Annotated in this window: 36 protein-coding genes and 1 tRNA gene (2 of these 37 running past the window's edge); 17 read left to right on the top strand and 20 right to left on the bottom strand. The window is 63.7% G+C overall.

The genetic code is table 11. The features are described from left to right. Positions 1-1,998 carry the 5' portion of a M13 family metallopeptidase gene (locus tag AC1RRC_RS24985; protein ID WP_493058254.1) on the bottom strand. It extends 21 nt beyond the left edge of the window, so 1,998 of the gene's 2,019 nt are visible here — the first part of the coding sequence; its start codon is at positions 1,996-1,998; the stop codon falls past the left edge of the window. 74 nt (positions 1,999-2,072) lie between these two features. Beyond that, complete coding sequence (locus AC1RRC_RS24980) at positions 2,073-3,557, bottom strand: hypothetical protein (protein ID WP_493058253.1); 1,485 nt, start codon at positions 3,555-3,557, stop codon at positions 2,073-2,075. Positions 3,558-3,782: 225 nt separating this feature from the next. Here AC1RRC_RS24980 and AC1RRC_RS24975 point away from each other — a divergent pair, with 225 nt between their 5' ends. Then, positions 3,783-5,345, top strand: a complete 1,563-nt coding sequence (locus AC1RRC_RS24975) for a S8 family serine peptidase (protein WP_493058252.1) — start codon at positions 3,783-3,785, stop codon at positions 5,343-5,345. A gap of 199 nt (positions 5,346-5,544) precedes the next feature. Next, a complete protein-coding gene (locus AC1RRC_RS24970) occupies positions 5,545-7,191 on the top strand; it encodes a methyl-accepting chemotaxis protein (protein ID WP_493058251.1) in 1,647 nt (548 codons plus the stop codon). A gap of 57 nt (positions 7,192-7,248) precedes the next feature. Here the strand turns inward: AC1RRC_RS24970 and AC1RRC_RS24965 are convergent, their stop codons facing one another. Continuing rightward, positions 7,249-8,496: a diguanylate cyclase domain-containing protein gene (locus AC1RRC_RS24965; RefSeq protein ID WP_493058250.1), complete on the bottom strand. Its 1,248-nt coding sequence runs from the start codon at positions 8,494-8,496 to the stop codon at positions 7,249-7,251. Positions 8,497-8,699: 203 nt separating this feature from the next. Between AC1RRC_RS24965 and AC1RRC_RS24960 the strand changes: the two genes are divergently transcribed. The 3 genes from AC1RRC_RS24960 (at position 8,700) to AC1RRC_RS24950 (ending at position 13,251) form a co-directional block, all read left to right on the top strand. After that, on the top strand, positions 8,700-9,395 hold the full coding sequence (locus AC1RRC_RS24960; protein WP_493058249.1) for a 2OG-Fe(II) oxygenase: 696 nt from the start codon (positions 8,700-8,702) through the stop codon (positions 9,393-9,395). 98 nt (positions 9,396-9,493) lie between these two features. Then, positions 9,494-11,152 (top strand): M28 family metallopeptidase, encoded by a 1,659-nt coding sequence (locus AC1RRC_RS24955; protein ID WP_493058248.1) that lies wholly within the window; start codon positions 9,494-9,496, stop codon positions 11,150-11,152. A 515-nt stretch (positions 11,153-11,667) separates the two neighbouring features. Then, positions 11,668-13,251: an isocitrate lyase gene (locus AC1RRC_RS24950; protein WP_493058247.1), complete on the top strand. Its 1,584-nt coding sequence runs from the start codon at positions 11,668-11,670 to the stop codon at positions 13,249-13,251. A gap of 69 nt (positions 13,252-13,320) precedes the next feature. On the opposite strand, the gene AC1RRC_RS24945 is transcribed toward AC1RRC_RS24950, so the two are convergent. The 5 genes from AC1RRC_RS24945 to AC1RRC_RS24925 form a co-directional block, all read right to left on the bottom strand. Then, positions 13,321-14,028 (bottom strand): TorF family putative porin, encoded by a 708-nt coding sequence (locus tag AC1RRC_RS24945; RefSeq protein ID WP_493058246.1) that lies wholly within the window; start codon positions 14,026-14,028, stop codon positions 13,321-13,323. Between the two features lie 18 nt (positions 14,029-14,046). Then, positions 14,047-15,420, bottom strand: a complete 1,374-nt coding sequence (locus AC1RRC_RS24940) for a S8 family peptidase (protein ID WP_493058245.1) — start codon at positions 15,418-15,420, stop codon at positions 14,047-14,049. Then, positions 15,417-16,232 carry a zf-HC2 domain-containing protein gene (locus AC1RRC_RS24935; protein WP_493058244.1) on the bottom strand — a complete coding sequence of 272 codons (816 nt, stop codon included), beginning with the start codon at positions 16,230-16,232 and terminating at the stop codon, positions 15,417-15,419. The genes AC1RRC_RS24940 and AC1RRC_RS24935 overlap by 4 nt, the downstream gene beginning before the upstream one ends. After that, positions 16,229-16,807: an RNA polymerase sigma factor gene (locus AC1RRC_RS24930; protein ID WP_493058243.1), complete on the bottom strand. Its 579-nt coding sequence runs from the start codon at positions 16,805-16,807 to the stop codon at positions 16,229-16,231. The genes AC1RRC_RS24935 and AC1RRC_RS24930 overlap by 4 nt, the downstream gene beginning before the upstream one ends. A gap of 136 nt (positions 16,808-16,943) precedes the next feature. Then, positions 16,944-17,462, bottom strand: a complete 519-nt coding sequence (locus AC1RRC_RS24925; RefSeq protein WP_493058242.1) for a YgjV family protein — start codon at positions 17,460-17,462, stop codon at positions 16,944-16,946. 158 nt (positions 17,463-17,620) lie between these two features. Between AC1RRC_RS24925 and AC1RRC_RS24920 the strand changes: the two genes are divergently transcribed. Continuing rightward, positions 17,621-18,508, top strand: a complete 888-nt coding sequence (locus tag AC1RRC_RS24920; protein WP_493058241.1) for a DUF2167 domain-containing protein — start codon at positions 17,621-17,623, stop codon at positions 18,506-18,508. A gap of 72 nt (positions 18,509-18,580) precedes the next feature. On the opposite strand, the gene AC1RRC_RS24915 is transcribed toward AC1RRC_RS24920, so the two are convergent. Next, positions 18,581-19,444, bottom strand: coding sequence for a GNAT family N-acetyltransferase (locus AC1RRC_RS24915; protein ID WP_493058240.1), 864 nt, complete (start codon positions 19,442-19,444; stop codon positions 18,581-18,583). A 131-nt stretch (positions 19,445-19,575) separates the two neighbouring features. Between AC1RRC_RS24915 and AC1RRC_RS24910 the strand changes: the two genes are divergently transcribed. After that, positions 19,576-21,183, top strand: coding sequence for a diguanylate cyclase domain-containing protein (locus tag AC1RRC_RS24910; RefSeq protein ID WP_493058239.1), 1,608 nt, complete (start codon positions 19,576-19,578; stop codon positions 21,181-21,183). Positions 21,184-21,260: 77 nt separating this feature from the next. Here AC1RRC_RS24910 and AC1RRC_RS24905 read toward each other — a convergent pair whose 3' ends face one another. Then, positions 21,261-23,852 (bottom strand): TonB-dependent receptor plug domain-containing protein, encoded by a 2,592-nt coding sequence (locus AC1RRC_RS24905; protein WP_493058238.1) that lies wholly within the window; start codon positions 23,850-23,852, stop codon positions 21,261-21,263. 352 nt (positions 23,853-24,204) lie between these two features. Between AC1RRC_RS24905 and AC1RRC_RS24900 the strand changes: the two genes are divergently transcribed. Beyond that, positions 24,205-25,206 carry a hypothetical protein gene (locus tag AC1RRC_RS24900; RefSeq protein WP_493058237.1) on the top strand — a complete coding sequence of 334 codons (1,002 nt, stop codon included), beginning with the start codon at positions 24,205-24,207 and terminating at the stop codon, positions 25,204-25,206. 61 nt (positions 25,207-25,267) lie between these two features. Here the strand turns inward: AC1RRC_RS24900 and AC1RRC_RS24895 are convergent, their stop codons facing one another. Both AC1RRC_RS24895 and AC1RRC_RS24890 read right to left on the bottom strand, forming a co-directional pair. After that, positions 25,268-32,788, bottom strand: a complete 7,521-nt coding sequence (locus AC1RRC_RS24895; protein ID WP_493058236.1) for a two-partner secretion domain-containing protein — start codon at positions 32,786-32,788, stop codon at positions 25,268-25,270. Positions 32,789-32,809: 21 nt separating this feature from the next. After that, on the bottom strand, positions 32,810-34,387 hold the full coding sequence (locus AC1RRC_RS24890; protein WP_493058235.1) for a ShlB/FhaC/HecB family hemolysin secretion/activation protein: 1,578 nt from the start codon (positions 34,385-34,387) through the stop codon (positions 32,810-32,812). A 264-nt stretch (positions 34,388-34,651) separates the two neighbouring features. Here AC1RRC_RS24890 and AC1RRC_RS24885 point away from each other — a divergent pair, with 264 nt between their 5' ends. From AC1RRC_RS24885 to AC1RRC_RS24870, 4 genes are all read left to right on the top strand, one after another. Next, positions 34,652-35,293, top strand: coding sequence for a head GIN domain-containing protein (locus tag AC1RRC_RS24885; protein ID WP_493058234.1), 642 nt, complete (start codon positions 34,652-34,654; stop codon positions 35,291-35,293). A 154-nt stretch (positions 35,294-35,447) separates the two neighbouring features. Beyond that, on the top strand, positions 35,448-39,182 hold the full coding sequence (locus AC1RRC_RS24880) for a response regulator (RefSeq protein WP_493058233.1): 3,735 nt from the start codon (positions 35,448-35,450) through the stop codon (positions 39,180-39,182). Further along, a complete protein-coding gene (locus tag AC1RRC_RS24875) occupies positions 39,179-40,888 on the top strand; it encodes a CheR family methyltransferase (protein WP_493058232.1) in 1,710 nt (569 codons plus the stop codon). Before AC1RRC_RS24880 ends, AC1RRC_RS24875 begins: the two co-directional genes overlap by 4 nt. Continuing rightward, a complete protein-coding gene (locus AC1RRC_RS24870; protein WP_493058231.1) occupies positions 40,881-42,140 on the top strand; it encodes a response regulator in 1,260 nt (419 codons plus the stop codon). Before AC1RRC_RS24875 ends, AC1RRC_RS24870 begins: the two co-directional genes overlap by 8 nt. Before the next feature lie 134 nt (positions 42,141-42,274). On the opposite strand, the gene AC1RRC_RS24865 is transcribed toward AC1RRC_RS24870, so the two are convergent. The 3 genes from AC1RRC_RS24865 to AC1RRC_RS24855 form a co-directional block, all read right to left on the bottom strand. After that, a complete protein-coding gene (locus AC1RRC_RS24865; protein WP_493058230.1) occupies positions 42,275-43,174 on the bottom strand; it encodes a CsgG/HfaB family protein in 900 nt (299 codons plus the stop codon). A 139-nt stretch (positions 43,175-43,313) separates the two neighbouring features. Then, positions 43,314-44,285 (bottom strand): GlxA family transcriptional regulator, encoded by a 972-nt coding sequence (locus AC1RRC_RS24860; RefSeq protein WP_493058229.1) that lies wholly within the window; start codon positions 44,283-44,285, stop codon positions 43,314-43,316. Between the two features lie 2 nt (positions 44,286-44,287). Beyond that, on the bottom strand, positions 44,288-45,784 hold the full coding sequence (locus tag AC1RRC_RS24855; RefSeq protein WP_493058228.1) for a cytochrome P450: 1,497 nt from the start codon (positions 45,782-45,784) through the stop codon (positions 44,288-44,290). A 102-nt stretch (positions 45,785-45,886) separates the two neighbouring features. Here AC1RRC_RS24855 and AC1RRC_RS24850 point away from each other — a divergent pair, with 102 nt between their 5' ends. Continuing rightward, positions 45,887-46,945, top strand: coding sequence for a hypothetical protein (locus AC1RRC_RS24850; RefSeq protein ID WP_493058227.1), 1,059 nt, complete (start codon positions 45,887-45,889; stop codon positions 46,943-46,945). 34 nt (positions 46,946-46,979) lie between these two features. On the opposite strand, the gene AC1RRC_RS24845 is transcribed toward AC1RRC_RS24850, so the two are convergent. From AC1RRC_RS24845 to AC1RRC_RS24830, 4 genes are all read right to left on the bottom strand, one after another. Continuing rightward, a complete protein-coding gene (locus AC1RRC_RS24845) occupies positions 46,980-48,416 on the bottom strand; it encodes a sulfatase family protein (protein ID WP_493058226.1) in 1,437 nt (478 codons plus the stop codon). Between the two features lie 8 nt (positions 48,417-48,424). Further along, positions 48,425-50,851 (bottom strand): TonB-dependent receptor, encoded by a 2,427-nt coding sequence (locus AC1RRC_RS24840; protein WP_493058225.1) that lies wholly within the window; start codon positions 50,849-50,851, stop codon positions 48,425-48,427. 171 nt (positions 50,852-51,022) lie between these two features. Beyond that, the gene (locus AC1RRC_RS24835) at positions 51,023-52,414 is read right to left on the bottom strand and encodes an aryl-sulfate sulfotransferase (protein WP_493058224.1); all 1,392 of its coding nucleotides are present in this window, start codon (positions 52,412-52,414) and stop codon (positions 51,023-51,025) included. Positions 52,415-52,648: 234 nt separating this feature from the next. Then, positions 52,649-53,458: a hypothetical protein gene (locus AC1RRC_RS24830; RefSeq protein WP_493058223.1), complete on the bottom strand. Its 810-nt coding sequence runs from the start codon at positions 53,456-53,458 to the stop codon at positions 52,649-52,651. Between the two features lie 161 nt (positions 53,459-53,619). Between AC1RRC_RS24830 and AC1RRC_RS24825 the strand changes: the two genes are divergently transcribed. After that, positions 53,620-53,695 (top strand) — tRNA-Phe (locus AC1RRC_RS24825). A gap of 205 nt (positions 53,696-53,900) precedes the next feature. Here the strand turns inward: AC1RRC_RS24825 and AC1RRC_RS24820 are convergent. Continuing rightward, positions 53,901-54,902: a CE1 family esterase gene (locus tag AC1RRC_RS24820; RefSeq protein ID WP_493058222.1), complete on the bottom strand. Its 1,002-nt coding sequence runs from the start codon at positions 54,900-54,902 to the stop codon at positions 53,901-53,903. Between the two features lie 315 nt (positions 54,903-55,217). On the opposite strand from AC1RRC_RS24820, the gene AC1RRC_RS24815 reads away from it, so the two are divergent. The 3 genes from AC1RRC_RS24815 to AC1RRC_RS24805 all read left to right on the top strand — a co-directional run. Beyond that, a complete protein-coding gene (locus AC1RRC_RS24815; protein WP_493058221.1) occupies positions 55,218-56,252 on the top strand; it encodes a tetratricopeptide repeat protein in 1,035 nt (344 codons plus the stop codon). 200 nt (positions 56,253-56,452) lie between these two features. Continuing rightward, the gene (locus AC1RRC_RS24810; RefSeq protein WP_493058220.1) at positions 56,453-57,559 is read left to right on the top strand and encodes a sensor histidine kinase; all 1,107 of its coding nucleotides are present in this window, start codon (positions 56,453-56,455) and stop codon (positions 57,557-57,559) included. Beyond that, positions 57,556-57,671: the 5' end (the start) of a LytR/AlgR family response regulator transcription factor gene (locus AC1RRC_RS24805; RefSeq protein ID WP_493058219.1), read on the top strand. It continues 670 nt past the right edge of the window; 116 of the gene's 786 nt are visible here — the first part of the coding sequence; its start codon is at positions 57,556-57,558; its stop codon lies beyond the right edge, outside the window. The genes AC1RRC_RS24810 and AC1RRC_RS24805 overlap by 4 nt, the downstream gene beginning before the upstream one ends.

Genomic DNA, 57,671 nt, shown 5'->3' with positions numbered 1-57,671 from the left:
GTCCGGTGGCAGGTACATCTTGTCGCCTTCCCTGACGTCAAACGCGTCATAGAAACCGGGATGGTTTTTGACGCTGCCGTTGACCCGGAATTCCGCCGGCGAGTGCGGATCGGACTTGACTTGCGCGATCGCGGCGGCCTCGCGCGCCTTGCCACGGCGGGCCTGCGCCATGCCCATGAACAGGCGCTGTTCCGCGGTGTAGCCATCGATCACGGGACCCGGCTTACCCTTCAGGTAAAGCTTATAGGCGCGCGTGGCCATGATCAGGCCGGCATTGTCGGCGATGTTTTCACCGAGGGTCAGTTCGCCATTGACGAAGTAGCCCGGCAGCGGGCTGTAGGCGTTGTACTGCGCCACCAGCATCTTGCCGCGCGCGGCGAATTTCTCGCCATCCTCGCGGGTCCACCAGTTGCGCAAATTGCCGTCGCCATCGTATTGCGAACCCTTGTCGTCAAACGCGTGGCTGATTTCGTGCCCGATCGAAATGCCCACCGCGCCATAATTGACGGCGGGTTCCGCGTCGGCGTCATACAGCGGATATTGCAGGCGCGCGGCCGGGAACACCACTTCGTTCAGCGACGGGTTGTAATACGCGTTCACGGTTTGCGGCGTCATGCTCCAGGCGGCGCGGTCGACCGGCTTGCCCAGCTTGTTGATCGCGTACTGGTGGCTGAAATCGCGCGAGCGCAGCACGTTGCCCACCAGGTCGTCGCGCTTGACCGCCAGGGCCGAATAATCGCGCCACTGGTCCGGATAGCCAACCTTCACGTTCATCTTCGACAGCTTGATTTGCGCTTCCGCCTTGGTTTCCTTGCTCATCCAGTCGAGCGACTCGATGCCTTCGCGGAAGGCGGCAATGAAGTTGTATGCCATGTCCAGCACTTGCTGCTTGCGCTCCGGCGGGAAGTATTGCTTGACGTACGCCTTGCCCACCACTTCGCCCAGCGCGCGGTTGACTTCCGCAATGGCGCGCTTGGACAGCGCGCGGTTTTCCTTCGCGCCCGACAGCACCGTGCCCCGGAAGGCAAAGCTTTCATCGACCAGCGCTTGCGACAGGTAAGGCGCGTAAGCGCTCAGCAGGTGGAATTCAAAATACGCTTTCCACACCGGCAGCGGCGTGGCGGCAATCAGCTTGTCCAGCCCGGCCAGGTAGCTGGGCTGGCGTACGATCAGCGTGTCGATCTTGCCCGCCACGCCAACACCCTTCAGGTACGCGTCCCAGTCGAAGTGCGGCATCAGCGCCTTCACTTGCGCCAGGGTCAGCTTGTTGTAGGCTTTGACGGGATCGCGCCGCTCGACGGCGCTCCAGTGCAGGCGCGCAATCTCCGTTTCCAGCGCCACGATCTGTGCGGCTTGGGCGGCAGCCTGCGCATGGCCGGCCAGCGCCAGCATTTTCTCGATGTGCTGCTGGTATTTGGCGCGGATCTCGGCCAGGCGCGCATCGTTTTCGGACAGGAAGTAATCGCGGTTCGGCAAGCCCAGGCCGGACTGGGAAATGTTGACGATATAGCGGGTCGACTCCTTGTTGTCCTGGCCAACACCCATGTCAAGCGGTGCGCCGCCATCGATGCGGTTCATCTGCGCCACCAGCGCGGCCAGGCCCTTTTTTTCCGACAGCGCGGCAATGCGCGCCCGCTCGGCTTTTAGCGGCGCCAGGCCCAACGCATTGCGGCGGCCTTCATCCATGAAGCTGGCGTAATAATCGCCGATCTTTTGCGCATCGGAGCCCGGCTTGCGCGTCTTGTCCTGTTCGGCCTGCTCAATGATCGAGCGCACCTGCTCTTCGACCTTTTCCTGCGCCACATTGAAGGCGCCCCAGCTGGAACGGTCGGCCGGGATGTCCACGCCGCTCAGCCATTTGCCTTGGCTATGGCGGAAAAAGTCATCCTGGGCGCGGACTTGCTGGTCGATGCCGGCGGTATCGATCCCCGCCTGCGGGCCCGCCGCGTAAGCCTGGAAAGCGCTGAACAGGATCACGCCGAGCATGGTGCGTTTCATTTTGACAACTCCAACGAATGAATGAAGAGCAGCAGTATGACGCAGCGCGGGGCGAACTTACGCGGGATTTTGTATCAGGAATGTTTCAGTAACGCGCGCTGTCGCAACGCTTCCGGCGCCGCCAACAGGAACATGGTGCCCTGCAGCGCATCCAATGACTGTTGCCGGCGCGCTTCCCGCGCTGCGCGGGTCTGGTCGACATCCGGCGCTTCCCCAGCCTGGTATGGCGCCAGGCTGTCCATCAGGTCGCGCACGAGTTCCTGCTGGCCCGGGAGGGTTTTATCCGCCATCAGCTTGCCCATCATATACGTCTGGATGCGCTCGGACTGGCTGGCCGACTGGCGCAAGGCCGCCTTCACCAGGCGGCCCTCCTTGTAGCCCAACTCGACATTGGAATCGGCCGTGTCATCGATCTGGTGGTATTCGTAGGTCTGCGATTGCGGCGTGGTGTCCAGTATCAGGTCCCGGCCCTTCTTGATGGGTGTATGGAATTGTGCGGTTAATTTCGCCTGCTGGGTCTGCGACACGGTACGATCATCGCGCCGCGGGCCGTCGATGCTGGTCTGCTGCGACACCGCATAATTAAAACTTTCTTTTTCCGCCGAGCGCAGCGGATTGATCCATTTCGGCGTCTGCGTGATCTCGGCGCTGAAATCCGCCAACCCGGTCAGCACCGCGCGATCTTCCGCCGCCAGCGGCCACGGGCTACCCGGCAAAGTCAGGCCAGGCTCCGGCGCTTCCGTCCGCGTCGATGTGCGGCTCAGGTCGGCAAATGCCTCCTTGAACATCGCCATCAATCCGGCATCGCCATGGCCGCGCTGCGCCGCCTGGTCGAACTGCTTCAGGTAGTGGTTGATGGCCCGGGTTTGCTGTTCCTGCGTGCCCAGGCTGGCCAGCCGGGCGGTATCGACCGCGACGTCCGCCTTGCCGGACGGGCCGGCGATACCGGCCTTGCGCCCGCTGCCATCCGCATGGAAGTCCAAGGTCTGCGTCCCCGGCGGCAAGGTGGACAACGTGACTTCCGCATGAAAATCCACCGATTGCAGCGCGCCGCCGTCGAACTGCGCCAACGCGCCCAGCCGGATATGCGGGTCGGCCGCCGCCATGCCATCAATGGCGGCCTGAAAACCGTCCGCCAGGCGCGACAGCGCACTGCGCTCGGCGTCGCTGAGTTCCGCACTGGCGCTGAGCTGGAAGGCCATGCCATCGTCCAGGCTGGCCAGGGTCAGGTCGACCTTGGTGCCGCTGCGGGTCACGATGCCCAGCGTGAATTTATGCTCCACACTGTCCGGCAGCGCCGCCTGCGTCACCGGCACCGGCGCACCCGTGCCGAATTGCCGCAACATGGCCGCGCCCACCTCCCGGAACCGCGCGGAGACCGGCAGCACCGCCTCGGCCGTTTCCGCTTGCCGGGCCGCCGCCAGGCTGGCCGGACTCAACGTGACGACGGATGACGCGGCGCCCGGTGCGGCCGCGTCAAATTGCGCGGCGCGGCCAGCTGTGGAGGCGGGCAGGCGCGGCGCCGGTTGCCAATTTGATACAGAGGAAATCAGGGTCATCCCCCTTTAACGGCAAACATTGCCGCTTCGTTAATGACCGTGCGTAACTCATTGATTTTCCACATAGAAACTTTGTTGTTTTTGCGTCAAGCGTGATCAATTAATCCACTGCCGCGATTGACCTGCCGTTAGAACATTCCTAACATCGCCTTTCCACAACGCCGCCTTCCGGCACTACCGTGCCAGCGGTTTGACGATAATGATTCCACCTACAAGGGGAGATGCATGTTTCATTCCACCAAGAACACCATCGCTGCGGCGGTAACGGTAATGATTGCAACCGCAGGCGCAGCCTATGCCGCACCTGCCGCCAGCACGGACGAGACCGCACGCGTGATCGTCGGCTTCAAGGCAGGCGGTAAACAAAATGGCAAAGCCGCCATTGCTGCAGCAAAAGGCAACGTCAAAGTGGACATGGATGAGATCAACGCCACGGTGGCCGAAGTACCGGCCAAGGCGCTCAAAGACTTGCGCAACAACCCGCACATCGAGTTCGTGGAAAACGACAGCAAGCGCTATCTGACGTCGCTGGCCACGCCATCGACCGGCACGCCCTACAAAACCGGCCAGCAAGTGCCGTTCGGGATCGGCATGGTGCAGGCCGACCAGTTACCCGACACCTACGCCGGCAACCGCACCGTCTGCATCATCGACTCCGGTATCGATATGGCGCACGAAGACCTGGCCGGCAACCGCATGACGGGCCACACCAATCCCGGCACCGGTCCGTGGTACACCGATGAAAACCACCATGGCACCCACGTGGCCGGCACCATTGCCGCGCTGAACAACGCGGGCAAAGGCGTGGTGGGCGTCAACGCCAACGGCCAGTTGAACCTGCACATCATCAAGGTGTTCGGCGCCGAGGGCTGGGCCTACACGTCGACCCTGATTGCCGCCGCCAACAAGTGCGGCGCGGCGGGCGCCAACGTGATCAGCATGTCGCTGGGCGGCGACGAGCGCAGCGTGGCCGAAGAACGGGTGTTCGACGGGCTGGCCAAGCGCGGCGTGCTGTCAATCGCCGCCGCCGGCAACGATGGCAACACGACGCAATCGTATCCGGCCGGCTATCCCAGCGTGATGTCGGTGGCGGCGCTCGATGAAAACAAGGTGGTCGCGAACTTCTCGCAATTCACGCCCAAAGTGGAAATCGCCGCGCCAGGCGTGGGCGTGCTGTCCACCGTGCCGATGGGCAGCGGCCGTGAATCCGCGCTGAAAGTCGGCGCCACCACGTACGCACCGGGCGGCATGGATGGTTCACCGGCCGCCTCGGTCACCGCCCCGCTGGCCGACTTCGGCCTGGGCGATGTCACCAATGCCGCGATGGCCGGCAAAGTGTGCCTGATCAAGCGCGGCGCGATTGCCTTCGGCGTCAAGGTCGCCAATTGCCAGGCCAGCGGCGGTGTCGGCGCCGTGGTCTACAACAACGCACCGGAAGGCTTTGCCGGCACCCTGGGCGGCGCCGCCTCGTCGATTCCCTCGGTAACCGCATCGGGCGTGGAAGGCGCCACCCTGCAAGCGCAGCTGGGCCAGGCCGCCACCGTCAACGTCACGGCCACCCACTATGCGTACTTCAACGGCACGTCGATGGCCACGCCGCACGTCTCGGCCGTCGCGGCGCTGGTGTGGAGCTACTTCCCGAACTGCAGCGCCAGCCAGATCCGCAACACGCTGAACCAGTCCGCGCAAGACCTGGGCGCGCCGGGCCGCGATGTGTACTACGGTTATGGCCTGGTGCAAGCCAAGGCCGCATATGACCGCATCCGTACTGCCGGCTGCAACAACTAAGCATTGCATATGGCTATGACAACGCCGCCTTCGGGCGGCGTTTTTTTGTTCTGGCAACCCTTGAAAAAAGCAGTGCTTTCTGCATCCCCATCGCCGCAACACATTTATTGTGCGGTGCGATTCAGCGCTTGATTCCGGCGCGCGCCCCTGTCAGCATGAGTTTCCTCACAGCACCCCTCTCCGCCCCGGAACCATTCCCATGCGCCGCACACCCGATATCAAGACCCGCTTTACCATGTTGCTCGCCTGCTTTGCCCTGGGATTCATAGTCTATGGCGCCTGGTCCATCAAGCTGCTGCAGGAAGTGCGCGTCACGGGCCCCATCTATGACCGCATCGTGCAAAGCAAGGACCTGGTGGCCGATATCCTGCCGCCGCCGGAATACATTATTGAATCGTACCTGGTGGCGTTCCAGCTGCAAGCGGCAACCGGGCAGCCCGAACAGGAACGCCTGGTGCAGCGGCTGCAGGCATTGCAGGCGGAATACGATACCCGCCACCAATTCTGGCTGGGACAAGCGCTGGAACCGGAACTCAAGCAAGCCTTCCTGGCCGACGCCCACACGCCGGCACAGGATTTTTATGGCGTGGTGCAGCGCGACTTCGTGCCCGCCATCCACAAGCAGGACAAGGACGCCGTGGCGGCCGCCATGCTAGGCTTGCGCACCCAGTATGAAAAGCACCGGCAAGCCGTCGACCGCGTGGTGGAAATGGCGAACAAGCGTTCCGCCGGCGATGAAGCCGCCGCGCGCGCCACCATCGCCGCGGCAAGCTGGCAAATGCCGGCCATCCTGCTGCTGTCGCTGGCCGCGGCGACCGGCGTGGCGCTGCACATCCTGCGCCAACTATTCCGCCAGCTGGGCGGCGATCCCAGCACCGCAGCCGAACTGGCCGGCCGCATTGCCGCCGGCGACCTGACAGCCCATATCCGCTTGCGCCCCGGCGACAGCAACAGTCTGCTGCATGCGATGCAAGCGATGCGCGACAACCTGGCGCTGATCGTGTCCCGCGCCCGCAACGCGACCGAAGCGATTTCCACCGCGTCATCGCAAATCGCCATCGGCAACCAGGACCTGGCCACGCGCACCTCGGAGCAGGCCGGTTCGCTGGAGCAGACCACGGCCTCGATGCAGGATCTGACCGATATCGTGTCGCAAAATACCGGCCTGGCGCAACAAGCCAGCGAACTGGCCGAAACCGCGTCGGAAACCGCGCGGCGCGGCGGCGACGTGGTAACCCAGGTGGTACAGACCATGGGCGCCATCAATGCCTCGTCGCACCGCATTGCCGACATCATCAGCGTGATTGACGGCATCGCCTTCCAGACCAATATCCTGGCCCTGAACGCGGCAGTGGAAGCGGCCCGCGCCGGCGAACAGGGACGTGGTTTTGCCGTCGTGGCATCGGAAGTGCGCACGCTGGCGCAGCGTTCCGCGGCCGCCGCGAAGGAAATCAAGGACTTGATCAGCGATTCCGTGCAGCAGGTTGATGCCGGCAACGCCCTGGCCGGCCAGGCAGGCGCCACCATGGAGCAAGTGGTGGCCAGCATCGAGCGCGTGGCCGGCATCATGAGCGAGATCACGCAGGCCAGCAGTAATCAGAACGGCGACATCAGCCAGATGCACGATGCGCTGCGCCAGATGGATGCGGCCACCCATCAAAACGCGGCGCTGGTGGAAGAAGCCGCCGCCGCGGCGCAATCGATGCAGGCGCAGGCGGGACAACTGGTGGAAGTGGTCAGCGTGTTCCGGCTGAGCGAGGAAGCGGCGGCGCCGCTGCATGGCGTGTCCACACTGCCGCAAGCGCCGCGCGCCAGGAAAGACATACGGCGTCTGCGCGCTGCCTGAGCCTGCCGCTGTGGTGGCGCAGGCATGGCGGCTCGATACGCCGCAACACCCGCCGGGTCACGCCTCGATCGGTTTCTCGCTGTCCGGTTCGGCCTGCTGCGCCGCCTTATCCGCCTTGTGCGCAGCCTTGTTCGCATACATGGCCTGGTCCGCATAGCGCATCAAGTGGTCCGCCGCATCGCCATGTTCCGGATACAGCGCGATACCGATACTGGCGCGGGCCTGCAAGCGCACGCCGCCCAGCGGCAATGGCTTGCCGATCGTCTTGTGGATCTTGGCCGCCACCGCTTCGGCCTGCGCCATGGAGTCGACATTTTCCAGCAGCGCCACGAATTCGTCGCCGCCGATGCGCGCCACCGTATCGCACTCGCGCACACAGGTCACGATGCGGTTCGCCACCGATTGCAGCAGCTGGTCGCCGACCGCGTGGCCATAGTCATCATTGACGCGCTTGAAGTCGTCGAGATCGACGAACAGCAGCGCGCCGCGCGAACGGTCACGGCGGCTGCGCGCAAACGCCGATTGCAAGCGGTCCTGGAACAGGCGGCGGTTCGGCAAGCCGGTCAATTCGTCGTAGCGGGCCGCATACGCCAGGTCCGCGTGCAGCGCCAGCCGTTCAATCACCGTGGCCGCCTGCGCGGCGGCAAATTGCAGCACATCCCGGTCGTGCGCGGACAGGATGCCGGCGCGTTCGACATCGAAGCGCAATTCGCCAAATTTCATGCCCGGCGTGGACATCGGTTCGGCAAACCAGCGCGAGGTATCCGGCGCCGCCCCGCCGCAACCGGGGCTGGCCGCCGCATAAGCGATGCGCGCGCCGGGATCGAGCACCGCCGCCAATCCGCGCAGCGGCATCAGCTCCAGCAAGATCGCGTGGAAAGCGGCAAACAGGGCATCCTGCGACTCCGCGCCGTGCGCCGCCGTCGACAGCGCCAGCATGCCGGCCAGGCGTTGTTCAGCCATCTTGCGTTCGCTGATGTCGTGCGCCACGCCGATGCGCAACTGGTCGTCCTCCGACCACCGCGCCGTCCAGTGGATATGCGCCACGCTGCCATCCTTGCGCAGGTAACGGTTTTCAAAGCCCACACCGGGCCGCCCGGCCGCCACCCGGCCCATTTCAGCTATCGTGTGCTGCAAATCGCCCGGGTGAATAAAGCCGAGTATCTGGCGCCCGATCATTTCCTCCGGCTGGTAGCCAAACACGGCGGTACAGGCCGGATTCACGTAGGCAATCCGGCCGTCCTCTTCCACCAGGAAAACCACATCGAGCAGCAAATCCGCCAGGCGGTGCAAAGTGTTGTTCATTGCCAGTATCAACCTATCAGTTGGTTGATTATAACAAGCCACCATGGCTACGCCGCCATCGACAGCGCCCGTGGCAACACTTGCGTCATTCCGTTGTAATGCCCCCTCAATCCACGCCGCCGCGCACGGCGTCCGGCGCTAGCTGAGACCGCCCGGCGCTTGTATAGTGTCGTCTCCATTCAACCAACCGGGACCAGCAGCGCATGGATGATTTCATCGGGGTGTACGACAACGCCCTCACACCGGAGCAATGCGAGCACATCATCGGGCGCTTCAACGCCAGCAAGGATGTCAGCCGTGGCAAGACCGGCCAGGGTGTCGACACCAGCAAAAAAGACAGCTACGACATCACTATTTCCAATTACAAGGAATGGAACGATGTGTCGAACCTGATGATGTCGGCGGTGCTCAAGCACCTGGGCGCTTATGTGAGCCAATACCGCATGCTGTTGATGGGCGCCTTGTCGCCGACCTTGGTGCATCCGGGGACGGGGCAGCCAGCGGTGTTGTCGCTGGACAACTTCGACGATTTCGATGCCGGGAGCATCAGCGATGTGATTCGCGCCATGTACCGTGGCGGAGCGATCAATCTGCAAAAGTATCTGCAGAACAGCGGCGGCTACCACCACTGGCATTCCGAGGTGTATCCGCAAAACGCGACTTGTGAGACGCTGCACCGGGTGCTGCTGTTCCAGTTCTACCTGAACGATGTGCAGGAAGGCGGTTCGACCGAGTTCTTTTACCAGAAGCGCCACGTGGAGGCGCGCCAGGGCCGCCTGGTGATCGCCCCGGCCGGCTTTACCCATTCCCACAAGGGCCACGTCTCAAAGAGCGGCGACAAATACGTCGCCACCTCCTGGATCCTGTTCCAGCGCGCCGAGACCCTGTACGGCAGGTAGCGACACTTGCTGTTACATGCAACCGATTGACCGCCATCAGCACAGCCCCGATACTTGCCGGATTTCTTACGCCATTCACCCCACCAAGGAGATCCCCAGTGAAGAAAAACGCCATGCTGGCTACCACCATGCTGTTGGCTACCGCGGCCGCCACCGCCGCGGACCCCGCCCCTAAAATCGATGCGCAGCGCCTGTCGCATGACGTCAAAGTGCTGGCATCCGATGAATTCGAAGGCCGCGGCCCGAATACCGCCGGCGAAACCAGGACCGTCAATTACCTGATCGAGCAATTCAAGGCCGCCGGCCTGAAGCCGGGCGGCGACCTGGTCAAAGGCAAACGCGCCTGGACCCAGGAAGTTCCGCTGGGCCGCTTTGAAATCAAAGGCCCGGTGGCGCTGACCCTGAATGATGGCAAATCCAGCCAGACCTTCCTGCAAGGCGACCAGATGGCCGTACGCGCCGCCATGAATGGCCAAAAGCGCGTTGATTTCGACAAGGCGCCGCTGGTGTTCGTCGGCTATGGCGTCAAGGCGCCGGAACGCAACTGGGATGACTTCAAGGGCGTCAACCTGAAGGGCAAGCTGGCCGTGGTGCTGATCAACGACCCGGACTTCGAAACGGGCCAGGGCGATTTTGGCGGCAAGGCCATGACGTACTACGGCCGCTGGACGTATAAGTATGAAGAGATGGCGCGCCAGGGCGCGATCGGCACCATCATCGTGCACGAGACCGCACCGGCCTCGTATGGCTGGCCGACCGTGAAAAATTCCAACACCAACGTCATGTACGACATCGTGCGCAAGGAGCCGGGCAAGTCGCACGCGCCGATGGAAGCCTGGATCCAGCGCGACGTGATGGTGGACTTGTTCCAGCGCGCCGGACTGGATTTCGAAGCGGCGAAAAAACAGGCGCAAACGCGCGACTTCAAGCCGGTCGAACTGAAAGGCATCACCCTGTCGGCGCATTACGCGGTCGATGCGCAAGTGATCAAGTCGCAGAACGTGGCGGCGATGCGTGAAGGCACCAGCCAGAAAGACCAGACCGTGATGTACAGCGGCCACTGGGACCACCTGGGCGTCGGCTTGCCAGACGCCAAAGGCGACACGATTTATAACGGCGCGGTCGACAACGCCACCGGCATCGCCGCCCTGCTGGAACTGGGCCGCGCCTATGCCCAGGCCCCGGCGCCAAAGCGCAGCGTGGTGTTCCTGGCCGTGACGGCCGAGGAAAAAGGATTGCTGGGCTCCGAGTACTATGCGGCCAACCCGCTGTACCCGCTGGCCACCACGGCCGGCGTGATCAACATGGACGCCCTGAGCCCGCAAGGCCCGGCCCGCAACTTCACGATTTCCGGCAGCGCCAAGCTGGACTTGATGGATGCGCTGGTCACCAAGGCCAAGCAGTGGAACATCAGCTACTCACCGGACCCGAAACCGGAAGCCGGCCACTTCTTCCGCTCCGACCACTTCCCGCTGGCCAAGCGCGGCGTCCCGGCCTTCTCGTTCGGCTCCGGCGAAGACTGGGAAGACGGCGGCCTGGCTGCGGGCAAGGCGGCGGAAGAAGCGTACAACACCAATCACTACCACCAGCCGTCCGACGAATGGAGCGCCAAGTGGCCCTTCACCGGCATGGCGCGCGACCTGCAATTGCTGTACAGCCTGGGCCGTGATCTTGCCGATTCGAAAGATTGGCCAAACTGGGGCAAGGATTCGGAATTCCGCGCCCCACGCGATGCCAGCGCCGCGAAACGTCATTAATCCGCAACGTTGAATCCTGCCTCCCGGGCGCCATGCCCGGGAGCGTAGTGTGTTGACAACACCTTCTCCTGCCGTCACAACGGCGTCACCAGACCCCGCTAAAATCAGATCAGGTAACGGCCCACCCGTTCAGGGAGAGATTCCTATGCCTTGTCTGTTTCACCACTCTGCCAGCCCGATTGTAGCATTGCCGGCTGCCCCTGCCCTGCCTGCGCCGGTCCGGCCTGCGCGCGCCAAGCGGATTTCCCACGATATAAAAATCTGCTCTCACATTGCGGAACGCGGCAACGCAAAAATGCGCGGCGATCGCTTCATTTTCTGAAAAACAATTTCACATAGCAAAAACATTCCCGTAAGTACTTGAAAGATAACGGGCAATTTAAGTTATATGTCTTATATAAGACATCTTTTACAAAACTCAAAAGAGGTCTACTATTTAGTCATGCAGTTAGCTTTTGGATTCAGTACCGGACCGCGTCTCGCAACATTTTCTTAATTCACTTAGGATCACTACCATGTCTACCTACAACGACGACATCAAAGCCATTGCTACCCTGAAAGACAAGGAAGGCAGCGCCTGGAACGCCATCAATCCGGAATCGGCCGCCCGCATGCGCGCCCAGAACAAATTCAAGACCGGCCTGGATATCGCCCGTTACACCGCGAGCATCATGCGCGCCGACATGGCCCGCTACGATGCCGATCCGTCGCAATACACCCAGTCGCTGGGTTGCTGGCACGGTTTCATCGGCCAGCAAAAGCTGATCTCGATTAAAAAGCACTTCAACAGCACCGACCGCCGCTACCTGTACCTGTCGGGCTGGATGATCGCCGCCCTGCGTTCGGAATTCGGCCCGCTGCCAGACCAGTCGATGCACGAAAAAACCGCCGTGTCGGCCCTGATCAAAGAGCTGTACACCTTCCTGCGCCAGGCCGATGCCCGCGAACTGGGCGGCCTGTTCCGCGAACTGGACGCTGCTGATGCCGCCGGCAAACCAGCGATCCAGGCCAAGATCGACAACCACGTGACGCACATCGTGCCAATCATCGCCGACATCGACGCCGGTTTCGGTAACGCGGAAGCGACCTACCTGCTGGCCAAGCAAATGATCGAAGCGGGCGCTTGCTGCATCCAGCTGGAAAACCAGGTGTCGGACGAGAAGCAGTGCGGCCACCAGGACGGTAAAGTCACGGTGCCACACGAAGACTTCCTGGCCAAGATCCGCGCCGTGCGTTACGCATTCCTGGAACTGGGCGTGGAAGACGGCGTGATCGTGGCCCGTACCGACTCGCTGGGCGCCGGCCTGACCAAGCAAATCGCCTACACCAACGAACCAGGCGACCTGGGTGACCAGTACAACTCGTTCCTGGACGTGGAAGAAGTCACCACCGAAACCATGAACAATGGCGACGTCGTGATCAAGCAAGGCGGCAAGCTCGTCCGTCCTAAGCGCCTGCCAAGCAACCTGTTCCAGTTCCGCGCCGGCACCGGCGAAGCGCGCTGCGTACTCGATTGCATCACCTCGCTGCAAAACGGCGCCGATCTGCTGTGGATCGAAACCGAAAAACCACATATCGCCCAGATCGGCGGCATGGTGTCGGAAATCCGCAAAGTGATCCCGAACGCGAAACTGGTGTACAACAACAGCCCATCGTTCAACTGGACCCTGAACTTCCGCCAGCAAGTGTATGACCGCCTGAAAGCGGAAGGCAAAGACGTGTCGGCCTACGAACGCGCCAAGCTGATGAGCGTCGAGTACGACACCACCGAACTGGCGATCGAGGCTGACGAGAAAATCCGCACCTTCCAGGCTGACGCGGCCCGTGAAGCCGGCATCTTCCACCACCTGATCACCTTGCCGACCTACCACACCGCCGCGCTGTCGACCGACAACCTGGCCAAGGAATACTTCGGCGACCAGGGCATGCTGGGCTACGTGGCTGGCGTACAGCGCAAGGAAATCCGCCAGGGTATCGCTTGCGTGAAACACCAGAACATGTCCGGTTCGGACATGGGCGACGACCACAAGGAATACTTCAGCGGCGAAGCGGCACTGAAAGCCGCCGGTAAAGACAACACGATGAACCAGTTCCATTAATTCATCGCCGTCGTCCCTGTGACACACAATGCCACCTTCGGGTGGCATTGTGCATTTGGGTGCACGTGCTTAAAACGCGCGGCTGACGCCCAGCACCACGTCACGCGTGGTGCGCACATCATTGGTGTAATAGGCGCCGCCGGTTTTACGCTTGCGCGCCGCGTCGAATGACAATTCCGCGCGCCAGTCTTGCCAGCCCGCCTGCACACCCAGCCGCACATCGTAGCGGCTGATCATGCTGCCCGGCGCCGCGTGGACCGAACCAAGATAACCCACGTGCCAGAACGCGCGCAGCCGCTCCACGGGCAGCTCGATGCCGCCACTGGCTTCGCCATACCAGGTGCGCGTGCGCAGGCCCAGGTAATCGGGCGCATAGGACAGGCGCGCACTGACGTTTTCGAACGCCACGCCGCCAAATACTTCATTGAAATGCCAGCCCGGCCGTTGCGGGAACGCGTAGCGCGACACCCCTGCTTCCCAGCTGATGCCGGACGCCAGCTGCTGCGCATAGCCGGCGTAACCAACCCATTGCGACGCGCGGCGGTTGGCGCCACCCAGCCGGGCCGCCACCACCTGGCCGCCCGCATACCAGCCGTCCGCGCCATCGTAGTTGACGGTGACGCGCGGCGCCGCCTGGCCGTCACTGAGACTGACACCCCGGTATAAATAATCAGAGACGATGCCGGCGCTGCCGCTCAGCTGGGCGTGTGCAGCGGGGCCGGTCAGCAGGACGGCGGCGCCCAGGCAGGCGCACAGGGAGATACGCCACTTACGCAAGCGAACTCTCACGCATCATCAGGGCGAGCGCGCAAAGTTGGCGGCACTGCTGTTGGTATTGGCCGGGCTGCATGCGCATGTACATTTTCCAGTGACGCGCGTAACGGTCGCGCACAAGTCGATGCTGGCGATACTGGCTGTAGTGCCGGCCTGGGGGACCAGCGTGTCGCGCAATTCCGTCAGCGGCATGCGCGGTTTCAGTTCGCTCAGCACGGCCATCATGCCAGAGACATGCGCGGCTGCATAGGATGAACCGGACACCATGCCCCAGCGTGCGCCGGTCATCGTGGTGGGCACGTCGCGGCCGGGCGCCGCGATGATATGGCCGGCGCGGGGCACGGCGCCTTCCGCCGCCACGGCAAACACGCCCGGATGCGAGGCGGGGAAGCCGCCATCCGCACGCGCCGCGTCAAAAGCGCCCACGACCCGCACGCCACGGGCGCGGGCCACATCGATCAATTGCTGCAGCAAGCGGTCATCCGGTCCGGACAAGCTCATATTGATGACGTGCGCGCCATGCAGCAATGCGTAATTCAGTGCCTTCGCCAGCGTAAAACTGTTGCAGCGGGTAGCGCCGTCGCCCTGCTGCCAGCAAGCGCGCAACGCCATCAGCCGCGCACCGGGGGCCACCCCTTCGATGCCGACGCCGTTGCCGGCATGGGCGGCGATCACGCCCGCCACCGCCGTGCCGTGCAACTCGCCGGTATAGCGCTGGCCATCGACAAAATTTTCGCTGACCGCCACCTGGCCTGCCAGGTCGGGATGGTCCGTTTCGATGCCGCTGTCGACCACGGCCACCAGCACCTTGCGGCCAGTGGCGACTTTACGCACTTCCGTCAATTGCCACGGTTGCGCCGCCGGTTGCACCGGATAGAGCGGATCCCCTCCGGCCTGTGCTGAATAGCTTTGCACCGGTTGCGCCCATTTCACCCGGGTGTCGCGCGCCAGCGCTTCCAGCACGCCGGCAGCGGAGCCCCCCGATGGAAGTTGCATGCGGTAGCAATCGACATTCAGTGCCGGCATGGCCCAGTCTTCCAGCAGCGCCAGCCCGTGTTCCCTGGCCAGTGCTTCCGCAATACGGCGGCGCGCGACGCGGGCCGCGTCATCGCGGTAATTCGCGCCGTGGTAGCCGTCCGGGCGGAAGTGTGGCGCGGGCAGGTGCAGCATGACCAGGATTTCGCGGGGGGATTGCGGTTCCGGCTGCACCATGGGTGCGGGAGCCGCCGCAGGCTGCGCCAAGGCGGCGCCAACAGGCAAGCATGCCGCAAGCACGGAAGCAAGGATGGTGGCCGGCAGCGGGACGCGCAACTGCGCGCACTTGACAGCGCGCAGCGGCCCTGCCGCCGGGCGCCCCGCAGCGGCCATGGAAAACCATGTGCCGGGCAGCTTCACGGCGCCGCTCCCGCGCCCAGCGGTTCGGCCAGCCGCACGGCGGGATCGGCGCGCAATGCCGCCAGCAATTGCGCCCGCCGCGCCGCGTCGACATCGAGCAAATACGCGCCCGTCACCGTGGGGCCGTCGACGATGCGGGCGCCGGATGCCTGCAACACTTGCTGCACGTGATCGGCGCGTGCATCGGGCTGGAACATCACCACCACATCCGGCGCCGCCGCGGTTCCATTGCCCAGCGCCCGGTAAGCAGGATCGGCATCCTGCCAGGCCGGCATGAGCAACGCGCCCAGCCCGACGATCACCGCGCCTTGCGCAGCCAGCGCCCAGTTACGCCAGCCGCCGCTGTCGAACGCCCCGGCGACGCGCCGCCACAGAGCGCGCCATGCGGCATCGCCCGCGCCTCGCCGCTGCGCCACTGGTCGATTGCCCGCCACGCCGTCCCGGGCGGCGGCAGATGTAGCATCCTGCGCCGCGGCATCAGGTTGCGGCGCCAGGCGGGCCAGTGCCGCAGCCGGCACAGCGGCGCTCGCTATGCCGGGCTGCGGCGCCACCTCCTGCACCACGCCATCCAGCCGGGGCATCAGCCGGGCCAGCGCCGCCTCGGGGTCCAGCCCCTCCGGCAGCGGGTCCGCCGCCGCCACGCCCGCCAGCAAGCGCTGCTCCAGCGCCAGGTCGGCGCGGCAGGCGGCGCACGATGCCAGGTGCTGCGCCACGTTGGCTTCTTCATCGGCATGCAGCATGCCGGCCACGTACCACGGCAATATGCGCTGCACCGCCAGGTGTTCGTCAACAAAGGATGGCTGCGGATTCATTGTGTGGATTCCATATGCCGTGACAGCACGGCTTTCAAACGCTGGCGCGCATGAAACATGCGCGTCTTGACAGTGTTCACGGGACAGCCCATGGTGTCGGCAATTTCCTGGTAGGGCATGTCATGGAAATACGCCAAACTCACCACCATGCGCTGCTCCAGCGGCAACGTGTCCAGCGCGGCGCTGACACCTTGCTGCAATTGTTTTCCGGCGACCGCATGTTCCGGTTCCAGCTCCGGCCCGCACGGCTCTTCCACCGTGGATTCGACCGGTTCATCCAGCCCGCGCAGCGCCTTCAACCCCTGCCGGTAACCGATACCGAAAATCCACGTCGACACCTTGCTGCTGCCGTCATACGTCTGCGCCTTTTGCCACACCACCAGCAAGGTGTCGTTAATGATTTCTTCGATCAGCGGGGCGTTGCGCGTCATGCGTCCCAGAAAACGGGCCAGGCGGGGAAAATACAGGCGATACAGTTCCTGAAACGCATGACGGTCTCCACGGCTGATACCAGCGATCAGCCGCGCGTCGCCGTCACCGGCTTCCGGTCCTCCCATTCCCCAGCTTTTCTGCATGCAGCATTTCTCCCCAGTTGCCGTAGATACCCGTTCGCTGCGGAAAGGTTCAATCGCCCCGCACAATTTTAGCGCCCTATGCCGGCAACTTGGCGCTGATGTCCGGCATCGGATGCCCCCGGGCGCGCCGGCCAGGTCAGGCGCTCGCTGCCGGCGTCCGCTGTTGCCGCAACAAGCGCACGATGGTCGTGCTGTTCACCACGGCAATCACCAGTTCCAGCGCCGTGCCGCCAATCGAACCGGACAGCATGTTATTGGCCACCCACAGCAAGGTGCCGCACAGCATCACCAGCCGCATCGGCGCCCCTTGCAGGCGGAACAGCGCAAACGTCCCCAGGCATGACGCCACCAGCGGCAGCCAGTCCGCCGGCTGCTTCACCAGCACCACCCCCAGGGTCAGGCTGGCGGCAATGAAGACGGCGGCCACCCATGCCTGGCGGGTGCGCAGCGCCGCGACGGAGCGCAGCACCGACACCATGGCGCTGGCCGCGGCGGTCGGATTGCCCAGCAAGGCAAAGTGCACCACATACGCCAGGCATTCCGCCGCCATCCATTGTTTGAAGCGGCGGTCGTCGGTCTGCAGGAACGAGCCGACGCCGAACACGAATGCAACGTAACCAACGCACTGCGCCGGGGAAAACCAATCTATCACCATGGGAAGGCCAATCGACGGGACAGCATGCTGCCGGAACCCGTCACTATAGCAGTCATCGTACAACCATACCGACTAGCAAGTGACAATGTACGCATTTTTACGCCCGGCAATTCGGTATGCTGTCGGCTCTTTTTCATAACTAAAAATAAACAATAACCATGTTTAAACCTCTGACTACCCTCTTGCTGTGCTGCCTGCTTGGCCTGGCTCCGGCCGTGCGCGCGGCAGACGCCGCCAGCGCGCCGCAAATGACGCAGGAACAATTCCTGTCGTCACTGACATTCCAGCAAGGACAAATCACCCTGCCCGGCAATATCGCCACGCTGGACTTGCCGTCCGGCTTCCGCTACCTGTCGCCGGCAGACGCGACCAAAGTGCTGGTCGATGGCTGGGGCAATCCACCGGGCGTCACATCGCTGGGGATGATCGTGCCGGCCAACACAAACGTGCTGAGCCAGGACGGCTGGGGCGTGGTCATCACCTACAACAAGGATGGCCACGTCAAGGACGATGACGCCGACAGCATCAAATATGATGAGTTGCTGAAAGAGATGAAGGAAGGCTTGGCGAACCATAACGAAGAACGCCAGAAAGCCGGCTATCCCGCCATGCACTTGATCGGCTGGGCGGAACAGCCCAGCTATGAAAAGGCCAGCCACAAGCTGTACTGGGCCAAGGAATTGAAAACCGACGGCGCACCGGAAAACGGCTTGAATTACAACATCCGTGTGCTGGGACGCGAAGGTGTGCTGGTCTTGAATGCGGTCGCCGGGATGGGCCAGATTGCCCGCATCAAAACAGAAATGAAACAAGTCACGGCATTCACGGATTTCACCGATGGCAACCGTTATTCAGACTTCAACAGCAGCACCGACAAAGTCGCGGAATATGGCCTTGCGGCACTGGTCGCGGGCGGCGTGGCGTCGAAGCTGGGGCTGTTTGGCAAACTGCTGGCGTTGCTGGTGGCATTCAAGAAAGTGATTTTCCTGGTAGTCGCCGGCGCCTTCGGCGCCATCTACAAATTCTTCAAGCGCGAAAAGGCCTGATCCGATGGGGAAATGATTGGGCTGGCTGCTGGCGGCCGTATCACGTACTGATGCGGGTCACCAAGTTCAAGGTCAGCCCAACTCAAAGGTTGTAACGCCATAGGTCCGCTCCAGGTCCAGCGCCGGCGCTGCGCCTGTATACATGCGCGCCGTTTCGAAACACGGCTGCATGCCATAACTGCGCGCCAGCGCCAACGCGGCCCGGTTCGGCTCCGGCACATCGAGGTACACGGCACTGCCCGCCGGCGCGTGCATCAGCAGGGCATCGAACAGGGCGTGCGCCTGCGCCGGCGTATCGGCAAACAGCGGTCCCACCTTGTAGCCGGCACGGCATGGCCGCAGCACGGCATAACCGGCCAGCCGGCCGGCGGCGGCAACACCCAGCGCCACGCTGCCGGCCTGCGTGATCCAGCGCCGCACGAAGGCGCTGCGATCATCGGCAAAGAAGGGCCGGTCATAGCGCACCACTTCATCGGGATTGATCGAGGCCAGCGGCACAATGCCGCCATGCGCGCCATGGGTGGCGGGACCGCCGGAGGCGCCCTGCATGCCGCGCCCCTGCCCGGCAAAGCGCACATTGCGGTGCGCCAGCACGAATCCCGACTTCGCATAATTGCCCTGCTGCGCCAGCACGCCATCCAGGCCGACATTGCGTCCCGCCAGCCGCGCCATGCCGGCCGTCCACACCGCCATGCCGATCCCCTGGCCACGATAGGCAGGCAACGCGATATAACCGCCGATAAAACCGAACTGTTCACCATAGCGCACGGCAAAGATACTGGCGGCAGGTTCGCCATCCACGCGCGCCAGCAGAAAACCGCCGGGATCGGCCGCATAAAAACTGTCCGCATCGTGCAGGCCGGGGTTCCAGCCTTCCGCCGCCGCCCAGTCCAGCACCATGCCCAGCTGGTCCTGGTCCATGACCTGAATTTCCATGATGACTCCTTGTTTGTTCCCTGCACGCTACGGCGGCAACGTCCCCCTGTCAATTGTTGCCTGAAGTCCACAACCGGCTTGTCACAATGGACGTCTGGACGCACACTGGTTCCACCTATCCGATTGCAACCATGACCAAGCTCCGCCGCCTCGCGCTAGCCTTGCTGCTGACCTGTTGCGGCAGCGCCCGTGCCGAGCCGCCGCTCGACCATGTGCGCATGCAGCTGCGCTGGACGCACCAGTTCCAGTTTGCCGGTTATTACGCGGCCGTGCAGCAGGGGTATTACCGCGAAGCGGGCCTCGAGGTGGAACTCATTCCTGGCAATAATGTCGCTCCGGCCATTACCCGGGTGGTCAACGGGGAAGCGGATTTCGGCGTCACCAATGCGGGGCTGGCGCAAGCGTATATCGAAGGCAAGCCGGTGGTGGCGCTGGCGGCAATCCTGCAATCGTCGCCCAGCGTGTGGATCACCACAGGGGATCTGACCCGGCCCGCCGACCTGGCGGGCAAGCGGCTGATGACGTTGCCGCCGCCGGAAAATGCGGAATTGCTGGCGGTCTTCCTGTACGAAGGCATCCCGCTGGACCAGCTGAAGTTGGAAATGACCAGCTACCGCATCGAAGACTTGATCGAGGGTAAAGCGGACGCCTTCAATGCCTACATCAGCAATGAACCGGATTTACTGCGCGCCCGCGGCATTCCCTATAACGTGATCAGTCCGCGCCAGTATGGCGTGGATTTTTACAGTGAAGTGCTGTTCACCAGCCAGGAACAGATCCGTGAGCATCCGGAGCGGGTGCGCGCCTTCCGCGCCGCCACCTTGAAGGGCTGGCAGTATGCGCTCGACCATCAGGATGAGATCGTCAAACTGATCCACACCAAGTATGCGCCGGAGCTGTCGATCGAGCACTTGCGCTATGAAGCACAGGAAATTTCCAAACTGGTGTTACCCACGCTGGTGCCGCTGGGCCACATGAACCCGGGCCGCTGGCAGCATATCGCCGACACGTACCACAAGCTGGGCATGGTCAAACGCACCCGTCCGCTGGACGGCATGATTTACGACCCGGAACCGCCGCGCGCCGATCCGCGCCCGCTGTACTACACGCTGGCCGGCATCAGCGTGCTGCTGCTGGCGGCGGCGGCGCTGGCCATGACCTATCACCGGCTATACCGGCAATTGCAGCACACCACGGTGGAACGGGAAGCGGCGCTGCGCGAAGTGCGGCGCCTGGCGCATTTCGATCCCCTCACGCATTTGCCCAACCGGCTGCTGCTCGATGAATTGATGCAACAGACGTTGGCCGCCGCGCGCCGCCAGCGCCAGCAGGTGGCGGTCTGCTTTATCGACCTCGATGGCTTCAAGCCCATCAACGATGCGCTGGGCCATGCGGCAGGTGACCACGTGCTGCGGGAAATCGCATCGCGGCTGCGCCAGGCGCTGCGCACCAGCGATGTGGTGGCGCGCTGGGGCGGCGATGAATTTGTCGCGGTATTGCCGGACACGTCGGAACTGGCCGCCGTCGAATGCATGGCGCAGGTGCGGCACCGGCTGGCGCAGTCATTGCAGCTGGCCGGGCACGATTACCACGTCAATGCCAGCGTCGGCATTGCCATGTACCCGGCCCACAGCGAACACCGCGCGGAATTACTGGAACTGGCCGACCAGGCCATGTATTGCGCCAAGACGCAGGGCAAAGGCAGGACGTGCGTGGCGGCGCGTCCCGCGACTGCTTAGGCCCGTAATTACCCGGCCCAATGCAGACGGGCCCGCAGTGCGGGCCCGTACAGTTACGACCTTACGACGTTACGACATCAGAAGCGGTAGTTCAGCGACGCGGCGAAGGTGCGGCCCAGTTGGCTGAAGTGCGAGCCATCGTAGGACACCATCGAATAACGGCCGTTGAAGGTCACCAGGTTGCGCTGGATTTCAATCGGGGTCAGGTTATACGACGGATCGATTTTCTTGTCGTCGATAATCGCCTGGCCGGCGGCGTTCAGCGCCTTGAAGTTCCACTGCGGCGTCACGTTCAACAGGTTGTTGATGTTGAACGACAGCGTCATGTCCTTGGTCAGGTTGTAGTTCATCGCAAAGTCGGTCACCGTCTTCGTCTTGAACTCGACTTCCAGGCTGCGGTCCATGCCGGCGTTGCGGAAGCGGGTCGGACCAAACACGGTGTTGTTCAGCGAGAAGTTCACGTTACGGTAGTCGAGGTCGATACCGAGGATGGTCTTGAATTTCGGACGCGACGTGAACATCAGCGCTTCCTGGGTTTCATCCAGCACCGACTGCTTGGCGTTCGCCACCAGCACAGGATTGTTGACCGCGCCGTCACGCTCGTTCTTCAGCGAATAGTTACCGGACAGGTTCAGGGTCATCTTGCCGTCCAGCGCAGGGATGTTCTTACGCGACAGCACGTAGTCGATACCCTGGGTGGTACTGGTCAGCGCATTGACAAAGAAGCTGACCGATACCAGGCCGGCCGGCACCATCACCTGATCCAGCGGGCTCGATGCCAGGCAGGCGGCCGTTACCGGCTTAGGGCAAACCGGCGTAATTTCCTTGCCCAGAACGATGCGATCCTTCACTTTGATGTTGTAGTAGTCAACCGTGATGGAGGTGTCGCTGTCCGGCTTCAGGCCCAGGCCCAGCGTCACGTTGTCGGATTTTTCCGCACGCAGCTTTGGCACCGTCAGCTTGGCCGCTTCCGCCGACACGTTATTGACCAGACCCGACACCTGGATGCCCGAACCCGGCACGAACGAATACTGCGCCTTCTGCGTGTAAGTCTGTGCCAGCGACGGAGCGCGGAAGCCGGTCGACGCCGAGCCGCGCAAGGTCAGCGAGTCGGTCACTTTGAAGCGGGATGCCGCTTTCCACACGAATGCACTGCCAAAGTCGGTGTATTTCTCGTAGCGGCCGGTGCCGTCAATCACCCACTGCTTGCTGATGTCCCAGGTGGCGCCGGCATAGACGCCATAGTTCGAACGCGACGATGGGAACGAATTGACCGGGGCATTGCCGGCAAACGAATCAGCACCGCCTTTATCATAGGATGCCAGTTCGCCAGCAACGACTTCATATTTTTCGTGGCGCATTTCGGTACCGGCAAATGCGCTGACGTCCGGCAGCACTTGCTTCGAAATGTCGCCGTTCAGTACCCAGTGATGGAACTTCACGCCGCCCGCGTTGAATTCGGTCGGCGAATGCACCGTACTGGTACCTGCCAGCACGGCATCTTCCATGCCACGGTTGACGGAATTGCCGACGTGGTATTTCTGCTGGTTGCCGCCGTAGGTCAGGCTGACATCGCCGCTCCATCCATTCACGTCGAATTTCACGCCGCCGGTGGCATTGTAGTCATCCAGCGTACCGATAAAGGTCGGCACATAGCCGATGTACGGCGTGCCGGCTTTATGCAGCAGGCCGTAATCGGTCGGACGCCAGTACGGGGTACGGTAGTTGGCGTAGCTGTTGACCTTCTTGTGCACATAGGCCGCGTTGCCGTACAGGCTGGTGCCGTCCGCGATCTCATAGCGCGTATTGAACAGCGCCTTGCCGGCGGTGGTTTTTGGCGAGCCGTTAATGTTGCCGGCGTCCGGCTTCTGCGCCAGGAATGCCTGCACCTGGGCCAGGTCGGCGCCGAAGTCGCCCGCTTCACCTTTTGCATTGACCAGGCCCGGACGGTTGGACAGGCCCACGTTGGACAGATCGACGGTGTAATTGAAGAAGCCGCGGTCGCCCAGCGCGACACCGTGGTTCAGCGACAGGCCGCCCATCTTGCCGTCTTTTTCGTGGGTCATGCCGGCGCGCGCCGTGATCGCGCCGCCTTCCGCGTTGTCTTTCAGGATGATGTTGACCACACCGGCAATCGCGTCGGAACCGTATTGTGCGGATGCGCCGTCGCGCAGCACTTCGATACGCTTGATGGCGTCAGCTGGAATGGCGGAAATATCGGAGCCGCTTTCACCGCGGCCTGGCGAGGTTTGGGTATAGACCAGCGAGCTGGCATTTTTACGTTTGCCGTTAATCAGGATCAGCACGCGGCTCGGGCCCAGGTTACGGATCTCGTATGGGTCCAGCAGCGACGTGGCGTCGTTGACCGGGGTTTGCACGGTATTGAAGGATGGCACACGGAACTGCATCGACTTGTCGAGAGAGACCTGGCCGGTCTTGGTCAGTTCGCGTGCACCCAGGATATCGACCGGCACCGGCGTGTCGACCATGGAGCGCTGCGAACCGCGGCTACCGGTGGAAACGATGACGACCTTCTGAACTTCATCCTGCTGCGCGCCGGATGCGGCCGGATCGATCGACTGAGGAGCGGCGGCATCGCCGGATTGAGCAAAGGCAAACTGGCTGGCGCACAGCATCATTACTGCAAGTGGAATACTTTTCTTCTTCATGTACTTATCTCTCTTTTTGTGAACGTCGGGCGTGATCAACGACAGGCGTGGTCCGGGTACTTCCTTGCATGCAAGCCAAGAAAATATAGGTAATCCGTCTATACAGCCATGCTTTAAGGTTATGGGTGTATAAAAAACAACACTTTCATGCAATTTTGTTACGTAGGGCAGATTTCACTTTTCAATGCAAGTGGTATTAGCGCCACACACAGGCTAGCGTTGGTCGTTTCGCAACGCAAACATAGAAAAAGATTGTTTGTCTTGAAAGGGGGCAATACGGGTGCTACAACAAATGAACGGATGCAATAAATCTGTCCGTATAAAAATAGACACCACTTCAGGGAGGATAGCTATGCTTTCGAGAAAGATATCCCGCATTTCCACCGTCTCCATTGTCGTCCTGCTGGCAGCCTGCGGCAGCTCCGACAGCCCTTCAATCCCGGCCCCCCCCACCACCACGACCACCACCACGACCACGACCGCCGCCTCGGTTGTGACGGGCTCGATTGTCAAAGGCAATGTCTCCGGCGCGACCGTGACCATCAAGAATGCCGCCACCGGCGCCACCCTCGGCACCGGCACCACGGACGCGAGCGGCGCTTACACGGTCAGCATCACCTTCACCGGGGATGTGATTGTCGAAGCCAGCGGCGGCACCTACACGGATGAGGCGACCAACCAGTCGACCCAGCTTTCGACCCCGCTGCGCGCCGTGATTGCCGTTGCGCCGGGCAATTCGACCGCCATGGTGACGCCGCTGACGACGATGGCGTATGCCAACGCCTTCTCCAGCGCCAGCGCCGCCATCACTGCCGCCGCCTTCAATGCGCAGGCCGCCAACGTCGCCAAGCTGTTCAAGCTGAATGGCAGCCTGACGTCCACCATGCCGACCGTCAGCGGGGCCAACATCAACGATTACGGCCGCGCGCTGGCCGGCCTGTCGAAATACATGCAGGCCAACAGCGCCAACCTGGCCAGCGTAACCGCCGCTGCCTTCAACACCGACCAGTGGGGCAAATTCGTCAGCGCCTACAACAGCGCGTATGTGGCGATGTTCCCGAACATTTCGTTCAGCCTGGACGGCTCGGCCTTCAATATTTCCGGCACCGGCGTGGGCGGCGGCACCGGCACCTGCGGCATCGCGGTGCAAGGCTCGGTATCGGCCAATGGCCTGACCGTGCCGGTCAATTTCAACTACTGCATCAACGGCATCGCGGCGGGTTCCTGCGGCGCCGGCAATGCGTCGCTTTCGCAAGCCTTGTCCGGCCAGTCCGGCCTCTCGGGCGGCGTGAACCTGACGTACCAGTATTCGTCGACATGCGCACCGGGGGCGATCACCATCAACCTGAAGTGATCTGTTGAAATAAAAAAACCGGCTTGCCACCTTGGTGGCAAGCCGGTTTTTTGTCGTCCCGTTATTTGTAGGTGCGGGTCTCGAACAGGTAATCGCCGCCAGCCGCGTGACCCGCCGAGACGGCCGCGCCATACTGCGGCACTTGCGGGTACGCCGCCGTCACCTGTTCGCGGGTCGCGTCGAACACGCGGCTGCCTGGTTCAACCTGCCCTACTTTCTTCATGCTTTGCATCAGGCTCCAGGCAAAGATCGAGTGGCCTTCGACGCCTTCGTCCGACACCGGTTCTTCGCCGCCGGATGACATCACCACCACCGAGCGGCGCGCCAGGATGCTGGAGGGATCGCCCGCCACGCCGACCTTTTGCTCCTTGCTGAAAGCACCGGAATAGCAGCTGTCCGATACCAGCATCACCTGCTTCGCCGGGATATTGGCCAACAGCTTCGACACGTCCGCATTCGAGATCCAGTTGGCCGGGTTGCTGGCGGCGCCATCGGCGGGTATCCAGTAGCCTTGCGCCGGACCTTTCGGCATGGCGCGCAAGTAACCGTGGCCGGCGTAATACACCACCAGGCTGTCATTCGGATCCAGTTCGCGCGACACGTTTTGCAGCGCCGCCACGATGTCGCCGCGGGTGGCATTGCGCAGCACCCGCGTTTCATAACCCATCGATGTTTCCAGCTGGCGCGCCACCGCATCCGCATCCGGCACCGCTGTATCGAGCTGCGGAATGCGCTGGTCGGTGTACTGGTTGATACCAATGACGATGGCCACCTTGCGCTCGATTTGCGGCAGCGAGGCGGCGACGGGCCTGCGCACCAGTGGCCGCGCGGTCGGCCATTCCATGCGCGCCTGGGCAAAGCTCGGCATGCAGGTATTGCTGATATTGCCGCCGCAGGCAGGCAAATCGGCGGCGCGGCCATTTTGCTCCAGCACCTTCAACGCATCCTTGAACAGCACGCCCTTGTATTCATGGCGCAGCGCCGCCAGTTGCGCCAGCTGGCTGGCCGTCATCGACGCGTTGGCGCCCGCCACGAAGGCTTTCACGGCACGTTCACGGCGCGCATTGTCGCGGCGCGCCACTTCGGCCATGCCGTCGTCGGCCTTGCGCTGCTTGCCATCGGCCGCCTGCGCCTTGGCGTTGGCGGCCGACTGGCTGGCCTCGGCCCGTTTGGTTTCCGCCGCCACCAGTTTCTCGGCAACGTCCTTGCCGCCCTGGGCCGTGCGTCCGGCCCCGCCTTTGCCGGCGGCCAGCACCTCTTCCTGGCGGGCGCGCGCCACCGCGCGCTGCATGCGCATTTCATCGCGGCGCGCCTGCGCCAGCGCCTGCGAGGCCTGGGATTGCGCCTGGCGCGCGTCGGCCTGCGCCTTGCCCTGTTCGGCGGCGAAACGCAAGTCGTCGGCGTACGATTTGCGAACATCGCTTTCCGCCGTCCGCTGGGTCGCTTCGATGCGCTTGTCGTCGGCGACACGCTCGGCGGCGGCGCGGCTGACCGGGTCTTTGGCTTCGCGGGCGCGTACCAGCGCTTCCTTGTGCGCCAGGTCGGCCAGTTTCGCTTCGGCCGCCGCTTCCCGCGAGCGGGCATCGAGCACCGTGGCGTCGGCTTGCGCGCTGCGCGCCCCCGCTTCGCTGCCCTGCGCGCCCAGTTCAGACTTCCTGGCGCGGGCATCGGCCAGTTTGGCTTCCGCCCCGGCACGGGCCGCTTCCGCCGTCGCCAGGCGCAACTGGGCCTGGTTTTTCAGCGCCGGCGTGCTGGCCGCGCCAAGTGCGGCACGGGCGTCGCGGGCATCAGCTTCGGCCGCGCGCAAGTCTCCTTCGGCCGCGCCCACCGCCGCCGTGGCGCGCACCGCCTGCGCTTCCGTCTTCGCGGCGGCGGCGGCAAGGCGTTTCGCTTCGGCCGCTTCCTTCTGCGCCGCCAGCGCGGCCTTGCGCGCCGCTTCCTGGCTGGCCTTCGCCAGCGCACCGGCGTCGCGCGCCTCGCGTTTCAGGTCGGCGGTGGATTTTTTCTGTTGCGCCGAGCGCGCCGCTTCGCGCTCACGCACCGCCACGCGCGGGCCCTGCACTTTCGGCGCCGGTTCGGCGGCCGGTGGCGGCGTGTCGGCCTGGTTCTGCGCCAGCGACGCCGACAGCGGCGTTTCATCAACGCCGCCCGTCAGCGCCACATCGATCACCACCGGCGCCACCGCGCTGGTCGGCGTGGCGGCAGCGATCGGCGGTGTCACGCACAGGGCGGGATTGGCGCTGCAGGCGGCTTGCGCAATTTGCTCATCCGCATGCACGTTCACCACTGGTGCAGTGTCCGGCAGGATGAAGCGGAAGTCTTGCGCGTTGCTGGAATTGAAGGCTTCCGTGGTCCATTGGTAACCGTGCGACGATAAGGCACCATAGGTCAGTGTATTGACTTCCGTTCCGGCCGATGCCGCCGCATTCTTGCCGAGTACGGCGATCCAGCTGCCGTTCGGCGTAAGGATGGCGGCATTGTCGCCCACTTCGATGCCGTCGCTGGCAAAGATTTCCGCCACGATGGGTTTCGCGCCGAGCGCGCGCCAGCCGGGGCCATTGATCGCACCACCGCTGTAGCTGCCGACCAGCATGCTGTCCGGCGCGGAACTGGTGACATTGATGACGCCATCCAGCGCAAAGTATTTACCCGATGCCGCGAACGTCGACGTCGTGAAGCTGTCGCTGTTGCCAAGTTCGATGCCGGACGATCCGGCTTGTGGCATCGTGTCAGCGCTCAACACACCGGTGCCGATGCCGGCGACCGATGCCCCGGCATCCATGCGGGTGGTCCCCTGAATGTCGGCGGTGAGCCTGCCGCCGTTGGTCAACAGGATGCCGGCAGGCGACGTGCTGCCCGCCCCGCCACGGATGACCAGGTTGCCACCCACTTTCAAGTCGACATTGCCCCTGGCCGCAATCCCCGCCAGCGAGCCGAAATCGGGCCAGAATGCCTTCGACGGATCAGTGCTTGTCCGGTAAGCCACACTGCTGGCGCCACCGTTCATGAGCAGGTCGCCCGTCACATTGACGATACTGCTGCCATTGCCGGCGGCCAGCAATGCGCCCCCGCGCTCATTGGCAGTGCCGCCGCCGTTGAGCGTGATGGATTTCGCATTGATGGTTTTCACCCCGGCGGCAGCGGCCGTTGGCGAACCGCTGTCAAAAGCGCCCAGCGCCGCCACGTTACCGACATTGGCGCCATCCGCAGGATTGTAAAAGCCGCCGCTGCCGCCCGTCAGCGTGATGACGGGATAATTGGCGGCGCCGCCGGAACTGGTGATGGTCTGTGTGCCGCCATTGTCCATGTTACCGATCAGGAGCGCCGAGTTATCACTGCCACGCGTCCCGCCCGTCAGCGTCAGCGTCCCGCCGGCAACAAAGTCCACCACCTGGCTGCCGCCGCCATTGGAAATCAGGGCCCCATTAGAACTGAGCACGCAGCCACCGCAGTATGACGTGGCAGGCCGTCCGGTCGCCGGCAACGCATCACCCGAGCCGCCTTGCAATGCCAGCGAACCGCCCCCCCTGATCGTAATGGTTTGCTTGCCCACACCGCCAAAGATGCCAGCCTGGTTGCGCTGCCCACCACCGCCTGTCAGCGACACGCGGGTGGCGCTGAGGGACTGGTCGCCGTTTGAATTACTGATATACGCGAGGTTGCCGCTGCCGCTACTGCCGCCGGCCAGCGTCATGCTGTCCGCACTGATGTTTTGCGCACCGTTTGCGCCCAGGAAAGCGGAAACATTGGTACCTTGTCCACCGGTCAGCGCCAGCGCGCCCGTCAGGTCGACGGTTTGCATGCCCCCTGCGCGGCTGTTTTGCACCGACGCCGGTGTCAGGCGCCCGGTTACGGTCATCGAACCGCCTTTGATCGCCTGCGTCCCGTAGTTCAGGATCAGGGCATTGGAGGCCGAATCGGCAGCGGTACTGGCGCTGCCGGTCAGATTGATGGACGCGGCCGTGATGCGCTGCGTGGAGGGCGTGGTGTCCTGGTAACCGGCGGCGATATGCGCCCAATTGCCGGCCCCGTTGCCGGCACTCAGGTTCAGGCTGCCAGTGGCGGTCACCTCTTGCGTCACGCGCGTGCCGTTGGCGTGCAGGCCGGCGATGTTGTTGCCGCCGCCCTGCCCACCCAGCATGGTGAAGGTGGTGGCCGTGATTTTTTGCAGCGCGTCGGTGCCGTTGTTGATCGAGACATTGGCATGGTTGCCCGATCCGCCGGAACCACCCGTAATGGAAAACGCTGCGGCTTCGATGGTCTGGTTGCCGCTGCTGAACAAGGTTGCGCTGTTGTTGGTGCCGCTGCCTGCCGCCAGAGTCAAGGCATTCGTTGCCTTGACCGCCATGTCGGTTCCGCTGCTCATACTGGCGCCATTGTTGGTACCGGTCGCGTTGCCTTGCATGGCGATGGAACCGGCATTGACGGTCAGATCCGTTCCGGACGACACACTGACGCCGTTGTCTTGCGTGCCGCCACCGGCTTTCATGTCCAGCGCGCCTGCTATATCCAATGCCAGGCCTTTGGTGCTCGAAATGAAGGCCTGATTACCAGTACCTGATGCCCCGCCCTGCAGGGCGATGCTTGCTGCCGTCACATGCAGCGCGCCGCCGGAACCAATGTTGGCGGTCGCCGACGCTGGGCCGGAACCACCGGTCAGGCTGATCGCGCCTTGCACCGTGATGACGGAATTACCCTTGCCGACGCCAATCGCGCCGATCGCATCGGCGCCGGTACCGCCGTGCATCGTCAGCGACGTGGCTTTCAGGACCAGACTGTCGGCATTACCGCTGATGGTCGCGTTGGCATCGGTGCCGCCAGTTACGGTAATCGCAGCTGCCGTAACTTGCTGTTTTGCGGCCAAGGCGCCGCTGTTATCCTGAGCATCGAGGTGCGCCCAATTGCCCACGCCATTACCGCCCGTGATCTTCAAGTCCCCACTGACTACGTCCTGCGTTATGCGCTGTCCGTTGGCATGCAGACCTGCGGAGTTATCGGTCCCGCTGGCGCCGCCGGTAAGCGCGATCGTGCCGGCACTGATGCTCTGGACCGCGTCCGCCCCATGCGCATACAAACCGAGGTTGACTTTATTTCCTTTTCCCGACGCCCCGCCGGCAAGGTTTAGCGTACCGGCAGTGATGGTCTGGTTGGCTTCGGTGGACAAGTATGCTGTGCTGCCCAGCGTGCCCGCGCCGCCGGTCAGCGACAGGACGCCGCTGACCCTGACAGTTTGCCCGCCGATGCCGGCGGATACTTCGGCATAGGGCGCAAAGCCGGCGGTCGCTGTGCCGCTGTCCCCGGCAGTCATGACCAGTGACGATGCCACGATGTTTTGTCCACCCGGCGTATACAGCGACGCGTAGTTGTCGCCGGCGCCTGTGCCGCCCGTCACCTTGATCGCACCGCCCGTGATTTTCTGCGTCGCCGCGGATTCCGTGCTGCCGCCCCCGCTCCTGATGATGGCAAAGTTGCGCTGCCCGCCGGCGCCGCCATTGACGTCCAGGCTGACATTGGCGGTAACGTCCTGCACTGAATTATTACCCGTGGTGACTATCACTGCGCGGTTGTCCACGCCGGCACTGCCACCAGTCAGCGTAATCCGGTCGGCTTTGATGGTCTGGGCAGCACCATCGGCGTTATCGGAAATGATGGCCCAGCCGGATGCCCCCGCCGCCAGTGTGATGCCGGTGGCGTTAATGGCCTGGCTGCCCTTGGCGCTGATCTCGGTATGGTTGCCCGAGGCGCCGGCAGTATTGCCGGCCTGCAGAATCAGCTGGCCGGCATTAATGGTTTGCGCGCCCTCCGAAAACAGCGCGGTCTGGCGCGCCTGTCCCGACGCATCGTTGCCGCTGCCAGCTTCCAGCAATAGCTGGCCGGTGGTGCTGAGCGATTGGGCGCCTGTCGCGGACGTCATGCGCAGCGCGGTGTAGCCGGTGCCGCCGTGCACCAGGTTGATATTGCCTGTACTGAGCAAGGTTTGGCTGGCGTTGGAAGTCAGGTGGCCCCCGACATCAATGCTGCCGGTCAGGTTGGCGCCGCCCGCGTCATGCTGCGTGGTATTGCCATACGCACCGGAGGCATCGAGCCGCACGCCCACCACCTTGGTATCGATATTGCTGCCATTGCCAAGCTGGATATACGGCGCCTTCACATTCAAGGTCAGCCCGGCGGGAATCGAATTGCTGACCGCGGCGGTGCCGCCGGCCGGCAGGAACGTAATGAAGTCGGTCGCTTCCAGGGTGCCGCCGGTCGACACCAGGATATTGCCCAGCGTATTGAAGTTGGTCGCCCCCGCCGCCGCCGCGCCCGTGCATTCGGCACTGCTGGTGTGATAAAAACAGAACACCGCCGGATCGAGCAGCCAGTTGCCCGTCACGCCCTTCGGCGCCAGCGTATCCACGCGGCCCTGGTCGAATGACAGCAGCTTGCCCGAGGTTTCCACCTGTCCGCCATTGCCGCCCAGCGCACCGCCGCGCGCAACAATGCTGCCCGCGTAATCGGTCTTGTCGTTGGACCACACCACGACTTTGCCGCCATCGCCATTGCCGGTGGCGCTGGCGTCGATCCGCGCCCCTGCCGCCACGCTGGCCGTGCGCGCATTGGGCAAAGCCGGGTTGGAGCCTTTGAAGTCGCCCCCCACCAGCACCGTGCCGCCGCCATCCCGGCCCGAGGCGTCGATGCGTGCCGCGCCGTCCAGCGCCACGCTGTCGCCAAGCACGTGTACCGTGCCGCCCGTGCCTGCCGCATTGGCGGCGCTCAAGGTCCCCGACACCATCGTGTCGCCGCTCGCCTTGAGCACGATATTGCCGCGCGCATCGACCACGGCGCTGTCGGCCCGGGCAATGCCGCTGTGATTGACCAGCGCGCCATACATGTCAATACTGCCGCCCTGCGCGGTCAACTCCCCCAGGTTCAGCGCCTGCTTGCCATCGGCCTTCAAGGTGACGGACAAGCCCGGCGCGCCGCTGTCCGCCAATTGCACCGACTGCCCGGCCGCCAGCAAAATACGCCCGCCCGGCGCGGTGATCACGCCATTGTTAGTGACGTCGCCCCCGATCAGGAACACGCTGCCGCCCAGCGGCGTGGTGATGCGCCCCTGGTTGTTCAATGCCGCCCCGCCACCGTTAAACGCCATGCGCCCGGCAAGGAAATCCGCGTCCGCCAGGTTCAGGGTCGAGGCGATCAGTCCCGCCACATCGACTTGCGCATTCGGTCCGAACAGGATGCCATTCGGGTTGATCAGCACCACGCGCCCGTTCGATTGCAGCAAGCCGAACAGCTGGCTGGGGTCGTTCCCGGTCACGCGGTTGAGCACCACCGATTGCGGGTTTTGCTGCAGGAAGCGCAGCAATTCGCCGTTGGCCACATTGAACTGGCGCCAGTCGATAATCGTGTTCGGCGCGTTGGTGACGGTGTAGACATTGCCGTTGACGGCAAAGGTCGCCGTGCCGGCGCGCACCACCGGATCCACCGGCGCGGCCTGCACGGACAATGGCAACAACAAGACGGATAACAGGGTGGCGCCCGATGCGGCGAGGTATGCGGCGCGGATCTGGGCGGTTAAGCAGGCGAGGCGTGGCATGGGCAGTCCTCCGGGGGGAAATCAGAACGAATAGGTGAAGTTCAGGTGAGCGAAGGCATCGTGGCGCTCGCGCGCCGATGGTCCGCCCGTCCCCGCCGCGGTCTGCGCCAGGCCGACATCGCAGCGCAGCGCCACGTCCTTGCCCAACCCGTAGCGCAAGCCGGCGCCGATACTGGACAGCCGCTTCGCGGCGGGTGGCGTGCCATCGCTGTTATGCACATGCCCGGTGTCGTAAAACGCCAGCAGCCGCAGCGCATGGCGTCCCGCTTGGCCAACGGCCGCCTTGGGCATGAACAACTCCGGCGTGTACAGTTCCAGGCTGGCCGCCACGCCCTTGTCGCCGGCCGAGGTGCGTTCATCGTAGCCGCGCACGGACGCCGCGCCGCCCATGCCGAATTGTTCGCTGGGGATCAGCGCATCGCTGCTGGCCTGGCCGTTGATGGTGGCGCGCCACTGCCAGTCGCCGGTGGCGACGCCGACAAAGGCGCTGCCGCGCAGCGCCTGCCAGTTGCGGGGACGGGCGCCATATTCGGCGACGCCGCCATGGCTGCCGCCGGGGAGGTTGCGGTAGTAGCCCAGGCTGGCGCCAGCCTGGAAGCGCGCGCCCACGGCCTGCCCCAGGTACGTGACGCTGAGCGGCACGCTGGTGATGGTGCCGCAACGGTCCAGGGCAATCGCGCCGATGCGGCAACTGTTATTGAAATCCTTGTAGTCGATGCCGTACACCAGCTTTTGGCGGTAATCGCCACGGCTCGGCAGCGGCTGGTTCAGACGCATGCCCGCATATACGCCCTTGCCGCTGAAGAACAGCGGCCCGGCGATCGACGTGGTGTCGCTCTTGCTGTCGGAGTACGCGGCAATCACGTCCAGCGACAGCCGCTGCTGGTAAAACGGCATGCGGTAGGCCGCCGTCAGGCTGGAGCCTTTGCCCGGATGCTGCAAGCCTGCCATCGCCTGCAAGTTCAGCACGTGGTCGCGCTGGAACAGGTTGGCGTGCTGGTAGCCCAGTGCGATCCTGGCGCGGCCCGTGGTGCGCGCACCGGCATTGTCCAGGGTAACGGTGGTCTTGCTGACCTTGTCCTCGGCCACGTCGATGCGGGCATCGACCTCGCCCGGCGCCGTCCCCGGCGAAAAGTTCACGGACAACTGGCGCGCAGGATTGTCATTGGCCAGCAATACCGCGGCAGCCACCGCATTGGTATTCGGCTTGTCCCCTTCGCGCAGCGGCGGCAGGCTGGCCCGCACATTGGCTTCAGTATAGGTGCGCTGCCCGGCCACGGCGATTTTCGCGACCTTGCCTTCCACCACCCGCAAGGTCACGGCGCCGCCCCGCAATTCCTGCGCCGGCGCATACACCTGCACGATCGGATAGCCCGCCTGCGCATAGGCTTCCCGGATGGCCGCGCTGGCGGCATGGATGCCCTCCATGCCTTTGCCGGCGCCGGCAAAGGGCGCCGCCAGCGCCTGCAGGCGGGCGGCATCGACCAGGGCCGCGCCTTCTATATTGAAAGTTGAAATGTCAAATGCGGGGGATTGTGCCAGTGCGGACTGACAGGCGAACACTACCGGCAGCAAGCCGGCCAGGCGGGACATCGTCATAGAGCGTCTCCCAGGCTATCGCGAATTCTTGCCAAGCTAGCATCGGAAAAATTTCATGTAAATAAGATATTTCTATAAGAAAGTGCCTTTGAGAATGAAACATCAGCAAAACGCGTTGGCGCTTTGTTGTAGACATACATCAATCCCATGCATGGCCGGTTTTGCGGCAGCTCAGTCCCGAATTCCTGCAATCCATCGCAAATTTAACAATCGTCAATGCAGCGCCCCTACAATTCCACCATCAACCACATGAGGACTATCGTTATGCGCCGTTTCCTGACTATTGCCGCACTGACCGCCACCGTCGCCGCCACCTTTGCCGCGCCTGCCCGTGCCGATGAACAGCAAGTGCGCGCGCTGCAACCGTTCACCGCGATCGACAGCCGCGGCCCCCTCAGCATCACCGTGGAAAGCGGCAAGGCGCAGTCCGTGACGGTCTCGGGCAACACGGAATTCGTCAGCCGCGTGGCGACGGAAGTCGTGAATGGGGAATTGAAAATCTATATGAAAGAAAAGGGCCCGCTGACCTTGAAGGGCGATCCCCGCATCACCATCACGATGCCGTCGCTGGCCAAATTCATCGGCGAAGGCGCCGGTGAAACCATCCTGAAAAACATCCAGGGCGAACGCCTCGACGTCAGCTACCAGGGCGCCGGCAGCCTGACCGCCAGCGGCAAAGTCGCCCTGCTGCGGCTGAAAGCGCAGGGTGTCGGCGAGATCAACACCAAGGCGCTGGAAGCGGAGCGCGCCGACGTCAATTTCAACGGCCTGGGCAACGTCAAGGTCACGGCCAAGGACACGCTGAACGCCGTGGTCAATGGCATGGGCAGCCTGAATTACTACGGCAAGCCGCGCACCGTGAACAAGACCGTCAACGGCATCGGCAGCGTGAACGCCGGCGACTAAACAACGCAGCCAAGTGTCACGCCAGCGGCGCCCCGCAAGTGTTGCGGCGGCGCCCTGCCCCGTTGCAATTTGACAGGGGTAATGCTCTTTTGAAAGATTTTTAGGAGCACAATCAGGTTATCCATTGACACCCACTTTTCGTATGGGGATAACCATGATGCGTACCGTCGCGGCCCGAATGGCTTTGCTGACTGCAACCGCACTGCTGGGCCTGGCCCTGGTCACGGCCGTCGGGCGCTACGAAATGGAAAAAGTGTACGACGGCGCCAACTTTGGCAACGTCAACGCCGTGCCCAGCCTGATCATGCTCGATGAATTGCGCCGCCATTTCCTGAACTTGACGGTGCAACTGAACCGCCATATCAGCGCCTCCGACACCACGGAAATGCAGCGCATTGAAAAGCTGGTGCAAGACCATCGCCGCGCCGTCGCGAAATCCATCGTGCGCTATGAAACCGATGGCTGCCTGGGCACCGACTGCTTTGCCGACAACAAGGACAAGGCCTACCTGGAAGAAGAAAAGGCGGCGTGGCAAAAATACGATGCGCGCATCGATGCCATCCTGGCCGAATCGTCGAAAGACTCGCCCCGCCTGGGCGGCGCGCGTGCGCTGTTGCTGGACCTGGAACCGCTGGCCGACCAGATCGCGGACCTGATCACCGCGCACATCAAATACAACTCGGACGCCGCCACCGCCCAGACCCAGCACGCGCTCGATGTCAAGACGGAAGCGCTGTACATCACGCTGGGCATTGCCGCTGTGCTGTTGCTGGCGATTGCCGCGCTGGGCTTCCAGACCGCCCGTTCCATCGTCTCGCAGCTGGGCGGTGAGCCGGATGCGGCCGCCCACCTCACCAGCCGGCTGGCCACCGGCGACCTGTCCACGGTGATCGAACTCAAACCAGGCGATACCGCAAGCCTGATGGCACGCATCAAATTCATGAGCGATACCATGGAACGCCTGGCCAGCCGCGCGGAAGCCATCGGCAAGGGCGACCTGGACGGCACCGTGGAACTGGCGTCCGACAAGGACCGGCTGGGCAAGGCCATCAACGAGATGACGCAGATGCTGCGCGCAGGCAGGGAGGCCGATGCGCGGCGCAACTGGCTCAAGGACGGCTATGCAAAAGTATCGGCGGCCCTGACGGGCGACCTCAGTACCGAACAGCTGGCCGACAATGCGATTGCCATGCTGGGCCGCTACCTGGAAGCGGGCCGCGGCGTGTTTTACCTGTACGCGCAAAGCAGCGGCCAGCTGGAATTGATCGGCAGTTACATGTATACCGAGCGTAACAACGTCGGCGCCCGTTTCGCGCTGGGCGAAGGCGCCGTCGGCCAGGTGGCGCGCGAACGCAAGCCCATCATCCTCACCGTGGCGGCGGACGATGCGCCGCCCATCGTGACCGGCACCACGTCGGCGCCGCCGCATTACACCTACACCTATCCGCTGCTGCATGAAGCGGAATTGATCGGCGTGATCGAACTGTCGTCGGCGGTGCGCTTTTCCGAGGTCAAGCAGGAATTCCTGGCCAATATGACGGGCACGCTGGCGTCGCTGCTGTTCGTGGCCGACCAGCGTGTGCATATCCGCAAATTGCTGTCCGCCAGCGAAGCGGCGGAGAAGGATTTGCGGCTGCAGGGCGAGCAAATGCGCGAGATTAATGCACAAATGGAAGAACAGCAGCAGCAATTGCAGCAGCAAACCGAGGAATTACAGCAAAGCAATTCGCAGATGGAAGAACAGCAGCAGCAAATGCAGCAGCAATCGGAGGAACTGCGCCAGTCCAATGCGCAAATGGAAGAGCAGCGCCAGCAATTGCAGCAGCAAAACGAACAACTGCAGGAGGCGCGCCTGCTACAGGAAGCCAAGGCCCGCCAGTTGAACCAGGCCAGCCAGTACAAGAGCGAATTCCTGTCCAACATGTCGCATGAATTGCGCACGCCGCTGAACTCCATCATCCTGCTGTCGAAAATGATGGGCAGCGATGATGCGGGCAGTGACAAGGTCAGCGGTGAAGCCTTGAAATGGTCGCAAATCATCCACCGCTCCGGCCAGGAATTGCTGCGGCTGATTAATGACGTGCTGGACTTGTCGAAAGTCGAGGCGGGCCGCATGGAATTGCACGTGGCGCCCGTGTCGAGCATGGCCATTTGCACGGAAATGCAGGGCTTGTTCGAACATGCGGCGCGCGACAAGGGGCTGCAGCTGGTGATTGACGACCGCATCAAGGGCGACTTCGTCACCGACTGGGACAAGCTGGCGCAAATCCTGCGCAACCTGCTGGCCAATGCCATCAAGTTCACGCGCGAAGGCAGCATCACGCTGACCGTGGCGTACTCCGGCGGCGCCGCCCTGCCGCTGCGGCTGGCGGTGCACGACACCGGCATCGGCATTGCGCCGGACAAGCGGGCCGTGATTTTCGAGGCATTCCAGCAGGCCGACGGTTCGACCTCGCGTGAATTTGGCGGCACCGGGCTGGGATTGACGATCAGCCTGCGCTTCGCGCAAATGCTGGGCGGGACCATCGAACTGGACAGCACGCCCGGCCAGGGCAGCACCTTCACCGTGCTGCTGCCCGCCACCCCGCCATCGGCTGCCAGCGTCTATGACCCGAACATCCTGATCGAAGCGCAAGCCGAACACGCCGCGCTCGCCTCCGATCCGTCAGCGACGGCGGCCTCCACCATCGACGATGACCGCAACCGCCTGCGCACAGGGGACCCCACCATCCTGCTGATCGATGACGACACGGTCATTGGCCAGTCGCTGCTGGCGATCAACCGCCGCCTGGGCTACAAGACCCTGCTGGCGCGCAGCGGCGCCGAGGGACTGGAACTGGCGCGCCGCCACCGGCCGCATGGCATCTTGCTGGACCTGGGCTTGCCCGACATGGATGGCGTGCAAGTCCTGCATGAAATCAAGAGCGACAGCACACTGGCGCGCATCCCCGTGCATATCGTGTCGGCGCGCGACCGCGATGAAGCGCTGTTGCAGCAAGGGGCCATCGGCTTCCTGCAAAAACCGGCCGGCGACGATGGCCTGGCGGCGGCCGAGGCGGCGCTGCTGGAAGCGGTGGGACCGGCGCAGGGCCGCGGCATCCTGGCGATCGAATGCGGCCCGGTCACGGCCGCCGCCATCGGCATCATGCTGGGCAGCGGGCATGGCCCGGTGCATGCCGCCGCCCCCGGCGCCGACTGGCCCGAGCTGCTGCGCCAGTATCCGTGCCGGGTCGCCATCGTCGGACTGGGCGCGGACGGGCCGGAACAGGCGCTGTCGGTGGCCACCGGCCTGCGCGCCGCCCAGCCCGATATCGGCATCGTGTTTTACGCGGAGCGCACTCCCGGCGATGAAGAGGCGCAGCAATTGCAGCGCTATTCCGATTGCGTGATCGTCAAGGCGCCGTATGCGGAACGGCGGCTGCTGGACAACGTCGAACGGTTCCTGCGCGGCGTGCCCCAGGAACGGGCCGCGCTGCAGGCGCCACCCGCTCCCACGGTCGGCAAGGTGCTCAATGGCAAGCGCATCTTGCTGGCCGACGACGATCCGCGCAACCTGTTCGTCATCACGGCGGCGCTGGAGCGTCATGGCGCCGAGCTGTTCAGCGCCCTGAATGGCAAGCGCGCGCTGGAATTCCTCGCCGGCCAGCAAGTCGACCTGGTGCTGATGGACATCATGATGCCGGAAATGGATGGTTTGCAGGCCATCGCCGCCATGCGCGCCGATCCGCGGCTGGCGGACATCCCGGTGCTGGCCATCACGGCCAAGGCGGCGCCGGCCGACCAGGCCGAGGCGCTGGCGGCAGGCGCCGATGATTACCTGGCCAAACCGGTCGATTACGATGTGCTGGTGGCCAAGGCGATCCGCTGGTGCGCCGGGAGGGCCGCTTGAGCATAGCGCTGCACCACGTCGGCAGCCTGGCCCGCGTAGCGGTGCTGGGCCGCGTCGACGTGCCCGCCGTCATGGTCAAACTGCGCGACACACTGGCCGCCGCGCTGGCGTCTTGCGGCAAGGATGGCGTGGAACTGAGTTTTTACGATGCCGATACATTGCCGCGCGAAACGGTCGACCTCTTGTCCAGCCACATGGACGCCGATGCGCCGCTGCGCGTGATGGCTTACCACCCGCTGCTGGCGCACAGCCTGATGCGGCTGGGACTGCCGGCGCGCCAGGTCTTGAAAAACGCCGGCGGCGGCGCGCCGGCGGCGCCGTACCGCGCCATCGCGCTGGCCGGTTCCGCAGGCAGCCTGGAAAAGATCCTGCATATCGTGTCGCACCTGCCGCCGGGCGGGCTGTCGGTGTTTGTGGCGCAGCACGTCGACGAACAGCAGGTCAACCTGCTCGACCAGCTATTGAAAGTGCGCACCGAATACCAGGTCCTCATGCCGCAGCACCTGGTGCCGGTGGAGCCGGACACGATCTATATCGCGCCGCCCGGCTGCCACATGAAGGTGGCGCACGGCCTGGTGTACCTGACGCGCGACCGCAAGGTGCAATTCACGCGGCCCGCCATCGACACGTTGTACGCGTCGCTGGCCGGTGAATATGGCGCCGCCGTGCTGGCCGTGCTGCTGTGCGGCTATGGCAGCGACGGCGTCGACGGCTGCACGGCGCTGATGGCGGCCGGCGCCACGGTGCTGGTGGAAGATCCGGCGGAATGCGCCGATGCCGCCGCCATGCCGGAGGCGGCGCGCGCGGCGGGCCAATGCAGCCATATCCTGGGCTTGCCCGCGCTGACCAGCCTGTGCGCGGCGGCGGCGGCGGGCGACATGGCCGCGCCCAGCGACGCCGCGCTGGAACTGTTCCTGGAAGCCATCGCGGCGCAATGCGGCGCGGATTTCCGCAATTACCAGCGCGACAGCCTGAAACGCCGTATCCACAGCCTGATGCAGCAATTCGGCATGCGCAGCTTCGGCGCCTTCCAGCGCGCCGTCCTGACCGATGCCGCCCTGTTCGAACGCCTGACGGCGGAACTGCCGGTCGGCGTCACCAGCTTTTTCCGCCATCCGGAACAATTGCGCCTACTGCACGACGATATCCTGCCCTACCTGGCCAGCTTCCCGATGCTCAAGGTATGGTCGGCCGGCTGCTCCAGCGGGGAAGAAGCCTATTCGCTGGCCATCCTGCTCGATGAATTGGTGCTGCTGGAACGCAGCCACCTGTTCGCCACCGATATGAACAGCCACTTGCTGGCGCTGGCGCGCAGCGGGCTGTACCCCGCCACGGCGCTGGAGCTTAACCGCAGCAATTACCGCGCCAGCGGGGGAACCCGTACGTGGGATGATTATCTGCCGCCGGGGCGGCGCTACCTGCGGGTGCCGGAACGGTTGCGCACCCGTGTGCTGTTTCACCGCCACAGCCTCACCAGCGATGGCATTTTCAATGAGTTTCAGCTTATCCTATGCAGGAATGTGCTGATCTATTTCGATGCGGACTTGCAGCGGCAGGTTTTGCAGCGTTTTGCGCGTTCCCTGCACGTCGATGGATTCCTCGTGCTGGGGCCGCAGGATGGCCTGAACCTGATCGCGCAAGAACAGGGGTTTGTTCCTTATCGGGCCGGCAGCCACATCTACCGGCGCGGGAGATCACATGAGTAGCACCTTCAACGTCCTGGTCGCGGATGACAATGCAGGCAACCGCGCCACCTTGCGCGCGCTGCTGTCGCGCCTGCATGGCTGCACCGTGGTGGAAGCCGCCTCCGGCGAAGCGACGTTACTGGCGACCGTGGAGCATGATTGCCATTTGATCCTGCTCGATGTGCACATGCCCGGCATGGATGGATTTGAAACCGCGCGCCACCTGCAAATGACGGGCCGCACCCGCAACATCCCGATCGTGTTCATCACCGCCGTCTACATGGCCGATGAATTCATTGCCCATGGCTATGCGCTGGGCGCCGTCGATTACCTGGTCAAGCCGGTCGATGACAACCTGTTGCTGAACCGGGTGCGCCAGTACCAGCACCTGCATGACCGGGAATTGACCCTGGAGCGCCGCACCAGCGACCTGGAAGCGTCCAACGTGCAATTGCGCGAAGCGCTCGATCGCCTGCACATGGCGCAGGACAAGCTGGTGCAGTCGGAAAAACTCGCCGCGCTGGGCGCCATCGTGGCGGCCGTGGCGCACGAACTCAATACGCCGATCGGCAATTGCATGACGGTGGCGTCCACCCTCGATGACAAGATCGTGGAATTCGAACAGGCGTTGTCCGGCGGAAGCGGCGTCAAGCGGTCACAATTGCAGGATTACCTGGCCGTGTCGCGCACCGCGACACAACTGATGCTGCGCGGCCTGGGCCGCACGGCCGACCTGGTGGCCAGCTTCAAGCAAGTGGCGGTCGATCACACCAGTTCGCAGCGGCGCCAGTTCGATTTGCGGCAAAACATCGACAGCGTGGTGGCGCTGATGTACACCAGCCTGCGCAAGACGCCGTACCGCATCACCCTGGAAATCCCCGATGGCATTGCCATGGAAAGCTACCCCGGCCCGATCGACCAGATCATCTCCAACCTGATCAACAATTCGGTGGTGCACGGCTTTGCGGGCCGCGACCATGGTGAAATCATGCTGCGGGCGGAAACCGAAGGGGACTATGTGCGCCTGGTGTACAGCGACGACGGCTGCGGCATGAGCGACGAGGTGCGCCAGCACGTGTTCGATCCCTTCTTCACCACGCAACTGGGCAAAGGCAGCAGCGGCCTGGGCATGAACATTTGCTATAACCTGGTCACGGGCCTGCTGGGCGGCAGCATCGAAGCGCGCGACGGCGTCAAGGGCGGCTGCGCATTCATGATCCTGCTGCCGAAAACGGCGCCGGCCACGCAGGCCGCGCACATGGCGCCGGTGTAATTGAAATAACCGGGGACCACGGCTGCGTAGGGCGGGTTCCACGAACCCGCCACGCGTGCAATACCGGCCAGCGCAGGCAGCACCAGGCCGCATGCATGGCGGCTTTGTAAAAGCCGCCCTACCAAATCCACGTATTACTGCTGTTTCTTCTTGGTGTCTTTCTTCGGCGCTGCCGGTTTGCCAGGCTGCTGTGCCGGCGCCGCGCTGGTCGAGGCCGGCGTGGTGCCGCCCTGTACGCCCAGTGCGCCGCCCGTTCCCAGGCCGCCCTGCACTTCCTGCGCCTTGTAGTTGCGCACGGCTTTGACCAGCTGGTTGTACGAATCCATGAAGGACGCCACCAGGATCTTGCCTTCCGGCGTATTCGAATAGCCGCCCGCGCCCGCGAAGCCGCCGGCGAACACGCCGCCGAACAGGTTAAAGTCGAAGTTCTTGGCGCTGCCTTCGGCTGCCGCCAGCTGGACGCCGGAACGGTTATCCACCATCAGCAAGGTGGTTGACGCTTCATTGGCCTTCATGCCGCCCGCCACCATGCCGGCCACGCTGCCGATGATGCCGAAGCCGCCCAGCGCGCCGGACACGCCTTGCGTGCCTTTCTGGCTGAACGTGATCGATGGCGACATGGTGTAATCGGCCGCCACCATCTGGCCTTTGCCGAAGCTGCTGCCCGAGCGCATTTCCCCGCTGTCCTGCAGCGCGCGTTCCGTCTTCATGTTGTTCATGGCGGCGCCTCGTTCCACCACCACGAAGCAATTCGATTGCTGGATCATCATGCGCAGCACCGGCAAGGTCGAACCGAGTTTGTATTGCGACAGGTGGTGATACCACGGCGCGGCGGAATCTTCATGCACCGCCAGCGTGCCCAGCGGGCGATCGCATTTTTCCAGTTGCGAATTGGCGTTGGAGGCGGTCGCGCCGCCGGCCGAACCGGTGGCGACGGTGCCGCCGCCGCCCAATTGCGGCGTAGTGCCGGCGCAGCCCGTCAAGACTGCGGTGGTGGCCGCGATGGCCAGCAGGTGTATACGAGGTGTTTTCATTGTGGCTCCCCTGGGACAGGCCCAAAATACTGGGCCATTTTAGTGTGTAAGTATTATAAGTAAGTAAATACCGTAAATTCTCTCACATTGTCCTGTAATCAATGATTTTTTGATATCGAATTGTGCGCGCTGATAGCAATCAGCTAGTGTGCGCGGAAAACCGGCTGCGGTATTGGCCGGGGCTGATGCCCAGGTGGCGCTGGAAAGCACGGCGCAAATTCTGCTCTTCCGCATAGCCGCTGCGCACGGCAATGCTCTTGAGCGGCAGGCTGGTTTCTTCCAGCGCCTGGCGCGCCGCTTCCAGCCGCATGGTTTCCACCATCTTGCCCGGGGTGACGCCGATTTGCGCCACATAGGCGCGGGCAAAGGTGCGCGGCGCCATGCCGGCTTGGGCCGCCAGGCGCTCCACCGTCAATTGTTCGTGCAAGTGCCCGGACATCCACGCATGCAGTTCGGCGAACCGCCCGCCGGATTTTTCCTGCGCCGCCAGCGGCGCGGAAAATTGCGACTGGCCGCCGGACCGCTTGATGTACACCACCATCTGGCGCGCCGCCGCGATCGCGATGCCGTGACCATAGTCTTCCTCGATCAGCGCCAGCGCCAGGTCGATGCCGGCGCTGACGCCGGCCGAGGTCCACACCTTGCCATCGCGGACAAAGATGCGCTCCGCATCGACCTTGACGGCCGGATGCAGCTTTTGCAGCTTGCCGGTCCAGGCCCAGTGCGTGGCCGCCACCCGGCCATCGAGCTGCCCCGCCGCCGCCAGCACGAAGGCGCCGGTACACACGGAACACACCCGACGCACCTGCGGCGCACGGCGCGCCACCCAGGCGGCCAACTGCGGCGGCGCATAAAACTCGTCCCCCGCGCAGCCACCGGCCGCGATGACGGTGTCCACTTTTATCCCATCGAGCGCGGACAGCGGCTGCGTCTGCACCGGCAAGCCCGCGCTGGTGATAATCAAGCCGCCGGACGCGGACACCACCACCGCTTCATACAGGGCGCGGCCGCTGCTGCGGTTGGCCGTGCTCAGCGCCTGCAGCGGACCGCTCAGGTCCAGCAGGTTCATGTGGTCGTAGGCCAGGATGGCAATCGTCAGGGGTTTCTTCATCGTCAGGGCATAGGCACGCCAGGGATCGCCGGGATACTCGAAATCAAGGGCGACACGTTGCGCCGCCGCAACCGCATCGTCAGTCCGATCGGCGACATGACGAACGCCATCAACTCCTCCGCTTCCAGGCCATCCGGCGTCTGCACCGCTTCGATGTCGTAACGGGCCAGCAGCATTGCCATGGCCACCTTCATTTCCAGCAGCGCCAGGTAGCGTCCCGGGCAGGTGCGCGGGCCGGCGCCAAACGGCATCGAGATTTTGCGGTCGATCGCGCCCGGCCCGTCATGCAGCCAGCGCTGCGGATCGAACTGCGCGGGCTGGGCGACATGGCTGTCGGCCATGCTGTGATGGCGCAGCACGCACCACACCAGCGTGTGCGCCGGCACATGGATGCCCGCCACCGACGTGTCGTGCATGGATTCCACCGGCAGGAACGGCGCCACCGGTTTGATGCGCATGGATTCCTGGATGCAGGCATTCAGGTATTCCAGCTGGTCCATCTGTTCTATCGTGAAGGCCGCCGGATCGGGCGCGTATTGCAGCACTTCGTCGCGCGCGCGGGCCAGCGCTTGCGGGTTGCGCTGCAACTGGTACAGCAGCCAAGCGATGGAATTGGCAGTGGTGTCTTCACCGGCCAGCAGCATGATCATCACATTGCCGACCACCGCCTGGTCATCGACGCCGCTGCCGGGCTGCGCGGCGGCCACCAGCATGGCCTCCAGCAGGTTGGCGGGATGCGCGGCGCGCTCCGGGTCTTGCGCCAGGCGCGCGCGCGCCTGGCCGATCAAGTCACCGATCGCATGTTTCACGGACGCCACCGAATGGTCCAGGCGGCGGTCTTGCGGCAGCTTGAACACGCGCCAATACGCGACAAACGCCAGCGAGCGGCGCGCAATGGCAGGCAGGATCACATCCAGGTGGCGCTGGATGACTTCCTCGCCACCATTGATGGTATCGACGTCGGTGCCAAACGCCAGTCCGGCAATGATATCGACCGTGTAGCGCTTCAAGTCATCCGACAGCACGATGGCGCGCCCCTCGCGCGCCGCGCCATCCCAACGCTGCTGCAGCCGCTGGGCGACCTTCACCAGCGACGGGAAATATGCCTTGATCGCCTGCGGCGAAAACGCTTGCATGACCATGCGGCGCTGGTTGCGCCAGTCCTGCCCTTCGGCATCGAACAGGCCCGGCACGCAACCCATTTCACGCATGATGCGCTCGGACAGCGCGGGGCGGCGGAAGGTGTCGGGGCGCTGCTTGAGCACTTGCGCGACCGCTTCATGGTCGGACACTACCAGCGCCTGTTCCGGCCCCAGGTACATCTGAAAAAAATCGCCGTACTGGCGGCACCATGCCTCCACATCCTGGTGCAGGCGCAGCGGCCTGATTTGCAGCACATTGCCGACCAGCGGCCAGCGGCGCGGGCCGGGCAGCGACTCGATGGTGCGCATGGGTGAAGGAAAAGTTGGCAGCGGCAGGGCTGCGGGCGAGCTGTCCATATGAAAGTCATTATCAAATTATTATTTCTTAATGATAACTCCTGGCCGGCATTTCGTGCATGCCGTGCGAGCCAAAATTTGGCGGCGGCGTACTATCGCCACATGGAACGCAGATCGCCCACAGCATGGGGACGCGCTGCGCGGATCACGCTGGCGGCGGCATTGCTGCTGTGCTGTACCAGTGCGGCGCAGCAGGCGGCGCAGCCAGCGGGTCCCTCGAATACGGTTCCTTTGATTACGGTTCCAAATACGCGCGATCCTGTCGACAAGTCGTACCGCAAGATGGTGCGGGGCATGGACCGCTACGCGCGCAACATCGCACTGGCGCCCCACTCCACCCTGCGCTTCCGTTTGCTGCCGCGCCTGCCGACGGTCCGGCTCGATGGCGTGACCCTGCAAGTGGTGGGTGACCACATCACCCTGCCCGTCCCGGTGGCGCCCGACCACAGTTTTACTCTGGAGCGCCATGAACAGGCGCTGCGCGAAGATGCCGCGCTGGTGGCCAACCGCAAGACCAGCAGCATGACGTGGCGCGCGCAAGTGACCAGCAGCGGTGTGCCGGACGGCATGCGGCGGCTCGGCGACTTGCGGCTGGAATGCCTGGTGGGGGTGGAAGCGGGTCTGGTGTCGAACAATGCGCGCATGTTCGCCTGGCTGTCGGAGTGGCTGGCCGGACCGGACCAGGTCTGTACCGCACCGGATGGCAATTACCTGCAATTTGCCGGGCGGCCACTGTTTGGCGTCACCTTGCGCGCGGGGGAGCGGGTCGCCATGCTGCCGTTCCGGGCACTGTATGCGGGCGGCACGCAAACACCGGACACGCTGCCGTTCTGCGATTGCCAGGTCTTGTTGGACCGCAGTTATTACGCGCCGGTGTGGGATGCCAGCTGGCCGGACGACACGCTGCTGGAGTTTGATTATATGGACGAGGCGCCGGGTGCGCCGTTGGACGCGCCGCCGGACCGCGCCGCTGTGCGGACGCAATTGGGCGCGCCATTTAAAACCATCGCATTCGACAGCGGGTATGAAGTGTGGCAGTACCAGTATCCGCCGGCGCGGCGCGTGCCGGCGCTGGCGGACGGGACGCCGCAGATGGCGGAACTGGTGCTGCTGTTTGACCGCGACGGGCGGACGGTGAAGGCGCGGCGGCGCGAGCCGTGATGGCGGCTTTTGCCCGCCCGAGGCATCACCGCGTTCAACTGCCGGAATTGGCTTGCGGGCTGTATTTATCCGCCTGCACCTTGCCGCCCACGCCGTGCGTGCGCACTTCCTGCGTGATCGGCAACATGCCGGCATTCCACGTTTCCCATTGCGATTTCAAATCCGCCAGCTTGTCCGGATGCCGGTTCGCCAGGTTGGCCCGCTCGCGCTGGTCGGCCGACAAGTCAAACAGGAATTCATTGCCGTTCAACTTCAGGTACTTCCAGTTCCCCGCCCGCACGGCGCGCTGTTCATTGGCCTTGTAGCGCCAGAACAGCGTGCGTTCGACAGACTTTTCCTGGCCCAGCAGAACCGGCAACAAGTTCGCGCCATCCGGCTGGTAGGCCGGGTCGGGCGTGGTGCCGGCCGCCGCCAGCAAGGTCGGCAGCCAGTCCATGCTGATCGCCACCTGGCTGCTGACTTGCCCGGCCTTGATGCGCGCCGGCCAGCGCACGATACCGGGCACGCGGATGCCGCCTTCGAGCAGCTCGGTTTTCTGGCCGGAGAACGGCCAGGTTTTCGAGAAACGCTCACCGCCGTTATCGCTGGAAAACACCACGATGGTATTGTCCGCCAGGCCCTTTTGCTCCAGGGTTTTCAGCACGCGGCCGATCGAGGCATCGAGCGCCACCACCATCTTGCCGTAGGTGGCCAGGTCGCCGCCATCGTAGTGGAAAATGCCGCCGCCACCGGTGCTCAGCGAACGCGAAATGGCTTCATCGCCCGGACCTTCCCAGGGCCAGTGCGGGGCCGTGTAGTGCAGCGACAGGAAAAATGGCTGCGCGGCGCTTTGCTGCTTGACGAACGTCGAGGCGCGCTGCCCCAGCAAGTCGGTGTAGTAGCCCGCTTCGCTGACCGGCACTTCGCCTTCGTACAAGTCTTCCTTGACGTTCGGCCCAACACCCGGCTTGTGGGTGAAGTAATCGATGGCGCCGCCATAGTTGCCATAGAACGAGTCGTAGCCGCTTTTCAGGGGACCGAATTTCGGCAGCGATCCCAGGTGCCACTTGCCGACCAGCGCGGTGCGATAGCCGGCTTTTTTCAGCAGCGATGGCAAGGTTGGATGCTCGGGCGGCAAGCCGATGGTGTCGGAGGCGCCGGCAATCGGTTCTTCCAGGCCGCCGCGCAGGCGGTACTGATAGCGGCCCGTGATCAGGCCGAAACGGGTGGCCGAGCACACGGCGGAATTCGAATAGTGCTGCGTCAGGCGCAAGCCCTGCGCGGCCAGCTTGTCGAGGTTCGGCGTCTTGAAATCGGTCTGACCATACACGCTCAGGTCGCCCCAGCCCAAATCATCGGCCAGGATAAAAATGATGTTGGGCTGGCTGTTGCCGGATTTTGCCAGTGCGGCCGGCGCCACGGCCGATGCCAGGCCCAGGGCGGACAGGCCGCCGATAACGGTACGGCGTTTGCGGTTAATCTTGCTCATCATGAGTCCTTTCAGAATTCGTAGCGGCCGGTAACGCCCACCGTGCGCGGCGTGCCGATCACGGCGTTATAGGAACCGAAGTTGCTGTTCCACATACTGGTGTAATAGTGCTTGTCGAACGCGTTTTTCACCCACAGCGACACATCCCAGGCGGCGCCCCGCGTGCTGCGCAAGCCCAGCGAGAAGTTGCTGACGCTGTAGGCCGGGATCTTCGAATACTCGGACGCGTCCAGGGTGCCGTAGGTCGCGCCGCGGTACGAGTAATTGGCGTTGACGTAAGCCTGCAACCCTTCGCCGGCGCGGCGTGCATACTGGGCGCTGGCGTTGGCGATCCAGCGCGGCGCATTGACCAGCGCATTGCGGCCGGACAAATCGCAGAAGGTGGCGCTGCGCTCCGGCGGGCATGGCGCATTGGTGTACGACAGGTAGCTGGCTTCGTTGAACGAGACGTTCGAGCGCAGGGTCAGGCCGCGCGCCGGGGTTGCCACCAGTTCCAGTTCCACGCCGCGGGTGCGGGCATCGCCGGCATTGGTCAGGTACGAGGTACGGCTGACCGGGTCATAGGCGTTGCTCTGGTAGCCGTGCACGATGGTGGCGTACAGGTTGCCGTTCAACTGCAGGTTGTTGTCGAACCACTGCGACTTCACGCCGGCCTCGAGGGCGTTGGCGCGCTCGGTGCCCACCAGCAGCGAGGCAATACCGCCGGCGCCCGGCACCGACAGGTTGATGCCGCCGGATTTTTCGCCGTGCGACAGGCTGGAATACAGCAGCACATCTTTATTCACCTTGTAACCCACGTTCAGCAAGGCGGTCGGGCTGTCTTGCGTCAGGTTCACCACGCCGGAATCAAAGGCGCCATAACGGCCGTTGCGCGACGCCAGCGCCGCGCCGGTGACAGCCGGACCGGCCGGTGCATTGCGCGTGATGCGGGCGCTCTTGTCTTCATAGGTGAACCGTGCGCCGGCCGTCACATCCAGTTTCGACGTGGCGTGCCAGGTCGATTGCGCGAACAGCGCATAGCTGTCGACGTCGAGCCAGGCCGGCGCGTTGCTGGTGACGTTGGACCAGGCGCCGGCCGGCGTGGCGTTATACAGGTCGTTCAGCGGGCCATTCACGTTGAATGAATTGTTCGACAGTTTCTGGCGGTAGTAATACGCGCCGAAGACCGATTCCAGCGCCAGGCCGGACGGCGTGGCCCAGCGCAGCTCTTGCGTGAATTGCTTGTGGCGCGCGGAGGCGCCGGCGTTCAAGGTAACGGGAACTGGCAAGCCGTCATCGTTTTGCGGCGTGAAGGCCCAGAAGCGGTAAGCCGTCACGGACGTGAGTTTCGAATCGCCGGCAAAGGTCCAGTTGGCCTCTGCCGATGCGCCGCCCTGGTGCACCGCCACATGCGAGCCGGTATCGAGGTTGACCGCGCGTTCTCTCGGGTTCAGCACCGGCGAAGCGCCCACCAGCTTGGCCTGCGCCAGCGCGCGGCCGCTCGGACCGGCGCTGTAGAACATCAGGGTGCCGTTATTGGAATCTTCTTCATGGTAATCGGCGATGACGCGCAGGTTGAAGTCCTTGCTGTTCTCCACCAGCACCTGAGCGCGCACGCCGTTGCGGTCGCCGCCCTGCACCTTGCTGCCATCGTAGCGGTTGGTGATATAGCCATCGTCACGCGACGCATACGCCGTCAGGCGACCCGCGACACCGTCGGCCAACTGGCCGTTCAGCACAAAGCGGCCCTGCTTGTGGCCATACTGGCCAAACGACAGGTCGGCGCTGCGCTCGGTATTGAAGGTCGGCTTCTTGGACGCGATATTCAATACGCCTGCCGTGGTGTTCTTGCCGAACAGGGTGCCTTGCGGGCCGCGCAGCAATTCCAGCTGGGCGATGTCGAGCGCATCGAATGCCGCCATGCCGGGACGGGCCAGATACACATTGTCCAGATAGACGCCGACACTGCCTTCCAGGCCGTCGCTGGCCGGGTTGTTGCCCAGGCCGCGCACCGCAAAGCTCATCTGGCGGGCGTGCACATAATTGACCGTGGTGCTCGGCAGCAGTTGCGGTAAATCCTGCACGCGGTAGGTGCGGCTGCCGTCGAGCACATCTTCGCCCAGCACGGTCATGGGCGTCGGCACATTTTGCGAACTTTCCACGCGGCGGCGGGTGGTGACCAGGATGGTTTGCACGGCGCCGGCCGACGCGGCGTCCGCGGCATTGGCGCCGGCTGCGCCAACCGCGGCTGCCGCGCCGATGGTGGCCGAGCCGCCTGCCGACGTGTCGGCGGCGGTGATGGTCATGATGTCGTCGGCGGCTGCCGTCACACCGGCCGCCGCTGCCACGGCGGTGGCGATGGCGGCGGCGGCATGCGACTGCACCGGCTGCGCCAGCGCCAGGACGGCCAGCGCGATGGCGGTGCGCTTGATTTCCACTACTTTTTTATGCGATACCACGGTTTATCCCTTTGCTCTGTTTTTAGCGTAGGGCGGATTGGCTTTACCAAGCCGCCATGCGTGCGTTACCGCTACGGCAAGCGATAGCCGGCCGCATGCATGGCGGCTCGCAAGCGAACCGCCCTACGGGTTTTATTTATTGCTTATGTCAGGCGCTACGGCCCGTCTGGGTCAGCGCTGGTCGGCGACCTGTACGCCGCTGTCCGCGTTTTGCGCGGCCACGGCCTTTTCCGAGCGGGGCGTGCCTGCCGGAACCCAGTCGTACGGCACGGGTTGTGCGCGGTAGACCCAGTTGGTTTTGACGGTTTTGCCGGCGCCGCCCACGGCGGAGTTGCCGTAGTACGGGCTGACGTATTCCCATACGATGTCGCCCTGTGGCGTGACCTGGAAGAAGCGGCCATTCATGCCTTCATCGACCAGCGTATTCCCGTTCGGCAGGCGGCGCGCGCTGCTGATGAACGCGCTATAGAAACTCCACAGGGCCTGGCCCGAATTGGCGGCCGTGTATTGCCATACGATCTGCTTCTTGATTGGATCGATTTCCAGCACCCGCGAATGGGGGAAGATGCCCGGGCTGATTTTCGGATAACCCGCTTCGCCCTGGTTATCGAACACCAGGATATTGCCGGCGCCCGGCAAGCCTTGCGGGATCACGTGCGCATCGTGCAGGCCGATGATCTGGTCCACCGGGCGCGGTACGGCGGAAGAACCGATGGCCGGATAATCCGGGCCCAGGTTCCACACCACCTTGCCGGTTTTCTTGTCGATGATGGCAATGAAATTGGCTTCGCGCGAATCGATCAGCACATTATCCGGATGGAAGCGCGTATCACCCTGGTCGTGCCATTTGTTCGGCCCGAGCACCGACATGTTATTGACGTGCAGGTAGTCCACCGCCGTGGCGCCATTGCGCGGCTGCGCGGCGCGCACCAGCTTCAATGCTTCCGGTGAAAAACCGAATTCTTCCAGGTGCTCGGACGCCACCCACTTCCAGGCCACATCGCCCTTCGGCGTGACTTCAACAATCACGTCGTCCAGCACTTGCGCGGCCTTGAAGCCGGCCACCGCGTGGACCTGGTTGGCCAGCACCAGGGTATTGCCATTGGCCAGACGGCGCCAGTCATGGTGCTGCTTCGCGCCGCCCGCATTGGCGCCGTTTTGTGCGCCGCCTTGCACGGAAGCCGACGCATACGCATCCTGTGCGCCTTCGCCCCACTGCCACACCACCTTGCCATTCCAGTCCAACTCACCGATGGCCTTGTTGCCAAGGCCATTGCCGGAAGCGGCGCCGGGCACATTGGCCAGTTGCAGCAGGATATTGCCGCGCTTGCCGCCGGCCAGCGCCGGGTCCAGCAACACTGGCGGGAACCCCACGTGCGGCCACTGGCGCACTTCATTGCCGTTCATGTCGATCAAATGCGTCTTGCCGTCCTGGCCGCTGAACACGACATAGCCATTCCATGCGCGCGCCGGTTCATAGCGCGTCACGCCGGTGGGAAAGACACTGGGCGCAGCACTGGCCGTTGCCGCAGCAAAGGCGCAAGCCATTGCGGCGCACATCATGGCGAATTGCCGTGCGCGGCGCGGACGGCCTGTACCTGTAGGGGAAACTGCTGCGGACGATGCAAACATCGGATGCTCCTTGGTGGTTATCAAACAGTAGGTGCATCTTACGCAGCACCCCATATTGCAAGCCACGAATTAATTCGCATACGGATATTTGCAGCAAACGCATTTGCACAGTACAAATCGGCAGAACGGCAAAGCAAGCGCGCAGTGACGCCATGCCGGCGCCGGCTAGCGCGGCACGATGGCGTATTCGCGCTGGCCGGGCGGATAGTACTTATTGAAATGGCGCCATAGCACGCCTCTGCCCAATGACGCCAGCAGCGCCTGCAGCGCGCGCTGGTCGGCGGGCGGCAGCGAACGGCGCGAAACGTACGCGCCGCTTTCCGTCATCGGCAATCCGGCCAGCGGCTGGAACGCCAGTTCCTGCCCGAGGCCGCGCAATTCATCCGTCGCCTCCAATTCGGAGACGAACAGCGGCGGCACATTGATGGTGAAGTCGGCGCGTCCCGCGCGCAGCAGGCGGCCCGCGGTGGCCAGGTCGTTCACGTAATGAACGCGCTGCTGCGCTTCGAGCTTGCGCAATAGCGCATTGTATTCATCGCCAAACACATAACTGCGCACGGCCACGCCCACCAGCTGTTTTTGCGCCAGCAAGCCCTGCACGCTGCGGATCGCCAGCGCGCGGCGTTTCAGCGTAATCAGTTCCACCTTCCATTTCATCATCGGCACAAAGGTGGCGGCCTGGTCGCGCTCCGCGCTGCGCGAGGCCGGCACCAGCACATCGGCCTCGAGCGACTCCAGGAACTGGTAAGCCATGCGGGCGCGCGGCATCACGGGAAACTCGAACTGGCACCCCAGCAGCAAGCCCTGCTCGCGCAGCGCATCGGGAACCGCGCCGGACACCGCGTCGTCATGGACGATGACGCTGGCGCCGGTCGGCGCGGCCGGCACCCGGATCACGCGCGAACAACCGGCATGCGCCGTGGCGAGCGGCGCCACGGCCAGCAACAGGACGGTCAATCGGAAAAAAGTGCGCATGGCGCCATTCTAGCCCGCAGTTCTAACCTTCCAGCGGGTTTGGCGTTGAAATGCTCTGCCCATTATTTAGGCAAACCGCTGGCAAACCCTTAAAAAAACAAGCAAAAAGATGAAAAGGGACTAGGCAAACCGGATTCATGCCGCTACAATCTTGGTCTCTTGGCCTGGTAGCTCAGTTGGTAGAGCAGAGGATTGAAAATCCTTGTGTCGGTGGTTCGATTCCGCCCCGGGCCACCAAGAATTTTAGAAAACGCCACCTTCGGGTGGCGTTTTTGTTTTACGGCTCCGGCGCAGCGGTGAACTTTTTTCCCGCGCCCTTCCTCAGCCGAGCCGTGTGATGTCCGGGCCTCTGCTGCCAGCGGCAAATCATTTAATTCCGCCCGTGCCTCGCTTATCCAGGATACGGTGGAGAGCATGGAGCGGTTTGTTGCCGGAGCCGTTTTCATTGCGGAGTGGACGCGCCCGATGGCCGTTGCCGCTCGAAGAAAGCCCAGATCATGGCCGGCCCGTTGGGCTCCATCGGCGACGGCCCCAGCAATCGTGGGCGGCGCGCATAGGGCTGTGGCAGGCCGTGTCCGCCGCCATCAATGGTCACCAGCTCGACCTCCGGCTTGCCGTCGTTGCTCCAGCGGGACTGCTCGACGCTGACGCCCTCGGCGGCTGGCGTCCGGCTGACCTGCGGTGCGCCGGCAAGCCCGTTGCGGTCGGCGAAGTACTGCGCCGAAGCACGTGACGACAGCACCTGGCCACTCTTGTAGAACAGCCCCAGCAGACTCACCTCGCCACCCGCATAGGGCACCAGCGGATCCAGTGTGCCGTTCATGATCATCACCGACGTGGTCTGCGCCACCGGCTTGCATTGGAAATTTTGCGGCGCCGGTAGATTGGCGATCACCGCGGCCACCGCCCGGTAGCGGGTCGGCTGCTCCAGCGCCAGGCGGATCGCCATCGAGCCACCATTCGACACGCCGGCGGCAAACACCCGCATCGGATCGAGCCCGATTTCGCCAACCAGCTTGTCGACCATGGCGCCCAGGAAGCGCGCATCGTCGGCAATGACACCGTTCACCCGGGTGTCGCCGATCGAACTGCAGTCATTCCAATCGGAGGCGAACGATTTCGGGTAAGCAACGGCGAAGCCATGCTGGTCGGCCAAGCGTTCGAAACCATAGCCGGTGCCGCGACGGATTTGTTGGGTCCCCTCGCCGGAACCATGCATCACCACGACCAGTGGCGCTCCCTTGGGCAAGCCCTTCGGTACATACGTCCGGTAGCGCCGCGTCAAGCCGTCCACTTCGATGGCGCCCTTACCCAGCGTACCGGACAACTGCGGCTGCTCGGGCTCGGGGGTGTAGATAAAATAGCCGAGCAAACCGGCCACCACCGCCAGCAGAGCGAGCAGGCCCAACAGGGCGAACAGCAGGACACGTAGCATTTTTTTCATGGTAAGGCTTTCTGTTTTGCAATTGCATCCACCTTACCAGCGGGGTCCGGCCGGGGCCAAGCCACCAGTGATGAACGACGCCATCGTCTGGACGAACCACGCCCCGGCACGACCAACGGCGCCGGGTCCCGCGCAGCGGCCTGCGGAGCCGCTCATCCCGCCGCGCCGTACTTTAATACCCGATCACGGTGGTTCGTCCGAAAGGCCGTAGCGGTCGGCCGGCGCCGCCATACCATGGCGCTGTCCTGTCGACATCGGAACCGCACTATTTTTCTTCCCGCTACTTCAAACACCCACTTTATGACAACGCCGACCATGAAAACGCAACCCCTTCTCCCTCGCCGCACCCACTCCATCGCAGGCGCCGTCGCCACGCTGGCACTGCTGGCCACCATGGACACAGCCCAGGCAGCCATCTTCAAAAACGCACAGCTCGAGTCGCTGCAAGATGCCGGCAACTATACTGAACTGGAACAGCAAGCGCGCACCCGACTGAAGGCAGACGCCGGCGACGCCGAGGCCAGCGCGGCCTTGGCCCTGGCGCTGACCTTCATCGATGCCAGCGACGCAAAACAGCTCGAGGCCGGAGCGAAACAGGCCAAGCAATGCGTCGAGCAACATCCAGCGGCGGCGGTCTGCCATCTGGCAACGGCACAGAACCTGAGCATGCAAATGCTCAGCGCCGGGATGATCAAGGGCTTGCGCATGCTTGATACCCTGAAAGCGTCCTGGCACCGCACGCTGGAACTGGCCCCCGACAGCTTCGTGGCCCGCGTGCAATTGGCCAAGCTCTATCTGGCGGTGCCCGGCATGATGGGGGGCAGCGTATCCAAGGCCAGGGAACTGGAAGCCGCCGTACGCGCCAGCCAACCGGAAACGGCGCGCATCATCCGTGTCCACCTCGCCGCGGAAGCCAAGAAATGGGGCGAGATGGAGAGCGAGTTGCTGGCGCTCAAACCCAGCAAGGATGGAGCCATGCTGGGGGAAATTCGCGGCGCCACCATGGAATTGGCCAAGGTCTTCCTGACGGACGACAAAGACCTGGCCAAGGCCAAAAGTCTGTATGCGGCCCTGCTGCGCGATCAGTCCCACCATGCCGCCGGCTACTACGGCCTCGGCCGGGTGTACACACGGATGGGCCAACAGGACGAGGCGATTCGCCACTTTGAGCGGGCCAGGAGCATGAGTGGCGCGAACGACTATCCGATCGACCACCGCCTGGGCGACGCCTACCTGGCCAAAGGCGACAAGGCGCAAGCCAAGGCGGCCTACGAGCGCTTTATTGCGAACAAACGCTCCAATCCGGCCAACGTCGACAGCGCGCGCAAGAGCCTGGCCAAGCTCGGCTGAACGAATCAACCAGGCCCAACGGCCTCGGCGAGGCCTGGCATGGTCCCCACTGAAAGTGAGTTATCTGCAATGAACCAAGCTCATCGCTCCCTCTGGCGCTTGAACCTGCCGCGCGCCTTTTACTTTCTGGCATCGGTGGGGCTGGGCGGAGCGATGACGCCCTCCCTTCCACGCGCCATTCTGTCGAGTATCATATCGTGATGCCATCCGACCAATCCGTCCAACTCGGCGATCCTGTCACGCCGGCCAACTGGCGCGCCATGTTCGGCTGGCGCCGCCTGCGCACCGTCGCCATCTTGTGTGCGCTGATGATCTTGCTGTTCAGCTTTGGCTGGAAGCCGCCCCTGTACATGCTCGTGGCGAGGGTGTTTGGCGTCGGCCTGGCCCTGTTGCTGGTGTTCGGCCTGTTTGAACAATGGCCGCGCCGCCTGCCCAAGTGGCTGGCGCGCTGGGCCCTGCAAGTCGTGGCGGTCGGGGTAATGGTGCCGATCGCCATGTTCATCGCCTACCTTTGGAGCACCGAGCCGGGCGCGCCCATGTTCTGGAACCAGCCGAATCGACTGGAAGGCTTCATGACCTTCACTTTCCTGGGCATGCTGCTCGCTCCGTGGACCGCGCTGACGGCCCTGTTGCGCCAGCGCGAAGCGACGGTGGAAGAACAGGCGCTCGGCTTCGAATTGGAGCGCAGCGAGATGGCGCGGGCGGCGCTGGATGCCCGCATGCGCCTGCTCACCGCCCAGGTGCAGCCGCATTTCCTGTTCAACACGCTGGCCAATGTCCAGGCCTTGGTGGAGGCCGGTTCGCCGCGTGCGCCGCAACTGCTGCAAAGCCTGACGTCCTATTTGCGCGCCGCCGTGCCCCGGCTCGACGGCTCGGCCAATACGCTCGGCCAGGAGCTCGAACTGGTGCGCGCCTATCTGGAATTGATGCAGATGCGCATGCCCGACCGCCTCGCCTTTGCGCTGCATATCGACAATGGGGGGCATCTGCTGCACTGCCCGCCAATGACGCTGCTGACCCTGGTGGAGAATGCGGTTCAGCATGGCATCGACCCGAGCGAAGAAGGTGGCCGCATCGATGTGTCCGTCGAGTTGCTCACAGGCAGTGACGGTGCGCAGCGTTGCCGCCTGACCGTCAGTGACACCGGCGTTGGCCTGCAGGCGACCGGCCGGGGCCTCGGCACCGGCCTGGCGGCGCTGCGCGAACGGCTGCACTGGGCCTATGGCGGCAATGCAACGCTGGACCTGACCGCGGTGGACCCGCACGGTGTGCGAGCGACCATTGAATTTCACATCGAGCCAACATGACCAACATGACCAACGCCATCAGCGCCCTGATTGCCGACGACGAACCGCTGCTGCGCGAGATTCTTGAAGCACGGCTGGCCGCCGCCTGGCCTGAGCTGCACATCGTCGCGCA

It is taken from the genome of Pseudoduganella sp. GW821-FHT12E03, from assembly GCF_058807115.1.
This window is presented reverse-complemented; position numbering and strand designations above follow the sequence as displayed.

Coding starts and splice junctions, on each gene's coding strand:
- AC1RRC_RS24980 (WP_493058253.1), bottom strand. CDS start 3,557: ATGACCCTGATTTCCTCTGTATCAAATTGGCAACCGGCGCCGCGCCTG.
- AC1RRC_RS24975 (WP_493058252.1), top strand. CDS start 3,783: ATGTTTCATTCCACCAAGAACACCATCGCTGCGGCGGTAACGGTAATG.
- AC1RRC_RS24970 (WP_493058251.1), top strand. CDS start 5,545: ATGCGCCGCACACCCGATATCAAGACCCGCTTTACCATGTTGCTCGCC.
- AC1RRC_RS24965 (WP_493058250.1), bottom strand. CDS start 8,496: ATGAACAACACTTTGCACCGCCTGGCGGATTTGCTGCTCGATGTGGTT.
- AC1RRC_RS24960 (WP_493058249.1), top strand. CDS start 8,700: ATGGATGATTTCATCGGGGTGTACGACAACGCCCTCACACCGGAGCAA.
- AC1RRC_RS24950 (WP_493058247.1), top strand. CDS start 11,668: ATGTCTACCTACAACGACGACATCAAAGCCATTGCTACCCTGAAAGAC.
- AC1RRC_RS24935 (WP_493058244.1), bottom strand. CDS start 16,232: ATGAATCCGCAGCCATCCTTTGTTGACGAACACCTGGCGGTGCAGCGC.
- AC1RRC_RS24930 (WP_493058243.1), bottom strand. CDS start 16,807: ATGCAGAAAAGCTGGGGAATGGGAGGACCGGAAGCCGGTGACGGCGAC.
- AC1RRC_RS24925 (WP_493058242.1), bottom strand. CDS start 17,462: ATGGTGATAGATTGGTTTTCCCCGGCGCAGTGCGTTGGTTACGTTGCA.
- AC1RRC_RS24920 (WP_493058241.1), top strand. CDS start 17,621: ATGTTTAAACCTCTGACTACCCTCTTGCTGTGCTGCCTGCTTGGCCTG.
- AC1RRC_RS24915 (WP_493058240.1), bottom strand. CDS start 19,444: ATGGAAATTCAGGTCATGGACCAGGACCAGCTGGGCATGGTGCTGGAC.
- AC1RRC_RS24910 (WP_493058239.1), top strand. CDS start 19,576: ATGACCAAGCTCCGCCGCCTCGCGCTAGCCTTGCTGCTGACCTGTTGC.
- AC1RRC_RS24905 (WP_493058238.1), bottom strand. CDS start 23,852: ATGAAGAAGAAAAGTATTCCACTTGCAGTAATGATGCTGTGCGCCAGC.
- AC1RRC_RS24900 (WP_493058237.1), top strand. CDS start 24,205: ATGCTTTCGAGAAAGATATCCCGCATTTCCACCGTCTCCATTGTCGTC.
- AC1RRC_RS24895 (WP_493058236.1), bottom strand. CDS start 32,788: ATGCCACGCCTCGCCTGCTTAACCGCCCAGATCCGCGCCGCATACCTC.
- AC1RRC_RS24890 (WP_493058235.1), bottom strand. CDS start 34,387: ATGACGATGTCCCGCCTGGCCGGCTTGCTGCCGGTAGTGTTCGCCTGT.
- AC1RRC_RS24885 (WP_493058234.1), top strand. CDS start 34,652: ATGCGCCGTTTCCTGACTATTGCCGCACTGACCGCCACCGTCGCCGCC.
- AC1RRC_RS24880 (WP_493058233.1), top strand. CDS start 35,448: ATGATGCGTACCGTCGCGGCCCGAATGGCTTTGCTGACTGCAACCGCA.
- AC1RRC_RS24870 (WP_493058231.1), top strand. CDS start 40,881: ATGAGTAGCACCTTCAACGTCCTGGTCGCGGATGACAATGCAGGCAAC.
- AC1RRC_RS24865 (WP_493058230.1), bottom strand. CDS start 43,174: ATGAAAACACCTCGTATACACCTGCTGGCCATCGCGGCCACCACCGCA.
- AC1RRC_RS24860 (WP_493058229.1), bottom strand. CDS start 44,285: ATGAAGAAACCCCTGACGATTGCCATCCTGGCCTACGACCACATGAAC.
- AC1RRC_RS24855 (WP_493058228.1), bottom strand. CDS start 45,784: ATGGACAGCTCGCCCGCAGCCCTGCCGCTGCCAACTTTTCCTTCACCC.
- AC1RRC_RS24850 (WP_493058227.1), top strand. CDS start 45,887: ATGGAACGCAGATCGCCCACAGCATGGGGACGCGCTGCGCGGATCACG.
- AC1RRC_RS24845 (WP_493058226.1), bottom strand. CDS start 48,416: ATGATGAGCAAGATTAACCGCAAACGCCGTACCGTTATCGGCGGCCTG.
- AC1RRC_RS24835 (WP_493058224.1), bottom strand. CDS start 52,414: ATGATGTGCGCCGCAATGGCTTGCGCCTTTGCTGCGGCAACGGCCAGT.
- AC1RRC_RS24830 (WP_493058223.1), bottom strand. CDS start 53,458: ATGCGCACTTTTTTCCGATTGACCGTCCTGTTGCTGGCCGTGGCGCCG.
- AC1RRC_RS24820 (WP_493058222.1), bottom strand. CDS start 54,902: ATGAAAAAAATGCTACGTGTCCTGCTGTTCGCCCTGTTGGGCCTGCTC.
- AC1RRC_RS24815 (WP_493058221.1), top strand. CDS start 55,218: ATGAAAACGCAACCCCTTCTCCCTCGCCGCACCCACTCCATCGCAGGC.
- AC1RRC_RS24810 (WP_493058220.1), top strand. CDS start 56,453: ATGCCATCCGACCAATCCGTCCAACTCGGCGATCCTGTCACGCCGGCC.